General features: G+C 68.4%; 56 protein-coding genes and 1 tRNA gene (1 of these 57 only partly in view). 26 read left to right on the forward strand and 31 right to left on the reverse strand.

What is annotated here, in order from left to right:
- Together G7B71_RS01225 and ssb are read left to right on the forward strand one after the other, a co-directional pair.
- Nucleotides 1-1375, forward strand: a 1375-nt coding sequence (locus G7B71_RS01225) for a ferrous iron transporter B (protein ID WP_166037048.1), incomplete at its 5' end; no start/stop codon positions are given.
- A gap of 29 nt (nt 1376-1404) precedes the next feature.
- A complete protein-coding gene (gene ssb / locus G7B71_RS01230) occupies nt 1405-1917 on the forward strand; it encodes a single-stranded DNA-binding protein (protein WP_166037049.1) in 513 nt (170 codons plus the stop codon).
- Between the two features lie 15 nt (nt 1918-1932).
- Here ssb and G7B71_RS01235 read toward each other — a convergent pair whose 3' ends face one another.
- Together G7B71_RS01235 and G7B71_RS01240 are read right to left on the reverse strand one after the other, a co-directional pair.
- Nucleotides 1933-2460 (reverse strand): DUF177 domain-containing protein, encoded by a 528-nt coding sequence (locus G7B71_RS01235; protein WP_166037051.1) that lies wholly within the window; start codon nt 2458-2460, stop codon nt 1933-1935.
- Nucleotides 2457-3014 carry a ubiquinol-cytochrome C chaperone family protein gene (locus G7B71_RS01240; RefSeq protein WP_243406037.1) on the reverse strand — a complete coding sequence of 186 codons (558 nt, stop codon included), beginning with the start codon at nt 3012-3014 and terminating at the stop codon, nt 2457-2459. Before G7B71_RS01240 ends, G7B71_RS01235 begins: the two co-directional genes overlap by 4 nt.
- Nucleotides 3015-3131: 117 nt before the next feature.
- On the opposite strand from G7B71_RS01240, the gene bamE reads away from it, so the two are divergent.
- Nucleotides 3132-3602 (forward strand): outer membrane protein assembly factor BamE, encoded by a 471-nt coding sequence (gene bamE, locus G7B71_RS01245; RefSeq protein ID WP_347708436.1) that lies wholly within the window; start codon nt 3132-3134, stop codon nt 3600-3602.
- Nucleotides 3603-3632: 30 nt separating this feature from the next.
- On the opposite strand, the gene G7B71_RS01250 is transcribed toward bamE, so the two are convergent.
- Complete coding sequence (locus G7B71_RS01250; RefSeq protein ID WP_166037055.1) at nt 3633-5894, reverse strand: NADP-dependent malic enzyme; 2262 nt, start codon at nt 5892-5894, stop codon at nt 3633-3635.
- A 201-nt stretch (nt 5895-6095) separates the two neighbouring features.
- Here G7B71_RS01250 and mutS point away from each other — a divergent pair, with 201 nt between their 5' ends.
- Nucleotides 6096-8663 (forward strand): DNA mismatch repair protein MutS, encoded by a 2568-nt coding sequence (gene mutS / locus G7B71_RS01255; protein ID WP_166037339.1) that lies wholly within the window; start codon nt 6096-6098, stop codon nt 8661-8663.
- A gap of 3 nt (nt 8664-8666) precedes the next feature.
- On the opposite strand, the gene G7B71_RS01260 is transcribed toward mutS, so the two are convergent.
- On the reverse strand, nt 8667-9350 hold the full coding sequence (locus tag G7B71_RS01260; RefSeq protein ID WP_166037056.1) for a GNAT family N-acetyltransferase: 684 nt from the start codon (nt 9348-9350) through the stop codon (nt 8667-8669).
- A gap of 53 nt (nt 9351-9403) precedes the next feature.
- Here G7B71_RS01260 and G7B71_RS01265 point away from each other — a divergent pair, with 53 nt between their 5' ends.
- Nucleotides 9404-12154, forward strand: coding sequence for a [protein-PII] uridylyltransferase (locus tag G7B71_RS01265; protein WP_166037341.1), 2751 nt, complete (start codon nt 9404-9406; stop codon nt 12152-12154).
- Nucleotides 12155-12223: 69 nt separating this feature from the next.
- On the opposite strand, the gene G7B71_RS01270 is transcribed toward G7B71_RS01265, so the two are convergent.
- From G7B71_RS01270 to thrS, 5 genes are all read right to left on the reverse strand, one after another.
- Complete coding sequence (locus tag G7B71_RS01270) at nt 12224-14998, reverse strand: TonB-dependent receptor (RefSeq protein WP_166037058.1); 2775 nt, start codon at nt 14996-14998, stop codon at nt 12224-12226.
- A 268-nt stretch (nt 14999-15266) separates the two neighbouring features.
- A complete protein-coding gene (infC, locus tag G7B71_RS01275; protein WP_166037060.1) occupies nt 15267-15797 on the reverse strand; it encodes a translation initiation factor IF-3 in 531 nt (176 codons plus the stop codon).
- A 95-nt stretch (nt 15798-15892) separates the two neighbouring features.
- Nucleotides 15893-16324, reverse strand: a complete 432-nt coding sequence (locus G7B71_RS01280) for a TA system VapC family ribonuclease toxin (protein ID WP_166037062.1) — start codon at nt 16322-16324, stop codon at nt 15893-15895.
- Complete coding sequence (locus G7B71_RS01285) at nt 16321-16569, reverse strand: CopG family transcriptional regulator (RefSeq protein ID WP_166037343.1); 249 nt, start codon at nt 16567-16569, stop codon at nt 16321-16323. Before G7B71_RS01285 ends, G7B71_RS01280 begins: the two co-directional genes overlap by 4 nt.
- A 458-nt stretch (nt 16570-17027) precedes the next feature.
- A complete protein-coding gene (thrS, locus tag G7B71_RS01290; protein ID WP_166037064.1) occupies nt 17028-19052 on the reverse strand; it encodes a threonine--tRNA ligase in 2025 nt (674 codons plus the stop codon).
- Between the two features lie 113 nt (nt 19053-19165).
- Here thrS and G7B71_RS01295 point away from each other — a divergent pair, with 113 nt between their 5' ends.
- From G7B71_RS01295 to G7B71_RS01305, 3 genes are all read left to right on the forward strand, one after another.
- On the forward strand, nt 19166-20065 hold the full coding sequence (locus G7B71_RS01295; protein WP_166037066.1) for an OmpA family protein: 900 nt from the start codon (nt 19166-19168) through the stop codon (nt 20063-20065).
- A gap of 62 nt (nt 20066-20127) precedes the next feature.
- Nucleotides 20128-20853 (forward strand): alpha/beta hydrolase, encoded by a 726-nt coding sequence (locus G7B71_RS01300; protein WP_166037068.1) that lies wholly within the window; start codon nt 20128-20130, stop codon nt 20851-20853.
- Entirely contained in the window at nt 20854-21624 is a 771-nt protein-coding gene (locus tag G7B71_RS01305) for a tetratricopeptide repeat protein (protein ID WP_166037070.1), read from the forward strand.
- Nucleotides 21625-21757: 133 nt separating this feature from the next.
- On the opposite strand, the gene G7B71_RS01310 is transcribed toward G7B71_RS01305, so the two are convergent.
- Complete coding sequence (locus tag G7B71_RS01310; protein WP_166037072.1) at nt 21758-22486, reverse strand: SIMPL domain-containing protein; 729 nt, start codon at nt 22484-22486, stop codon at nt 21758-21760.
- A 104-nt stretch (nt 22487-22590) separates the two neighbouring features.
- Here G7B71_RS01310 and G7B71_RS01315 point away from each other — a divergent pair, with 104 nt between their 5' ends.
- The 5 genes from G7B71_RS01315 to G7B71_RS01335 all read left to right on the forward strand — a co-directional run bounded on the left by G7B71_RS01315 (nt 22591) and on the right by G7B71_RS01335 (nt 25848).
- Nucleotides 22591-23010 carry a VOC family protein gene (locus tag G7B71_RS01315; protein WP_166037074.1) on the forward strand — a complete coding sequence of 140 codons (420 nt, stop codon included), beginning with the start codon at nt 22591-22593 and terminating at the stop codon, nt 23008-23010.
- A gap of 1 nt (nt 23011) precedes the next feature.
- Nucleotides 23012-23419 (forward strand): VOC family protein, encoded by a 408-nt coding sequence (locus tag G7B71_RS01320; RefSeq protein WP_166037076.1) that lies wholly within the window; start codon nt 23012-23014, stop codon nt 23417-23419.
- Nucleotides 23403-24140, forward strand: a complete 738-nt coding sequence (gene gloB, locus G7B71_RS01325; RefSeq protein ID WP_166037078.1) for a hydroxyacylglutathione hydrolase — start codon at nt 23403-23405, stop codon at nt 24138-24140. Before G7B71_RS01320 ends, gloB begins: the two co-directional genes overlap by 17 nt.
- 111 nt (nt 24141-24251) lie before the next feature.
- A tRNA-Leu gene (locus G7B71_RS01330) sits at nt 24252-24338 on the forward strand.
- 181 nt (nt 24339-24519) lie between these two features.
- Entirely contained in the window at nt 24520-25848 is a 1329-nt protein-coding gene (locus G7B71_RS01335) for an amino acid permease (RefSeq protein ID WP_166037080.1), read from the forward strand.
- Here the strand turns inward: G7B71_RS01335 and G7B71_RS01340 are convergent.
- On the reverse strand, nt 25793-26920 hold the full coding sequence (locus G7B71_RS01340) for an aromatic ring-hydroxylating dioxygenase subunit alpha (protein ID WP_243406038.1): 1128 nt from the start codon (nt 26918-26920) through the stop codon (nt 25793-25795). The two genes, G7B71_RS01335 and G7B71_RS01340, sit on opposite strands and share 56 nt — an antisense overlap.
- Nucleotides 26921-27057: 137 nt before the next feature.
- On the opposite strand from G7B71_RS01340, the gene G7B71_RS01345 reads away from it, so the two are divergent.
- Nucleotides 27058-29199 carry a PBP1A family penicillin-binding protein gene (locus tag G7B71_RS01345; RefSeq protein WP_166037085.1) on the forward strand — a complete coding sequence of 714 codons (2142 nt, stop codon included), beginning with the start codon at nt 27058-27060 and terminating at the stop codon, nt 29197-29199.
- Here G7B71_RS01345 and G7B71_RS01350 read toward each other — a convergent pair.
- The 3 genes from G7B71_RS01350 to G7B71_RS01360 are packed head-to-tail and all read right to left on the reverse strand — an operon-like array spanning nt 29196 to nt 30899.
- The gene (locus tag G7B71_RS01350; RefSeq protein WP_243406039.1) at nt 29196-29885 is read right to left on the reverse strand and encodes a SprT family zinc-dependent metalloprotease; all 690 of its coding nucleotides are present in this window, start codon (nt 29883-29885) and stop codon (nt 29196-29198) included. The genes G7B71_RS01345 and G7B71_RS01350 overlap by 4 nt on opposite strands.
- Complete coding sequence (locus G7B71_RS01355) at nt 29875-30318, reverse strand: YcgN family cysteine cluster protein (protein WP_166037087.1); 444 nt, start codon at nt 30316-30318, stop codon at nt 29875-29877. The genes G7B71_RS01350 and G7B71_RS01355 overlap by 11 nt, the downstream gene beginning before the upstream one ends.
- Nucleotides 30306-30899 (reverse strand): SCO family protein, encoded by a 594-nt coding sequence (locus G7B71_RS01360; protein ID WP_166037089.1) that lies wholly within the window; start codon nt 30897-30899, stop codon nt 30306-30308. The genes G7B71_RS01355 and G7B71_RS01360 overlap by 13 nt, the downstream gene beginning before the upstream one ends.
- Nucleotides 30900-30967: 68 nt before the next feature.
- Between G7B71_RS01360 and G7B71_RS01365 the strand changes: the two genes are divergently transcribed.
- The gene (locus G7B71_RS01365) at nt 30968-31582 is read left to right on the forward strand and encodes an ankyrin repeat domain-containing protein (RefSeq protein WP_166037091.1); all 615 of its coding nucleotides are present in this window, start codon (nt 30968-30970) and stop codon (nt 31580-31582) included.
- Here G7B71_RS01365 and G7B71_RS01370 read toward each other — a convergent pair.
- The 10 genes from G7B71_RS01370 to G7B71_RS01415 all read right to left on the reverse strand — a co-directional run bounded on the left by G7B71_RS01370 (nt 31576) and on the right by G7B71_RS01415 (nt 37767).
- Nucleotides 31576-32064 carry an MmcB family DNA repair protein gene (locus tag G7B71_RS01370; protein ID WP_166037093.1) on the reverse strand — a complete coding sequence of 163 codons (489 nt, stop codon included), beginning with the start codon at nt 32062-32064 and terminating at the stop codon, nt 31576-31578. The two genes, G7B71_RS01365 and G7B71_RS01370, sit on opposite strands and share 7 nt — an antisense overlap.
- A gap of 88 nt (nt 32065-32152) precedes the next feature.
- Nucleotides 32153-32932, reverse strand: a complete 780-nt coding sequence (locus G7B71_RS01375; RefSeq protein WP_166037099.1) for a cell wall hydrolase — start codon at nt 32930-32932, stop codon at nt 32153-32155.
- Nucleotides 32933-33096: 164 nt separating this feature from the next.
- Nucleotides 33097-33435, reverse strand: a complete 339-nt coding sequence (locus G7B71_RS01380) for a DUF1491 family protein (protein ID WP_166037101.1) — start codon at nt 33433-33435, stop codon at nt 33097-33099.
- Nucleotides 33435-33893: a PaaI family thioesterase gene (locus tag G7B71_RS01385; protein ID WP_166037103.1), complete on the reverse strand. Its 459-nt coding sequence runs from the start codon at nt 33891-33893 to the stop codon at nt 33435-33437. Before G7B71_RS01385 ends, G7B71_RS01380 begins: the two co-directional genes overlap by 1 nt.
- Nucleotides 33883-34350 (reverse strand): PTS sugar transporter subunit IIA, encoded by a 468-nt coding sequence (locus G7B71_RS01390; protein ID WP_166037105.1) that lies wholly within the window; start codon nt 34348-34350, stop codon nt 33883-33885. The genes G7B71_RS01385 and G7B71_RS01390 overlap by 11 nt, the downstream gene beginning before the upstream one ends.
- Nucleotides 34351-34388: 38 nt before the next feature.
- Nucleotides 34389-34967 (reverse strand): ribosome-associated translation inhibitor RaiA, encoded by a 579-nt coding sequence (raiA, locus tag G7B71_RS01395; protein WP_166037107.1) that lies wholly within the window; start codon nt 34965-34967, stop codon nt 34389-34391.
- A gap of 47 nt (nt 34968-35014) precedes the next feature.
- Nucleotides 35015-35728 carry a DNA polymerase III subunit epsilon gene (dnaQ, locus tag G7B71_RS01400; protein ID WP_166037109.1) on the reverse strand — a complete coding sequence of 238 codons (714 nt, stop codon included), beginning with the start codon at nt 35726-35728 and terminating at the stop codon, nt 35015-35017.
- A gap of 8 nt (nt 35729-35736) precedes the next feature.
- Nucleotides 35737-36333, reverse strand: a complete 597-nt coding sequence (coaE, locus tag G7B71_RS01405) for a dephospho-CoA kinase (protein ID WP_166037111.1) — start codon at nt 36331-36333, stop codon at nt 35737-35739.
- Nucleotides 36330-36923 carry a nucleoside triphosphate pyrophosphatase gene (locus tag G7B71_RS01410; protein ID WP_166037113.1) on the reverse strand — a complete coding sequence of 198 codons (594 nt, stop codon included), beginning with the start codon at nt 36921-36923 and terminating at the stop codon, nt 36330-36332. The genes coaE and G7B71_RS01410 overlap by 4 nt, the downstream gene beginning before the upstream one ends.
- A 22-nt stretch (nt 36924-36945) precedes the next feature.
- Nucleotides 36946-37767 (reverse strand): pyruvate, water dikinase regulatory protein, encoded by an 822-nt coding sequence (locus G7B71_RS01415; protein ID WP_166037114.1) that lies wholly within the window; start codon nt 37765-37767, stop codon nt 36946-36948.
- A gap of 342 nt (nt 37768-38109) precedes the next feature.
- Here G7B71_RS01415 and hemE point away from each other — a divergent pair, with 342 nt between their 5' ends.
- The 3 genes from hemE (at nt 38110) to rho (ending at nt 41030) form a co-directional block, all read left to right on the forward strand.
- Nucleotides 38110-39159: a uroporphyrinogen decarboxylase gene (hemE, locus tag G7B71_RS01420; RefSeq protein WP_166037116.1), complete on the forward strand. Its 1050-nt coding sequence runs from the start codon at nt 38110-38112 to the stop codon at nt 39157-39159.
- Nucleotides 39156-39608 carry a CopD family protein gene (locus tag G7B71_RS01425; RefSeq protein ID WP_243406040.1) on the forward strand — a complete coding sequence of 151 codons (453 nt, stop codon included), beginning with the start codon at nt 39156-39158 and terminating at the stop codon, nt 39606-39608. The genes hemE and G7B71_RS01425 overlap by 4 nt, the downstream gene beginning before the upstream one ends.
- Nucleotides 39609-39773: 165 nt before the next feature.
- Complete coding sequence (rho, locus tag G7B71_RS01430; RefSeq protein WP_166037118.1) at nt 39774-41030, forward strand: transcription termination factor Rho; 1257 nt, start codon at nt 39774-39776, stop codon at nt 41028-41030.
- A gap of 109 nt (nt 41031-41139) precedes the next feature.
- Here rho and G7B71_RS01435 read toward each other — a convergent pair whose 3' ends face one another.
- On the reverse strand, nt 41140-41838 hold the full coding sequence (locus G7B71_RS01435; RefSeq protein WP_166037120.1) for a dienelactone hydrolase family protein: 699 nt from the start codon (nt 41836-41838) through the stop codon (nt 41140-41142).
- A 75-nt stretch (nt 41839-41913) separates the two neighbouring features.
- Here G7B71_RS01435 and G7B71_RS01440 point away from each other — a divergent pair, with 75 nt between their 5' ends.
- The 6 genes from G7B71_RS01440 (at nt 41914) to G7B71_RS01465 (ending at nt 47724) form a co-directional block, all read left to right on the forward strand.
- A complete protein-coding gene (locus tag G7B71_RS01440) occupies nt 41914-42147 on the forward strand; it encodes a DUF6489 family protein (protein WP_166037122.1) in 234 nt (77 codons plus the stop codon).
- Nucleotides 42148-42245: 98 nt separating this feature from the next.
- On the forward strand, nt 42246-43526 hold the full coding sequence (gene mnmE, locus G7B71_RS01445; protein WP_166037124.1) for a tRNA uridine-5-carboxymethylaminomethyl(34) synthesis GTPase MnmE: 1281 nt from the start codon (nt 42246-42248) through the stop codon (nt 43524-43526).
- Between the two features lie 70 nt (nt 43527-43596).
- Nucleotides 43597-45438, forward strand: coding sequence for a tRNA uridine-5-carboxymethylaminomethyl(34) synthesis enzyme MnmG (gene mnmG, locus G7B71_RS01450; RefSeq protein WP_166037126.1), 1842 nt, complete (start codon nt 43597-43599; stop codon nt 45436-45438).
- Nucleotides 45435-46073 carry a 16S rRNA (guanine(527)-N(7))-methyltransferase RsmG gene (gene rsmG / locus G7B71_RS01455; RefSeq protein WP_166037128.1) on the forward strand — a complete coding sequence of 213 codons (639 nt, stop codon included), beginning with the start codon at nt 45435-45437 and terminating at the stop codon, nt 46071-46073. Before mnmG ends, rsmG begins: the two co-directional genes overlap by 4 nt.
- Entirely contained in the window at nt 46070-46852 is a 783-nt protein-coding gene (locus G7B71_RS01460) for a ParA family protein (protein WP_166037129.1), read from the forward strand. Before rsmG ends, G7B71_RS01460 begins: the two co-directional genes overlap by 4 nt.
- On the forward strand, nt 46849-47724 hold the full coding sequence (locus G7B71_RS01465) for a ParB/RepB/Spo0J family partition protein (protein WP_166037132.1): 876 nt from the start codon (nt 46849-46851) through the stop codon (nt 47722-47724). The genes G7B71_RS01460 and G7B71_RS01465 overlap by 4 nt, the downstream gene beginning before the upstream one ends.
- 20 nt (nt 47725-47744) lie before the next feature.
- Here G7B71_RS01465 and holA read toward each other — a convergent pair whose 3' ends face one another.
- From holA to G7B71_RS01485, 4 genes are read right to left on the reverse strand one after another with little or no spacing between them, the layout of a single operon-like run.
- Nucleotides 47745-48767, reverse strand: coding sequence for a DNA polymerase III subunit delta (holA, locus tag G7B71_RS01470; RefSeq protein WP_166037134.1), 1023 nt, complete (start codon nt 48765-48767; stop codon nt 47745-47747).
- Nucleotides 48764-49258: an LPS assembly lipoprotein LptE gene (gene lptE / locus G7B71_RS01475; RefSeq protein ID WP_166037136.1), complete on the reverse strand. Its 495-nt coding sequence runs from the start codon at nt 49256-49258 to the stop codon at nt 48764-48766. Before lptE ends, holA begins: the two co-directional genes overlap by 4 nt.
- Complete coding sequence (gene leuS, locus G7B71_RS01480; protein ID WP_166037138.1) at nt 49255-51777, reverse strand: leucine--tRNA ligase; 2523 nt, start codon at nt 51775-51777, stop codon at nt 49255-49257. Before leuS ends, lptE begins: the two co-directional genes overlap by 4 nt.
- A 13-nt stretch (nt 51778-51790) precedes the next feature.
- On the reverse strand, nt 51791-52219 hold the full coding sequence (locus tag G7B71_RS01485) for a DUF3576 domain-containing protein (protein ID WP_243406041.1): 429 nt from the start codon (nt 52217-52219) through the stop codon (nt 51791-51793).
- 258 nt (nt 52220-52477) lie between these two features.
- On the opposite strand from G7B71_RS01485, the gene G7B71_RS01490 reads away from it, so the two are divergent.
- Nucleotides 52478-53179 (forward strand): porin, encoded by a 702-nt coding sequence (locus G7B71_RS01490; RefSeq protein ID WP_243406042.1) that lies wholly within the window; start codon nt 52478-52480, stop codon nt 53177-53179.
- Here the strand turns inward: G7B71_RS01490 and G7B71_RS01495 are convergent.
- A complete protein-coding gene (locus G7B71_RS01495) occupies nt 53176-53706 on the reverse strand; it encodes a thiamine phosphate synthase (protein WP_166037142.1) in 531 nt (176 codons plus the stop codon). The genes G7B71_RS01490 and G7B71_RS01495 overlap by 4 nt on opposite strands.
- Before the next feature lie 22 nt (nt 53707-53728).
- On the opposite strand from G7B71_RS01495, the gene G7B71_RS01500 reads away from it, so the two are divergent.
- Nucleotides 53729-54403: a YggS family pyridoxal phosphate-dependent enzyme gene (locus G7B71_RS01500; protein WP_166037144.1), complete on the forward strand. Its 675-nt coding sequence runs from the start codon at nt 53729-53731 to the stop codon at nt 54401-54403.
- Here the strand turns inward: G7B71_RS01500 and ribA are convergent.
- Nucleotides 54400-55152, reverse strand: partial view of a GTP cyclohydrolase II gene (gene ribA / locus G7B71_RS01505; RefSeq protein WP_166037146.1) — the 3' portion only. Its footprint extends 297 nt past the window's final position; the window shows 753 of its 1050 coding nt (coding positions 298-1050); its start codon lies beyond the right edge, outside the window; the stop codon is at nt 54400-54402. The genes G7B71_RS01500 and ribA overlap by 4 nt on opposite strands.

Here is a 55152-nt window from a genome sequence, read left to right on the forward strand (position 1 = left end):
CCGCGGCGCCGACTCGCTGCGCGAGGCGCTGTCCGAGGCGGTCGCGGCGCCGCGCGGCGCGGGGTCGGCGCCGGATGCGCTTCCCGCCGTCCAGCGCCGCGCCCGCGAGCTCGCCCGCAAGGCGATCGTCAGCGAGACCGTCACCCGGCGCTGGACCCGCGGCATCGACTCCTTCGTGCTTCATCCGGTTTCCGGGCCGATCCTGTTCGCCGCGATCATGTTCCTGATGTTCCAGGCGGTGTTCGCCTGGTCGGAGGCGCCGATCGGCTGGATCGAGGGCGGCATCGCCGCGCTCCAGGGCCTGGTCACCGACGCGCTGCCCGACGGCGTGCTTCGCTCCGCGATCGTCGACGGCGTGTTCGCCGGCGTCGGCGCCGTCGTCGTGTTCCTGCCCCAGATCCTGATCCTGTTTCTGTTCATCATGGTGCTCGAGACGTCCGGCTACATGGTCCGCGCCGCGTTCATGATGGATCGGCTGATGGCCAGCGTCGGGCTGTCCGGCCACGCCTTCATCCCGTTGCTGTCGAGCTTCGCCTGCGCAGTCCCCGGAATCATGGCGACTCGCACCATCCAGGATCCCAAGCACCGGCTGACGACGATCCTGGTCGCCCCCCTGATGACCTGCTCGGCGCGGCTTCCGGTCTATGCGATCATCATCGGCGCGTTCATCCCGGCGACCAGTGTCGGCTGGGGCGTCGGCCTCCAGGGGCTCGTCCTGTTCGGCCTCTATTTCACCGGAATCGTCGCCGCCCTGCTCGCCGCCGCGGTCATCCGGCGCACCGTCACCCGGGGCACGCCGCAGGGCTTCATGCTGGAAATGCCCAAATATCAGATGCCGCACGTCCGCGACGTGATGATCGGCGTGTGGACCCGGGCGATGATCTTCCTGAAGCGCGCCGGCACGATCATCCTCGTCTCGACCATCGTGCTGTGGGGCCTCTTGTCCTTCCCGCAGCCGAAGGAAGGCGAGAGCGCGCTCGAGACCTCGATCGCCGGACGCATCGCCGGCGGGCTCGAGACCGTGGTTCGGCCGATCGGCTTCAACCACGAGATCGCGCTCGCGCTGATCCCCGCAATGGCCGCCCGCGAGGTCGCCGTGTCGGCCCTCGCCACCGCTTATTCGATCGACGCGGCGGACGAGGAAGCCGCCGAGCAGCCCTTGATCGAGCAGCTGCGCGGACGCTGGAGCCTGCCGACCGCGCTCGCCTTCCTCGCCTGGTTCGTGTTCGCCCCGCAATGCCTGTCGACCATCGCGGTGACGAGACGCGAGACCGCCGGGTGGAAATGGCCGCTGTTCATGATCCTCTATCTGTTCGTGCTCGCCTACGCCGCAGCCGGAATCACCTACTGGACGGCGGTCGCGCTGGGCCTCTAGGGTCGCTCCAAGCTTAGAGGAGAAGATTCATGGCCGGTTCGGTCAACAAGGTGATTCTGGTCGGCAATCTCGGGCAGGATCCGGAGTCGCGCTCGATGCCGTCGGGCGGCGAAGTGGTGAACTTCTCGGTCGCGACGTCGGAGAATTGGAAGGACCGCGACGGCAACCGCCAGGAGCGGACCGAGTGGCACCGGGTCGTGATCTGGAACGAAAATCTCGGCCGGGTCGCCAAGCAATATCTCAAGAAGGGCAGCAAGGTTTACCTTGAGGGCCAGCTGCAGACCCGCAAGTGGACCGACCAGTCGGGCCAGGACAAATATTCGACCGAGATCGTGCTCCAGCGCTTCCGCGGCGAGCTCGTCCTGCTCGACCGCCGCGAGGGCGGCGGCGGCGGTGGCGGCGGCTATGGCGACGACGATTATGGCAGCTCCTCGGGCGGCCGCTCCGACTCGTTCGGCAGCAGCGCGCCCCGCGGCGGCGGTGGCGGCAGCCGTCCCGCCCCGGCGTTCGACACCGATCTCGACGACGACGTCCCGTTCTGACGGCCCGTCTGTCCGTTACTTCCCGAGCTTGTCCTTGAGTGCGGCCAGGGCCCCGAATGGTCCCGCCTCGCCTTCGTCCTTCACCCCCGCCGCCTTGAGCGCCGCCTCGGCGCCCGGAGCGCGGGGATAGGGATCGAGGTGGAGTGCGAGGGTCTGGGCGACCGCCTCGCCGACATCGACCATTCCGGCGTCGCAGAAGATCACGTCCATCTCGTCCTCGCCGAGCTCGACCTCTTCCTCGCCGCCGCCGGCGGCCGGGGGCTGGCGAAAGTAGACCGTGAAGCGCTCGTCGATCTCGCCCGGGACGGGTTCGCCGGTCGCCACGCAGCTCTGCTCGACGGCTGCACGAACCCGGCCGCGCGCGACGATGTCGGCGCCGACGCGGCTCACCTCGACGTCGGCCTCCAGGCGGTTGAGAGCGACAAGCCCGAAACGCTTCGCGAGCGCGGCCCGCTCGGCCTCCCCGGCCTCGACATGGACATGCTTCGGATCGACCCCGATCGTGTCGGCGCGCACCGTCCGGCTCAATTCGGTTTCGCTCATGGCGTCGGCAGCCGCCCTTCGACCAGCGCGCTGTGCGACAGGCCGGCGAGCGCCTTGTCGAAGGCGGCGAGACGCGCGGTCACCAGCGCAAGCGCGTCGTCGCCCGGCGGGGCTTCGTGAAAGATGTTGCGATGCACGGCGGGCGAGAAATCATGCTCGGTGGAGGCCTCGCGGAACGCGGTCAGCCGTCCGCCCAGCGCGCCGACCATCCGCCCGACATGCTTGCCGACCGAATAGTCGCCCACTCCGATCTCCAGCAGGCTCTCGTCCATGTCGGCGATGAACAGCTCGGTGAGCAGCACCGAATCGCGCTTGGCCTCCGCGCCCTCCAGCCGCTCCATCCGGACCAGCAGCAGGGCGGTGACCGCCGCGAGCATGTCGAAGCGTCCGGTCACGGTGTCGGGCACCTGGCCTTCGCGATACCATAACGGGTCGCGCGCCGCGGCGACGATCGCCCGGTAGAGCGGCAGCATGCGGTCGCGTTTCCTGGCTCCCCCGACCAGGCGGGAGAACCAGCCGGGGCGGCTGCGGGCGGCAATGGGATCGGTCGACACGTTTTTCCTTGAAGGCGCGCTGCTTGCGCCGGTTGCTCGTTATTCATATTGGTCGGGCTAATCCAACGCTCAAGCCCGCTCTGTGCGCAGACGGCGCCGTCAGGAGTTTCAATGCCCATGTCCGTCAGGCCCCGCGCCCTCGCCGCTTTGGGTCTCTTCGCCTTGGCCAGCGCCGGCTGCACCTCGATCCGCGACCATCAGGGCTATGTCGTCGACGATGCCCTGATCGGCGCCGTCCAGCCCGGCATCGACAACCGCGAATCGGTCCAGGGCACGCTCGGCCGCCCGACCTTCGTCGGCCAGTTCGACCAGCGCGACTGGTATTATGTGTCACGCCAGACCAAGCAGCTCGCCTTCGCTCGGCCCCAGCCGACCCAGCAGACCGTGCTCCACGTCCGCTTCAACGACGCGGGCACCGTCGAGAGCGTCGAGCGCACCGGCCTCGAACTGGCCCGCGCCGTCGACCCGATGGGCGGCCGCACCCCGACTCTGGGCAGCAACCGCAGCTTCTTCGAAGAGATTTTCGGCAATATCGGCGCGGCCGGCGGCCGCGGCCAGGCCGGCCAGACCGCCGACAATCCCCAGTAAGTCGCCCTCTCCCGCTCGCGGGAGAGGGCGCTAGCGCGCGATCCCGCCCGCGGCGAGCACCGCGAGGGTCACCAGGTCCGATGCGGACGCCGTCATCGAGGCGATCTGGACCGGCTTGCGCATGCCGACCAGCATCGGGCCGATCATCGCGTCGCCACCCAGCTCCTTGAGCAGCTTGGCCGCGATGTTGGCGGTCTGCAGGCCCGGCATGATCAGCACGTTGGCCGGCCCGGTCAGTCGGCTGAACGGGTAGACCTTCTGCATCTTGGGGTTGAGCGCCACGTCGGGCGGCATCTCGCCTTCATATTCGAACGGCACCTCGCCGCGCGCGTCGAGGATTCGCACCGCCTCGCGGATCCGGTCGAGATAATTGCCCTCGGGATTGCCGAACGTCGAATAGGACAGGAAGGCTACACGCGGTTCATGCCCCATTCGGCGGGCGACCTCGGCGGTGTGGGTGGCGATGTCGACGAGCTGCTCGCCGCTCGGCCGCTCGGTCACCGTGGTGTCGGCGAGGAACACTGTGTGGCTCTGGCCGACCAGCACATGGATCCCGAACGGAGTGACACCCTCGACCGGGTCGAGCACGCGGCGCACTTCGCGCAGCGACTGGGCGTAGGGCCGGGTCACCCCGGTGATCATCGCGTCGGCCTCGCCCAGCTCCAGCAGCAGGGCGGCGAAGATGTTGCGGTCCTGGTTGACCAGGCGCTCAACCTCGCGGTGGAGATAGCCGCGGCGCTGGACCCTTTTGTAGAGGTGTTCGACCATCTCGGGCACGCGGTCATAGGTGCGGCTGTTGAACACCTCGATGCCCGTCGCATCCTCGACTCCGAGCGCGCGCAGCCGGTCGTGGACGTCCTCGCGGCCGACCAGCACCGGAACGCCATAGCCGCCGTCGCGGAACGCCATCGCCGCGCGCAGGACGGTATCTTCCTCTCCTTCCGCGAACAGCACCCTCTTCGGGTTCGTGCGCGCGGCTTCATAGGCAAGGGTGAGCACCGAGGTGGTCGGGTTGAGACGCGAGCGGAGCGCGGTCCGATAGGCGGCCATGTCGGGAATCGGCGCCCGCGCGACACCGCTGTCCATTGCCGCCTGGGCGACCGCGGCCGGCACCACTTCCATCAGCCGCGGGTCGAACGGCGCGGGAATGATATAGTCGGGGCCGAAGCTCTGCGCCTTGCCATAGGCCGCCGCCACTTCCTCGGGCACCGCTTCGCGCGCCAGCTCCGCCAGCGCCTGCGCCGCCGCGATCTTCATCTCCTCGTTGATCGTCGTCGCGCGCACGTCGAGCGCGCCGCGGAAGATGAACGGGAAGCCGAGCACGTTGTTGACCTGGTTGGGATAGTCCGAGCGGCCGGTGGCGACGATCGCGTCGGGGCGCGCCGCCTTGGCCTCGGGCGGCGTGATCTCCGGGTCGGGATTGGCCATCGCGAAGATGATCGGGTGGGGCGCCATCTTCTCGACCATCTCGGGCTTCAGAGCGCCGGCCGCGGACAGGCCGAGGAACACGTCGGCGCCGTCCAGCGCGTCCTCGAGGGAACGGCGGTCGGTGTCGACGGCGTGCGCTGACTTCCATTGGTCGAGATCGCCGCGCCCCTGATAGATGACTCCCTTGCGGTCGCACATCAGGACATGGTCGTGGCGCACGCCCATCGCCTTGATCAGCGCGGTGCAGGCGATCGCCGCTGCGCCGGCGCCGTTCACCACGACGCGCACGTCCTTCAGATCACGGTTGGTGAGGTGGCAGGCGTTGATCAGCCCGGCGGCGCTGATGATCGCGGTGCCGTGCTGGTCGTCGTGCATGATCGGGATGTTCATGCGGTCGCGCAGGGTCTGCTCGATGATGAAGCATTCCGGCGCCTTGATGTCCTCGAGGTTGATGCCGCCGAAGCTCGGCTCCATCAGCGCGACCGCCTCGATGAACTTGTCCGGATCCTCGGTGGCCAGCTCGATGTCGATCGAATCGACGTCGGCGAAGCGCTTGAACAGCACCGCCTTGCCTTCCATCACCGGCTTGGACGCGAGCGCGCCGAGATTGCCGAGGCCGAGGATTGCGGTGCCGTTGGAGATCACCGCGACGAGATTGCCCTTGGCGGTATAGTCGTAGGCCTTGCCGGGATCCTCGGCGATGGCGCGCACCGGGACGGCGACTCCCGGAGAGTAAGCGAGGCTGAGGTCGCGCTGCGTCGCCATCGGCTTCGACGCGATGATCTCGATCTTGCCCGGGCGGCCCTGCGAGTGGAATTCGAGGGCTTCGGCTTCCGAGAATTTGACGTTGCTGCCTTCGCTCATCGGCCGTCCCCCTTTTTGTCGTGTCGCCGGCGCGGTTCCGTCTATGCCGCATCGGCGGATGCCCGCAAGGCAAGAGTCCCGAACCGGCGTCGTCGCCTGCTCCTGTGGATTACGCCCAATGCGGCGTTCCGCATCCCTGTTCCATCCTCTAGGCTCGCGCCCATGGCCGCCCGCCCCCAGACCGACTCCGCGCCGACCCCGATGATGGCGCAATATCTCTCGCTCAAGGCGGAGGCCGAGGATTGCCTGCTGTTCTACCGGATGGGCGACTTCTTCGAATTGTTCTTCGATGACGCGAGGATCGCCGCCGCCTGCCTCGACATCGCCCTGACCGCGCGCGGCGAGCATGACGGCGCGCCGATCCCCATGTGCGGAGTCCCGATCCATGCCGCCGAGGCCTATCTCGCGCGGCTGATCAAGGCCGGCCACCGGGTCGCCATCGCCGAGCAGACCGAGAGCCCGGCCGAGGCCAAGAAGCGCGGCTCCAAGTCGGTGGTGAACCGCGCCATCGTTCGCGTCGTCACTGCGGGCACGCTGACCGAGGAGGCCTTGCTCGACAGCCGCGCCGCCAACTGGCTGGTCGCGGTCGCGCCGGCGGCGGAGACGGTCGGCCTCGCCGCCGCCGACATCTCGACGGGCCGCTTCGAGCTGACCACGGTCTCGCCGGCCGCCCTCGACGCCGAGCTCGCCCGCCTCGATCCCGCCGAGGTCATCACCCCTGAAAGCGCTCTTGCCTTCGCAGGAGCGCAGGTCGCGCAGCGTCCGCGCGCCGACTTCGACAGCGTCGCCGCGGAGCGCAGGCTGAAGGAGCGGTTCGGCATCGCCGCTCTCGACAGCTTCGATCGACCCGCCCTCGCCGCCGCGGGCGCGATGCTCTCCTATCTCGACGAGGTCGGCCGCGACTCGCTGCCCTTCCTGCGCCCGCCGGTCCCGGTCGCCTCCTCGGCGCACATGATGATCGACGCGTCGACGCGCGAAAGCCTCGAGCTGGTCGCCGCGCAGGGCGGCGGCCGCCAGGGCAGCCTGCTCCACGCCGTCGACCGCACCGTCACCGGCGCCGGCGCCCGCCTGCTCGCCGCCGACATCGCCGCGCCGCTCACCCACCGCCCCGCGATCGAGGCGCGGCTCGACCTCGTCGCCTTGTTCGAGGGCGATTCCACCCTGCGCCAGTGGCTGCGCACCGCCTTGAAGGCGCTGCCCGACATCGGCCGCGCGTTGGGTCGCCTCGTGGTCGGCCGCGGCGGCCCGCGCGACCTCGGCCTGCTCCGCGACGGATTGGGCGAGGCGCGCCGCCTCCACGACCGCCTCGCCGCCCTGCCCGATTCCCCGCCTCTGCTGGTCGAATTGCTCCCCGCCCTCACCGGCCACGGCGCGCTCGTCGACCTGTTGAGCCGCGCGCTGGTGCCGACTCCGCCGATCGATGCGGCGCAGGGCGGCTATATCGCCGAAGGTTATGACGCGGCGCTGGACGCCTTGCGCTCGACCGGCGGCGAGGGCCGCCGAGCGATCGCGGCGCTGGAGGCGCAATATCGCGCCTCGACCGGAATCGCGGCTCTGAAGATCCGCCACAACAACGTGCTCGGCTATCATGTCGAGGTGTCGGCGCGGCATGCCGACTCGCTGATGGCCGCCGACAGCGGTTTCACCCATCGCCAGACCCTGGCCGGAGTGGTCCGCTTCAACGCGCCCGACCTCCACGAGCAGGCGATGAAGGTGGCGCAGGCCGGCAATCACGCGCTGGCCGCCGAAGCTGCGCATCTCGAGGAACTGACCGCCGCCGCTCTGTCCAGCGCCGAGCCGATCGCCGCCGCCGCCGACGCCCTCGCCCGGCTCGACGTCGCCGCAGCGCTCGCCGAGCGCGCCGTCGAGGGCGGCTGGTCGCGGCCGCATTTCGCCGACGAGCCCTGCTTCGACGTCGAGGGCGGCCGCCACCCGGTCGTCGAGGACGCGTTGCGCGCCCGCGGCGAGCGCTTCGTCGCCAACGACCTCGGCCTCGGCGAGGCCAAGCGGCTGTGGTTGGTCACCGGCCCCAACATGGGCGGCAAGTCGACCTTCCTGCGCCAGAACGCGCTCATCGCGGTGCTCGCCCAGGCCGGCGCCTATGTCCCCGCCGCCCGCGCCAGGCTCGGCCTCGTCGACCGCCTGTTCAGCCGCGTCGGCGCGTCCGACAATCTCGCGCGCGGCCGCTCGACCTTCATGGTCGAGATGGTCGAGACCGCCGCCATTCTGGCGCAGGCGACGCCCAACAGCTTCGTCATTCTCGACGAGGTCGGCCGCGGCACGTCGACCTATGACGGCCTCGCCATCGCCTGGGCGGTGGTCGAATGGGTCCACGACCGCTGCCGCTGCCGCTGCCTGTTCGCGACCCATTATCACGAGCTCACCCGCCTCGCCGAACGGCTCGACGCCCTGTCGCTCCACCATGTCCGAGCGCGCGAGTGGAAAGGCGACCTCGTCCTCCTCCACGAGGTCGCGCCGGGGCCGGCCGACCGCAGCTACGGAATCGCCGTCGCCCGGCTGGCCGGCCTGCCGCCGGCCGTGCTCTCCCGCGCCAAGTCGATCCTGTCGAAGCTCGAAAGCGGCCGCGCCGCCACCGGCGGAATCGCCGCGGGCCTCGACGACCTCCCCCTGTTCGCCGCCGCGCATGAGGAGGAAGAAGCGCAATGCGACTCCATCCGCGCCGCCGTCGAGGAGCTCGACGTCGACAGCCTCAGCCCGCGCGAGGCGTTGGAAACACTCTACAAGCTGAAGGCGCTGGCGCGGGAGTAGGCGTCAGCCTCGCTCGATGATCGTGTAATGGACCTCGGCCCGGCGGCGGAAGCCGAGCGATTCGTAGAGGGCCAGGGCGGCGGCATTGTCGGGATAGGAATGGAGCCACGGAATTTCGCCGCGCTCCACGATCCGTCCGGCGACGATGCCGATCAGCCGCTTGGCGAGCCCTCGGCCACGATGGTCGGGATGGGTGCAGACCGCGCTCACTTCGGTGAATTCGCCCACCTTCATGCGTTCGCCGGCCATCGCCACCAGCCGCCCCGCTTCGTCGCGCACGCCGATGAACCCGCCCATCGCTGACGTGCGTGCGAAGAACGGTCCCGGCCGGCACAGGGTCGCCAGCGCCAGCGCGTCCGGCTCGTCCGCCTCGCCCATCTCCAGGAACTCGACGCCGGCGTCCGATCCGTAGATCCCGTTCTCCGCGACCAGCTGGACGATGACGGCGTCCGCCACGACCCGCGTTCCCGGCGGCAGCGGCCAGCGGTCGCGCTCGACCAGGGCCGCCTGCCCGTCCGCCGGCACCAGCTCGGCCATGGCCGCGAGGCTCGCGTCCGACTGGTCGGCGCCTGCGATGAACATCGCATAGGGCCGCTGGTAGCCGACCGCGCGTCCGCCGCCGGTCGCCAGATAGGCCTGGCGCGAGTGGAGCGCGTTCCACGCGGGGCGGTCGAGCGAGTGCGACATGGCGCCATCCTAATGGCGTGACGCGCCTTCAAGCACCTCCTATCTTGCCGGCAATGTCCGGTCCGTTCGACAGCCTCGCGAACCGCCGCGCCATCATCGACCGGCGCAGCCTCGCCGACCGCCTGCGCGAGGCCGATCGCGCCGGCGCCGCAGCCTTGCTCAAGGACGCGCTCGCCGGCGGCCGCGCCGAGATCGCCCGGCGCCTGCTCGACGAGCCCTATGCCGGGACCGAGAGCGCCGCGGCCACCGCCTTCCTCACCGACCAGATCCTGCGGCTCGCCCACGATTTCGTCACCGAGCGGCTCCATCCGGTCGGCGGCCGCGGCCAGCCGGAGCGCCTGCTCCTCCTCGCGCTGGGCGGCTACGGGCGCGGCGAGATGGCCCCCTATAGCGACGTCGACCTGAGCTTCGTCACTCCGGGCGCCCCCAGCGGCCGCACCGGGCAGGTCATCGAGTCCCTGCTCTACCTGCTGTGGGACCTGAGCCTGAAGATCGGCCACTCGGTGCGCTCGCTCGACGAAGCCATCGCGGCGACGCTCGACGATCACACTGCCCGAACCGCGATGCTGGAGTCGCGCTACGTGTGGGGCGACGAGCGGCTCCACGAGGAGGTCCAGGCGCGCTTCCAGGATGAAGTCGTCGCCGGCGACGTCCGCAAGTTCGTCACCGAGAAGCTGGAGGAGCGCGAGGCGCGGCACCTGCGCATGGGCGACAGCCGCTACGTCGTCGAGCCCAACGTCAAGGAGGGCAAGGGCGGCTTGCGCGACCTCCACGCGCTCTTCTGGATCGGCAAATATGCCTATCGCGTCCGCTCGGCGGCGGACCTCGTCGACGTCGGCCTGCTGTCGAAGACGGAGCTCGGCCAGTTCCGCCGCGCCGAACGCTTCCTGTGGGCGGTGCGCTGCCACCTCCACACCATCGCCGGCCGCGCCGAGGAGCGCCTGACCTTCGACTATCAGCGCGAGATCGCCGAGCGGATGAATTATTCGGGGCGCCACGGCAACGCGCCGGTCGAGCGCTTCATGAAGCATTATTTCCTCCACGCGCGAACCGTCGGCGACCTCACCGGCGCATTCCTCGCCCAGCTCGACGAGCGCTTCGCCCGCCGTGGCCGCCGCCTGATGTTCCCGGCGCTGCGCCGCCGCCCGCGCAACCTCAACGGCTTCATGCTCGACCGCGGCCGACTCGCCGTGCCGAGCGACGACTTCCTGACCGAAGACCCGGTGCGGCTTATCGAGGCCTTCCAGCTCGCCGACGCCCACAATCTCGAGATCCACCCGATGGCGCTGAGGGCCATCGCCCGCCAGGCCAGGCTGATCGACGCCTCGGTTCGCGCCGATCCCCGCGCCAACGCCCTTTTCCTCGACGTGCTGACCAGCCCGCGACGGCCGGACACGGTGCTTCGCTGGATGAACGAGGCCGGCGTGTTCGGCCGCTTCGTTCCGGACTTCGGCCGCGTCGTCGCTCAGATGCAGTTCGACATGTACCACCACTACACCGTCGACGAGCACACCATCCGCGCCATCGGCCTGCTCGCCCGAATCGAACGCGGCGACCTCAAGGACGAGCACAAGCTCGCCACCGGGCTGATCAAGCGCATCGCCTCGCGCCGCGTCCTCTACGTGGCGGTGCTTCTGCACGACATCGCCAAGGGCCGCCGCGGCGACCACAGCATCGTCGGCGCCGAGATCGCGCGGTCGCTGTGCCCCCGTTTCGGCCTTTCCGCGGCGGAGACCGAGCAGGTCGCCTGGCTGGTGCGCTGGCACCTCCTGCTGTCGTCGACCGCGCAGAAGCGCGACATCTCCGATCCCAAGACGATCCACGACTTCATCGAGCGGGTGAAGAGCCTGGAGCGGCTGCGCCTCCTTTACCTGCTCACCGTCGTCGACATCCGCGCGGTCGGTCCCGGCACCTGGAACAGCTGGAAGGGCCAGCTCATCTCCAACCTGTTCGAGGCCGCCGAGGAGGTTCTTCGCCTCGGCCACAAGCAGCGCGGCCGCCAGGAGCGCATCGCCGCGGTGCAGGGGGACGCCGCCGCCGGGCTGGGCTGGCAGGAAGCCCGCTTCTCGGCGCATGCCGCGCGTCTCGCCGACAGCTATTGGCTTGCCGAGCCGCCCCAGGTCATCGAGCGCAATGCCCGCTTCGTTGCCCAGACGGACGCCGCCGAGGGGAACCGCCAGGCGGTCGAGCTGGTGCCCCAGCCGGACCGCGGCGCGACGCTCGTCTCGGTCTACACGCCGGACGAGCCCGGCCTGTTCTACCGAATCGCCGGGGCGATCTCGCTGTCGGGCGGCACCATCATCGACGCGCGCATCCACACCACTGCCGACGGCATGGCGCTCGACAATCTGCTCGTCCAGGACGGGGCGGCGGAGCCGTTCAGCGAGCCGCACAGCCTGCAGCGGCTGGAGCAGGCGGTTCGCGCCGCCGTGGCCGGTCAGGAGCCGCCGCTCGAGCGGCTTCAGGCCCGCGCGCTGCCCTTGCTGCGCGCCGAGGCCTTCGCGATCGAGCCGGCGGTGTTCGTCGATAACAAGGCGTCGGGCCGCTACACGGTGGTCGAGGTCAATGCCCGCGATCGCGACGCCCTGCTGTGCGAGCTGGCCAAGGCGATCTTCGACAATGAAGCGACGATCCGCTCCGCCCATATCGCGACCTATGGCGAGCGCGCCGTCGACGTCTTCTACCTGACCGACCGCGACGGCCGGAAGATCGAGTCGGGCTTCCACCTGGAGGCGATCCGCTCCAGCCTGGTTCGTGCCGCGCTCGAGCCCGAACGCCGCGACTCCGAGCTCGCCGCCGAATAGACCGGCGCGCCATAGAGAAAGGGCCCCGCCTTGCGGCGGAGCCCCCTCTCTCCTCGTCGGTCTTGGCCTTTAGAAGCGGAACCGCCCGGTGATGCCGTAGGTCCGCGGCTCGGCGAGGAAGGCCGAGAAAAGCTGGTTGGCGGTGCCGAAGCCCTGCGTCGCCCCGAAATTGGTGATGTGGGCCCGGCTGTTGGAACCCTGCACCGGCGTGTTGAACGCGACCTGGGTATATTCCTCGTCGAACAGGTTCTGCGCCCACACTTCGAGCGACCAGCGCTCGTCGGGCCCGCGCAGGCCGACGCGGCCGTTCACCACCAGGAAGCCGTTCTGCTCCTTTTCCGGGAACAGGTCGGAACCGGTGTTGAAGTCGTCGGTGAGGCGGCCGTCGAGATAGAACAGGCCGGACATGCCGCTGTTGCCGATCGGCGGCGTCCACGACACCGACGCGGTCGCGACATGCTCCGGCGCGTTCGACAGATTGTCGCCCGGAAGCAGGAACAGGAACGGATCGAGCGCTTCCCCGACGTTGCTGCCGATGAGGTTGCTGCGATACCGGGTGTCGCTGAACGTGTAGCCCAGATTGACCGCCAGATCGGGATGCGGCCGCAAACTGAGTTCCAGCTCCAGGCCTGTCGAGGTGACGCCGTAGGTCACATCGTCGATGGCGCAGCCACCGGTCACCGCGGACGGATCGGAATCGGCGCCTTCGCCGCCGATCAGGTTGCTGCAGCCGTTGATGTTCTGGACGATGAACACCGTGCCGTTGAACGTGTTGAGCTGGAAGTCGCGGAAGCGCTGGTGGAACGCCGCGGCGGAGAACTGAAAGTTGCGGCCGGTCAGCTTGAAGCCGATCTCGTAGGCGTCGTTGATCTCCGCCGCGAAGCGGAGGTTGGCGGCATCCGCGTTTGACCGCGGCGACAGGGCAGAGCCGAGGTCCGAGCGGTCGAGATTGTAGCCGCCGGCTTTGTAACCGCGCGAATAGCTCGCATACAGGAGCGTGTCTCGATTGGGCTGGTACGACAGCACCGCCGTCCCGGACAGCTCGCCGTCGTCGAAGCTGTCGGTGGGATTGAGGCCGTTGAGCGCGACGCTCGAATTGCCGACGCAGGTGAGCGTGACGATACCGCCGATGAAGGCGCGCGCGCTCGCCGGCACCGCCGGATTGACCAGCAGCGGGCTGAGCGCCGCCTGCTGGGCCGGGCACGCCGTGTTGTCGTTGTTGAAACGCCCTTCGAAATCCTTGTTCTCGAACGTGTAGCGCGCGCCCAGCGTGAGGCTGATCTGGTCGGTGATGTTGAAGATGTTGTGCGTGAAGAGCGCGAAATTCTGGCTGTTCTGCAGATATTCCGCGCGCACGTCGCCGACATTGTTGACCGTGCTCAGGCGGTCGAGGCCCGCGAGCACCGCCGGCCCGAGGAACGGACCGAACGCCACCGGCGACGTCACCGTGGCACGCCCCGCCGGGCTGAGGCAGCCCGGCGCCGCCGGGTTGCGCAGCACCGCGGCCGGGTTGAGGGTCGCGACTAGGCGGCACGCGGCGAAGGCGCCGTACTGGCTGCCGAACCGGGTGTTGTCGACGACGGTCAGGTCTTCCTGGGCGAAATAGCCGCCGACGAGCCAGTCGAGCGCTCCGTCGAACGCCGTGCCGTTGAATCGCAGCTCCTGGGTGAAGGTGTTGAACTCGCGGAACACGTTGCCGTCGGCCGCGCGGTACAGGATGTCGACATTGTTGTAGTCGATGTCGCCCGCGCCGCCCGACTTGTAGCCGCGATAGGCGGTGATCGACGTCATGTTGATGTCGCCGAAGTCGTAGTCGACCTGCATCGACACGCCGTAATCGGTCGTCTCGTTGAGATAGGTGCGGCCCGGCGACACGTCGATCAGGCGGCCATAGGGGTCGTTCTCCGAGGAGAAGCGGGCGCCGAGCGAGCGCAGCACGGTCTCGATTCGGTTCTCGGTGGGCGAGAATGCGAAGTCGCCCGGGACGCCCGGAGTCGGGTCGAACGTCTCGCGGGTCTCGATGAAGACCGCGCCGCAGCAACTTTCCTCGCGCCAGGTATAATCGCCGATCAGCCGGACCGAGAGCGCGTCGTTCGGCTCGAACAGCAGCTGGGCGCGGGTGAACAGGCGGTTGCGGTCGTTGACGTCGGGCTCGGTGCCGCCGGTCGGGTTGACCACGGTGTAGAAGCCGTCGCGGCGGACATAGACCGCGTCGAGACGCGCTCCGAGCGTCTCGGTGAGCGGCCCCGAAATCGCGCCTGCCACGCGGACATGGTCGTAATTGCCGTAAGTGAGCTCGGCATAGCCGTCGAGCTCGGCCATGTTCGGGCGGCGGCTGATGATGTGGATGAGGCCGGCCGAGGCGTTGCGGCCGAACAGGGTGCCCTGTGGGCCGCGCAGCACCTCGATCCGCTCGATCTCGCCGAGCTCGTTGAGGCCGATGCCCGAACGCGAGCGATAGACGCCGTCGATGAACACCGCGACCGAGCTTTCGAGGCCGGGATTGTCGCCGACCGTGCCGATGCCGCGGATTCGCGCGGAGCCGTTCGCCTCGCTGCCGGTCGACGAGACGAGCAGCGACGGGGCGAGCTGGTTGAGCGCACGGATGTCGGTGGCGCCGCTGTTCTGGAGGGCTTCGCCGTTGACCACGTTGACCGCGATCGGAACGTCCTGAAGGGACTGCGAACGGCCCTGGGCGGTGACGATGACGACGTCTTCGTCGGCCTGCTGGTCGACGGCGCCGGCTTCGACGGGGCTTTCGGTGGTCGGCTGGTCATCCTGCGCATAAGCGGGCGTCGCAAGCGCAAGCGCGCCGACCGACAGCATCCAATAGGTCTTGGACATCGTGATCTTCCCCTCCGTCTTCACATTTGGCGGAGAAGCTACAGTGAAACCGGCCGTTTGCCATGCGAAACCCGCGCATTTCCGCGAGTTTCGACACTTCATTGCATTTCCGCAACAGATTGGTTGCAGGGCAAAACCTATCGTTGCGCGATGACGCTACGGAAAGGCGGATTCAGGCTCGCGGGGGTTCCTGCCACGCGGCGCGCGGCCACCATGCAAAAAGCCCCGCCGATGAGAGCGGGGCTTCGCAACCGGGCGGCGAAGAGGCTTATTTGGGCGCCAGCACCATCAGCATCTGGCGCCCTTCCATGCGCGGATGCTGCTCGACCTTGGCGGTCTCCGCCGTGTCGGCCTGGACGCGCTGGAGAAGCACCATGCCGAGCTGGCCGTGGGCGAGTTCGCGGCCGCGGAATCGCAGCGTGACCTTGACCTTGTCGCCCTCGCCGATGAAGTCGTGGATCTTCTTCATCTTCACGTCATGGTCGTGATCGTCGATGTTCGGACGCATCTTGATCTCTTTGATCTCCTGCGTCTTCTGAGTCTTGCGGGCGAGGTTCGCCTTCTTCTGCGCCTCGTACTTGTACTTGCCGACGTCGAGGAACTTGGCGACGGGCGGGTCTGCGTTGGGCGACACTTCGACGAGGTCGAGACCGACCTCGGCAGCGCGGGCAATCGCGACCTGGGTGTTCAGGACCCCGACATTCTCACCCTTCTCGTCGATCACGCGCACGGTCGGCGACTGGATGAACTCGTTGAAGCGAGGGCCATTCATGGGCGGTGCCATGGGGCGGCGTGACATTGGCGGACGTATGGGGCGAAACTCCTGAAATGGTCGACAGAGGCCGGTTACTTAGTGCCGGGCGCCGCCAAAAGGAAGCGGCGTCGAGCGGGCATTCATTCGATAAGGTGGAGAGCCTGCTCGCCCCCCGCCACTGCGCCGGGGGAAAGACGGCGGTCGAGCGTTGCAAGCTGCCCTCCTCGGGCGACGGCGAGCGCCAGAAGATAGCTATCGGTGATTCGGCCCGGCGAGGTAAGCCTCGTGCGATCCACCAGCCGATGATCGAGCAACGAAATGTCGTCGCCCCAAAATTCATGTTCAGGCGCAGCGCACCATGTCGCCAGAAGGTCGGCAACTTCGCCGCAACCAAAGGGAATGGCGGCGTAGCTGGCAGCTCCCAGGATGCGAACCACGCCGTTCTGAATGATCGGCGACGTTGCCCAAGCGCGAGACCCGATATCGTTGAACCAGTTTAGCGCCACCTCGTGATGGACGTGATCCGGATCGAGCGTCGCGATCAGCAGATTGACGTCGAGCAGAAACCTCACGGCGCCTCGTCGCGGAGGCGATTGACCAGTTCGAGCGTCACGGAGCCCGGCTTTCCTCGCGACGGCAGCAGCGGCAGGCCATTGCGGGTCGCCGAGGCAGGCTTACGCCGGCGAAGCGTCTGCCGCGCCAGATCGGATACCACCTCGCCCAGCGGCCGCCGATCGCGCGCGGCGATGGCGCGCGCGGCTTCGGCGACATCATCATCAAGGCTGAGCGTGGTGCGCATCGACGCTTTATAGCGCATCACGCATCACGCATCAACGGCGGCTCCGGATGTTGCGCCGGGGAAGATGGCCTCAAAGAGCTTGCCCGCTACAGGCTCTTGCGACGCCCCGCCAATCATGACGAGGCGGCGCTCTGGAAAGAGTTTGTCGGCAGGCTTCTCATCGCGTCGCGTCGGTCCGCGCCTCGATCCAGGCTTTCAACCTCGAGAGGGCGTCGCGGTCCTTCTCCGCGGAGCATCATTCTCTCGCCGTCACGCTTGATCGTCGAGTGCCTGAGCTCCTCACCGAGTGCCTCCCCCGATGCGGCGACGCCACCGCTAATGAGCGGCGCATCTACTGCGAGAGAACGCTGGAGACGCTCGAAAAGGTCGCAGCCAGGGGCGGATGCGGCCAGAACTGAGCTGCGCGAAGCGGACGATCGCGAGCTTGAGGTTCTGCACCACTATTTCTCGCAGGTTTCGGAGCAGCCGAGCTCGCCCTAGGCGGGCGACCCTTCGCGCATGTCCGGCGGCAGCGCCTCGGCCCGCAGCCGCTCGACCAGCGCGTCGAGTCCCAGCACCTCCTGGCGCGCGTCGGCGCCGAGCGGGCGCAGAGCGACGGTGCGCTCCTCGGCCTCGCGCTTGCCGATCACGATCAGGTTCGGGATCTTGGCCAGGCTGTGCTCGCGCACCTTGTAGTTGATCTTCTCGTTGCGCAGGTCCGTCTCGACTCGAAGCCCGGCGGCGGTCAGCTTGGCGGCGACTTCCCTGGCATAATCGTCGGCCTCGGACACGATCGTCGCGACCACCGCCTGGACCGGCGCCAGCCATAGCGGGAACTTGCCGGCATAATGTTCGATGAGGATTCCGATGAAGCGCTCGTAGGAGCCGAAGATGGCGCGGTGGAGCATCACCGGCCGGTGCTTGTCGCCATCCTCGCCGATATAGGTCGCGTCCAGCCGCTCGGGCAGCACCCGGTCGCCCTGGATGGTGCCGACCTGCCAGGTGCGGCCGATCGCGTCGGTCAGGTGCCACTCCAGCTTCGGCGCGTAGAAGGCGCCTTCGCCCGGCAATTCCTCCCAGCCATAGTCGGCATTGGCCATGCCGGCCTCGGCGACCGCGTCGCGGAGCTCCTGCTCGGCCTTGTCCCAATCGGAATCGCTGCCGAAGCGCTTGTCGGGCCGAAGCGCCAGCTTGACGTGATAGGTGAAGCCGAAATCCTTGTAGACGTCGTCCGCAAGCCGGCAGAAGGCGCGAACCTCGTCGACCACCTGGCGCTCGGTGCAGAAGATGTGGGCGTCGTCCTGGGTGAACTGGCGCACCCGCATCAGCCCGTGGAGCGCGCCGTGCGGCTCGTTGCGGTGGCAGCAGCCCATCTCGCCCAGCCGGATCGGCAGCTCGCGATAGCTGGTGATGCCCTGCTTGAAGACGAGCACGTGGGCCGGGCAGTTCATCGGCTTGATCGCCAGCCAGTCGGCGTCGTCCGCCACCTTGGGCGCCGCCGCTCCGCTCTCCTCGTCGACATCGGGGACGATGTCGGGAACGGCGAACATGTTCTCGGCATATTTCCCCCAATGGCCCGATTGGGTCCATTGGCGCACGTCCATCAGCTGCGGAGTCTTGATCTCGCGATAGCCCGCGCCGTCCATCTTGCGGCGCATATAAGCTTCCAGCTCGCGCCAGATTCGATAGCCCTTGGGGTGCCAGAAGACCGAGCCATGGGCTTCCTCCTGAAGGTGGAACAGGTCCATCTCGCGGCCGATCTTGCGGTGGTCGCGCTTGGCCGCCTCCTCCAGCCGCACCAGATGGGCGTCGAGCTGCTTCTTGTTGAGCCAGCCGGTGCCGTAGATCCGGCTCAGCATCGCGTTGTTCTGGTCGCCGCGCCAATAGGCGCCGGACACCCGGGTCAGCTTGAACGCCTGCGCATCGAGCTTGCCGGTCGAGGCGAGGTGCGGGCCGCGGCACAGGTCGAGCCATTCGCCGGTGCGGTACATGGTGATCGGCTCGCCCTCGGGCAGCTCCATCACCCACTCGGCCTTGAACGCCTCGCCCTGGTCGATGAAGAACTGGCGGACCTGCTCGCGAGTCCACACCTCGCGGACGAGCTTCTCGTCCTTCGCGATGATGCGCCGCATCTCCTCCTCGATGACCGGCAGGTCTTCTTCCGTGAACGGCCCGCGCTCCGCGGTCGGCGCGAAGTCGTAATAGAAACCGTCGTCGGTCGCCGGGCCGAAGGTGATCTGCGTGCCCGGGAACAGGTTCTGCACCGCCTCGGCGAGGATGTGCGCATAATCGTGGCGCACCAGCTCGAGCGCGTCGGCCTCGTCGCGCGAGGTGATCAAGGCGAGCTCGGAATCGCCCTCGAAGGGCCTCTGCAAGTCGCGCACCTCGCCGTTGACGCGCGCCGCCAGCGCCGCCTTGGCGAGGCCCGGCCCGATCGCCGCGGCAACGTCGGCAGGCGTGGTGCCGGCCTCGACTTCGCGAACGGAGCCGTCGGGAAGGGCGATCTTGAAATGCTGCGTCATGACCCGCCGCATGTAACGCGCGGGCGGTCACGATCAACCCGCGGCGACCCGACGGGGAACGCTCTGGCGCGGACGAACATTCTGCCTGCGCAACAGGTGGAGAGGTTCGCGTCATGGTCGATCGTTCGCAGATTCGCTCAGGCATGGAGGTCATCGCCGCGGACGGCGCCCCTGTCGGCACCGTCGACCAGGTCGACGGCGAGGCGATCCGCCTTACCCGCGGGGCCGACGGCAACAGCGGGCTTGTGCCGCTGAACCAGGTCGACCGCGTCGATGCGCACGTCCATCTCAACGTCGCCCGCGACAAGCTGGCGAGCCTGACCGGCGCGGCGGGCGCCGCCGCCGGCGCCACCACCATCGCCGGCGCGACCGCGACCCCGGCGAGCGGCGACGAACTGCCCGGTCCTCTGCCGCCGGTCGCCAACCCGGTCGTCGAGGGCGCCAGGCCGCGCGGCAATTACTATCTTCCGTGGATTCTCGGCGCGCTTCTCCTGCTCTTCCTGCTCTTCCTGCTGCTGAGCGCGCTCGACGAGGGCATTGATAACGGCCGCGACGGCGACGACGACGATCGCTCCCGGATCACCGAGACGCGCCGCGGCGACGGCAGCTATGCGGCCGGCACCATCGCCGGCGACCTCGACCGTTTCCTGCGCTCCGACGAGCGGGCGCCGCGCACCTTCACCTTCGACCGCCTCAATTTCGACCGCGGTTCGGCGGCCGTGCGCTCGACCGACGTCGTCGACATGGACCAGCTCGCCCAGGTCCTGCTCGCCTACCCGACCGCGCGCATCGCCATCATCGGCTACACCGACGCCGAAGGCAGCGGCCGAGCCAATGCCGAGCTCGGCGAAGACCGCGCCGACGCCGTCGCCGAAGCCCTCGCCGCCCGCGGCGTCTCGCCCGAGCGCCTCGAAACCCGCTCCGGCGGCGAACGGGTCCCGCTCGCCGACAACGACCGTGCTGAAGGCCGCGCCGAGAACCGCCGGACGGAACTCATCGTCCTCGACCGGTGAATGGGCGGCGGGGCGACCCGAACTTTTGATCGCGCCGCCTTTCTCCCCTAGGGCAGCGGGCAATGCTTGAATTGACCCTTGCGTCCGGCCGCCGGCTCGCCTTCCACCGCCGCGGCGGGCGCGGACCGACCGTCATCTTCCTTCCCGGCTACATGTCGGACATGGAGGGCTCCAAGGCGCTCGCCCTCGACTCCTGGTGCGAGGGCCAGGGCCGCGCCTTCCTTCGCTTCGACTATGGCGGCTGCGGGATCAGCCCCGGCGACTTCGAGGACCAGGCCCTCGCCGACTGGCGCGACGATGCGGTGGCGATGATCGACAGCGTCGAGGGACCGGTGGTGCTGGTCGGTTCGTCGATGGGCGGCTGGATCATGCTCCTCGCCGCGCTCGCCCGGCCGGAGCGGATCGCCGGCCTGGTCGGGATCGCCGCGGCGCCCGACTTCACCTCCTGGGGCTTCAGCGACGCCGACAAGACGACCATCGCCCGCGACGGCCGCCTCGTCGAGGAGACGCCTTATGGCGACCGGCCCTATGTCACCACGCGCATCTTCTGGGACAGCGGCGAGACCCTGAAGCTGCTCGGCGGCGAGATCGCGATCGACGCGCCGGTGCGCCTGCTCCACGGCCAGGCCGATCCGGACGTGCCGTTCGACATCTCGCTGCGCATCGCCGAGCGGCTGCGTTCAGCCGACGTGCAGACGATCCTCGTCAAGGACGGCGACCATCGGCTGTCGCGCCCGCAGGACATCGCTCTGCTGACCGCCACTCTCTCGCAATTGCTGGAAGCCTGAATGATCCTTGCCGCCCTCGCCCTTGCCGCCGCCGCTCAGGTCACCCCGCCCGCGCCGGTGCCGGAGACCGAGGAGGGCCGCGCCGCCGCATGCCAGGCGACGGTGCGCCGAAGCCCGCAGGAGGCGCTCGCCGTCGCCAATCGCTGGCAGGCGGCGGGCGGCGGACTGCTCGCGCGCCAATGCGTCGGCCTTGCCTATGCCGCGCTCGAGCAATGGACCAACGCGGCGACCATCTACGAGCAGGCCGCCCAGGAGGCGCAGCGCGCCAGCGACAGCCGCGCGCCCGATTTCTGGGTTCAGGCCGGAAATGCCTGGCTCGCCGGCGGCGACCCGGCCAGGGCCCTGCTCGCCCTCGACACCGCGCTTTCCCTGCAAGGCATCACGCCGGAGCTGCAAGGCGAGGTCCATCTCGACCGCGCCCGCGCCTTCGTCGCGCAGGGCGATCCCGCCCGGGCCCGCGAGAATCTCGACCGCGCGCTCGAGCTGGTGCCGCGCGACCCGATGGTCTGGTACCTGTCGGCGGCGCTGGCGTTGCGCCAGGACGACATCGCCCGCGCCCGCACCGACATCGCCCGCGCCCGCCAGATGGCGGCGAACGATCCCGACGTGATGCTGCTCGCCGGCACCATCGCCGGGCGCGCCGGCGACATGGCCGAGGCCGAGCGCCTCTACCGCCAGGTCGCCGACCGCTTCCCCGACAGCGACGCCGGCCGTGCCGCCGCGGCCAGCCTGCAGACTGCCCGCGACGTGGAGACGCCGGCGCCGCATTGATCCTCCCCGCGATTTCGCGGGGAGGGGGACCGCCGAAGGCGGTGGAGGGGGTTCTTGGCGCGATGCTGAAATACCCCTCCACCATCCGCTGCGCGGATGGTCCCCCTCCCCGGCAAATGCCGGGGAGGACAGATCAGCCCAGGTAGAAGTCGATCGTCGTCACGACTCGGACCTTCTGAAGCGGCGAGGCGGTGCCGCCGCCGCCGCCGTCGGTGTCCGGGTCGCCGTCGCGCGCGCCGATCGAGAAATAGCCCTGGGTTGCCGACCGGATCGCCCCGACGCTGGCGCCCGAATCCTGCGCAAACCGCTCCGCCCCGCGCCGCGCGTCCTGGATCGACTGGCCGATCATCTCCGGCTTGATCTCGTTCAGACGCGTGAACCGGTAATTCATCCCCGATCCGTCGAGCTGGACCCCGTTGCGGATCAAGTCGAACTGGCGGAGATAGGCCCGCTGCGCCCGCATGACGTCGTTGGAGCGGAAGTCCAACGTGCGGTTGATCGTCACCACGTTCGCCTGGCGGTCATTGTCGTAGATCGTATTGATCGAGCCGCCGCCATCGGTCAGCGCCGCGGCAGGAAAGCCCGCCGCCCGGAAGAAGTCCTGGATGATGCGCTGGTCGCGGTCGATCTTGGCCTGGACCTCGCCGAGATCGGTGCCGGACGCGTTGAAGTTGAGCGACCAGGTCGCGAGATCGGCGGTGACGTCGCGTTCGGCGAGGCCTCGCATCGTCACCGACCGGTCGGCCATTCGCGCGCGCCTGAGGCCGTCGCCGAGCAGATAGCCGCCGACAATGAGGCCGCCCGCCAGCAGCAAAGCGGCGAACAGCACGATGTTGCGGTTGGTGAGAGCAAGAAGGCGCATATATCAGCTCCTCTGAGCCAGGCGGTGCACCACGCGGCCGCTGCGACTCACCTGACAGAGCTGCGATGAACCGTTGCTTTCTATCGACGAGCTGAGTGAGAGAAATGAAATATCTGCACACGATGATCCGCGTCCGTGACCCGGAGGCCACAATCCGCTTCTTCGATCTGCTCGGGCTGAAGCAGGTGCGACGGATGGACAACGAGGCGGGGCGCTTCACGCTCTACTTCCTGGCCGCGCCGGGCGACGAGGACGCCCAGGTCGAGCTCACCCACAATTGGGACGAGACGGAAGCCTATGGCGAAGGCCGCAATTTCGGTCATCTCGCCTACCGGGTCGACGACATCTACGAGACCTGCCAGCGGCTGATGGACGCCGGAGTGACGATCAACCGGGCGCCGCGCGACGGCCACATGGCGTTCGTGCGCACCCCCGACAACATCTCGATCGAGCTGCTCCAGGCCGGTCCCTCCAAGCCGGCCCAGGAGCCTTGGGCCTCGATGCCGAACACGGGCAAGTGGTAGGATGACGGGGCTTCTCCTCAACCTGGATGTCCCGGACATCGCGGCAAGCGAGGCCTTCTACACCGCCGCGCTCGGCCTCACCGTTGGCCGCCGCTTCGGCGACAATTTCGTCGAGCTGCTCGGCAGCGATGCGCCGCTCTACTTGCTGAAGAAGGATCCCGGCACGCCGATCGGTCCGGCGGGCGGGGACACCCGCCGCTACGCGCGGCACTGGACCCCGATCCATCCGGATTTCGTGGTCGACGATATGGACGCCGCCATCGCCCGCGCCGTCGCGGCCGGCGCCGTGCAGGAAGGCGAGACGTGTGACGCGCCTTATGGCAAGCTCGCCATGTTCGCCGACCCGTTCGGCCACGGCTTCTGCCTCATCGAGTTCAACCAGGAAGGCTATGATGCCATCGCGACTTGAGGTCGCTCGCGTCCCCGCGCTGAGCGACAATTATATCTGGCTGGTCCACGAGCCGGTATCGGGCGAGACCGCCGTCATCGACCCCGCCCAGGCCGAGCCGGTGCTTGCGGAAGCGGCGGCGCGCGGCTGGCGGATCACCCAGATCTGGAACACCCACTGGCACCCGGACCACACCGGCGGCAATGCGGCGATCAAGGAGGCGACCGGCTGCACGGTCACCGGGCCGGCGGCCGAAGCGGCGCGAATTCCGACGCTCGACCGCCAGGTCGGCGAGGGCGACAGGGTCAGCCTGGGCCCGGTCGAGGCCGAAATCCTCGAGGTCCCCGCCCACACCGCCGGCCACATCGCCTACCATCTGCCCGACGAGCGCATCGTCTTCGTCGGCGACACCTTGTTCGCGATGGGCTGCGGGAGGCTGTTCGAGGGGACGGCGGAGCAGATGCACGCGAATCTCCAGCGCCTCGCCACGCTGCCGCCGGAGACCGAGGTCTATTGTGCACACGAATATACGCTGTCGAACGGACGTTATGCTCTCGTCGCCGAACCCGACAATGACGCGATCCGGCGGCGCGTCGAGGAGGTGCAGGCGGCGCGGGCGGCCGGCCTCGCGACGGTTCCGACCACCATCGCGCTCGAGCGCGCCACCAATCCGTTCATGCGCGCGGCCGATGCGGACCAGCTCGCGGCGCGGCGGCTCGCCAAGGATAGCTTCAGGGGCTGAGCGGGATGTGACGCTCGGCGTGCAATATCATGATTGAAACGCCGTCGCCGCCTTGCTAGGGGCACCCGCCTACCTGGCGCCGACGATTCATCGGCGCCGTTTCCATGATGTGCGGTCGTGGCGGAACTGGTAGACGCGCAGCGTTGAGGTCGCTGTGGCCGAAAGGCCGTGGAAGTTCGAGTCTTCTCGACCGCACCATCATTTCTCCGATCATCTCACTCAGCCCGTTCGGGCTGAGCCTGTCGAAGCCCTGTTCTGTCCTTTCCTTGACCTGAGGAAGGGAGAAGGGCAGCCCTTCGACCTGCAGGCCGAAGTTTATCCTGAGCGACGCCGTCAGGCGGCGGCGAGGGGACGAGCTCAAGGCGAACGGGACGATGTGATGGCGGCAACTTCGCAGACCCCTCCCAAGCGCCCGTTCGGCTTCTGGGTGTGCCTCGCCCTCGTCATCGGCAACATGATCGGCTCCGGCTTCTTCCTGATGCCGGCGACCTTGGCGCCGTTCGGCTGGAATGGCGTCATGGGGTGGCTGGTGACCAGCGCCGGCGCGCTCACCCTCGCCATCGTGTTCGGTAGCCTCGCCCGGGTGATGCCCCAGGCGGGCGGCCCCTATGCCTATTCGCGCGCCGCATTCGGCCCGTTCGCCGCCTTCGTCGTGGCATGGAGCTACTGGGTGTCGATGTGGATCGGCAACGTCGCCATCGCGACCGGAGTGGTCGCGCCGCTCAGCACCATCGTTCCGGGAATCGCCGATCACAGCGTGATCTGGACCCTGGCCATCGTCTGGCTTCTGACCGCGATCAACTGCTTCGGCGCCGCCGCCGTCGGGCGGATCCAGCTCGTCACCACCCTTCTCAAGATCCTGCCGCTCGCCGCCGTGCTGATCCTCGCGATCATCGTCCTCGCCGAGGGCGGCGGGAGCGAGGCGCCGCCGCTTCGCGCCGAGGGCCTCACCTTTTCCGGCGAGCTCGGAATCGCCGCCGCCGCGACCCTGGTCCTGTGGTCCTTCCTCGGCCTCGAATCGGCGACGGTGCCGGCCGAGCGGGTGGCGGCGCCCGAGCGCAACATCCCGCGCGCCACCCTGGTCGGCGTGGTCGTCACCGGACTCCTCTACACCTTCGTCTGTTCGGCGGTCGCTCTGATGATGCCCTCCGGCCAGATCGCCGAGTCCGGAGCGCCGATGGCGGACTTCATCGGCCGCCACTGGGGCGGCCCGGCCGCGGCGATCATCGCCCTGTTTGCCGCCGTCGCCGCCTTCGGCACCCTCAATGGCTGGATCCTGATGCAGGGCGAGCTGCCCTGGGCGATGGCCCGCGACGGAGTCTTCCCCGCCTGGTTCGCCAAGCTGTCGCGCTTCGGCACCCCGGTCCGCGCCCATGTCACCGCGAGCCTTCTCGTCACTATCGTTCTGGTCCTCAATTCGGCGCGGTCGATGACCGACCTGTTCGGATTCCTGATCCTGCTCGCGACCTGCGCGTCGCTGGTCGCCTATCTCGCCTCTTCTCTCGCCGCCTTGAAGCTGAGGGTGGCGCAGAACAAGGCTGCGATCTTCATGGTCGCGGCGCTGTTTTCCGCCTGGGCGATCTACGGCGCCGGCCGCGAGGCCGTCTTGTGGGGCGCCGTTCTGATGGCGAGCGGCGTGCCGCTCTATTTCCTCAGCCGCGGCTCCAACCCGGCGGCGGAGCCCGTTCCAGGCGCGCCTCGGGAATGAGCGCGCGAAGCCGGGTCGCGAAACTTCTCAGAGAGACCTCGCTCTCGCCGAGCGGTCCCGGTCGGTAGTAGCTTGACGTCATGCCGTGCTGGACCCGCCGGATCAGCGCGGTGTCCTCCTCATTGACCCGTCGGTTGATCCGCCAGTTGAGGTAGCGCGCCGCCTTCATCTCGCGCCGCTCGTCGGGCACGGCGTAGCTGATCTCGCGGATCAGCGTCTCGGTTGGGCTGACCGGGACGAAATGCATGAAATCCACCTGGTCCGGATAAATGTCGATGGCGACGTTCGGCCACAGCTTGAAGTAGAGCCAGCGGCGCTGGAGCGCGTCGGGCAGATGGTCCACCCGCGGCAGCAGCTGCTGGTAGGCCCGTTCGGAGGGCTTTGGCGACGGTCGCTCGACGAGGTCGCCGGCCATGCGGTCGACATGCGGCCCGGCGTCGAGCGCATAGTCGCCGCCGAACAGGCGGGTGAGGCCGGGATGGGCGACGGCGATGTGGAGGCCGTCCGAATAGTTGTCCGCGACGTTCTTCCAGTTGACGTCGCGCGGGCGCAGCGTGATGCGGCCGAGCGCTTCCAGCGCCTCGAAGCGGTAGGGCGCCACCTCCGCCTCGTGCGGCGCCATCATCTCGGCGACGCTGGGGCCGCCGCTCTCCAGCCGAACGAAGACGAAGCCGCGCCACAGCTCGAGCTCGACCGGGATCAGACCCCAGTCGGCCAGGTTGAGATCGCCGTAACTGGCCCGCTCCGGCATCGCGATCAGCCGGCCGTCGCTGGCATAGGTCCAGGCGTGATAGGGGCAGGTCAGCCGCTTGGCGCAGCCCTCGACACCGTCGACCAGCCGCGATCCGCGGTGCCGGCAGACATTGGCGAAGGCGCGCACGATTCCGTCGGCGCCGCGGATCACCAGGATGCTCTCGCCGAGCAGGTCGAGCGTCCGCCACTGGCCCGCTTCCGCGATGTCGCTGACATGGCAGACGATCTGCCAGCTCGGGCGGATCACCCGCGCCATCTCGACGGCGAAATATTCCGGGTCGTGATAGAGCCACCCCGGCAGGCTCAGCATCTCCGCCATGGCCATTCGCCTAGCAGCGACTCGTGGCAAAGTCGCGCCAGACGACTTGCGTTCCTTCTGCCGTGGTTAAGAATTGGCTGCTAAGGCTGGCGGCGTCGCTTGTGGGGGCGGGCGGCACCCCTTACGCTAGGGCCTCGATGACAAGCAGCTTCGTCAGCCGGTTTCGGCGCATTTCCTGGATCAGCTTCAAGATCGCGGCCTACGGCGCCCTTCTCGGCATCGTCGCGCTGGGCGTCGCCGTGTCGGTCGCGGTCAGCCAGCTGCCGAGCTACGAGGAGCTCGTCCGCCGCGACGACCTCGGCAAGATGATCCGGGTCCGCGCCGCCGACGGCACCGTCATCCACACGATGGGTCCCAGCTTCGGCGAATGGCTTCCCTATCGCCGCATTCCGCAAGTGATGGTCGATTCCATGGTCGCGGTCGAGGACCGCCGCTATTACTATCACCTTGGCGTCGATCCGGTCGGCCTGGCGCGCTCCTTCTGGGTCCGCCTCAACAGCGGGGTGTGGAGCCAGGGCGGCTCGACCATCACCCAGCAGCTTGCCCGCAACATCTTCCTCAACAACACCCGGACCTTCGGCCGCAAGATCAGGGAGGCGATCCTCGCGATCGCGCTCGAATGGCGCTTCTCGAAGGAGCAGATCCTCGAGCTCTACCTCAACCGGGTCTATTTCGGCGGCGGCGCCTATGGCGTCGATGCGGCGTCGCGGCGCTTCTACGGCACCAGCGCGACCGAGCTGAACCTCGCCCAGGCGGCGATCATCGCCGGCTTGGTCAAGGCGCCGTCCAACTACTCGCCGACCGCCGATGCCGAGGCCGCGCGCGGCCGCGCCGGCGTCGTGCTCGGGCTGATGGAGGAGCAGGAGCTGATTACCCCGGCCGAGCGCGCCGCGGCCGATCCTGCCGGAGTCGACATGGTGCGCCCGGTCGAGCGCGCGCACAGCACCCGCTATTTCACCGACTGGGTGCTTCCGCAGCTCGACATCCTCGTCGACCAGGAAGTGAGCGAGCCGATCGAGGTATGGACGACGATCGACGTCGCCATGCAGCAGCAGGCCGACGCCGCGGTGCGCGCCAACGTGCCGCAGGGCGCGCAAGGCGCTCTGGTCACGCTCGACCGCGACGGCGCGGTGCGGGCGATGGTCGGCGGCCTCGATTATGTCAGCTCGATCTACAACCGCGCGACCCAGGCGACTCGCCAGCCGGGCTCGGCGTTCAAGCTGTTCGTCTATCTGACCGCGCTCCAGTCCGGCTACACGCCCGATTCGATGGTCAGCGGCGGCCCGATCACCGTCAACGGCTGGTCGCCGCGCAACGACAGCGGCGGGTTTCCGGGCAACATCTCCCTGCGCCAGGCTTTCGCTTATTCGGTCAACACCGCGGCGGTGAGGCTGTCGCAGGACGTCGGCACGCGCTCGGTCGCGTCCACCGCGCGACAGTTCGGAATCACCACGCCGGTCACCACCCAGCCGTCGATGGCGCTGGGCGCGTCCGAGGTCCGCCTGATCGACATGGTCCGCGCTTATGCCTCCGTCGCCCGCAACGGCACCGCCGTCACCCCTTACGGCGTGAGGCGGGTGACCACGGCGGGCGGCACCGTGCTCTACGAACATCGCGACGACGACCGCCGCGCGCTCGTCACCCCCTGGGTGGCGGCGCAGATGACCGACCTGTTGAAGGCGGTGGTCGACGGCGGCACCGGCCGCGCCGCGGCCCTCGGACGGCCCACCGCCGGCAAGACCGGCACGACGACTTCGAACAAGGACGGCTGGTTCGTCGGCTTCTCGAGCGGACTCACCACCGGCGTGTGGATCGGCCGCGACGACAATCGCCGCCTTCCCGGCCTGTCCGGCGGCCGCGCTCCGGCGCAGACCTTCCACGATTTCATGGTCCGCGCCGTGGCCAACCGGCCGGCCGAGGCTCTGATCACCGACGTTCCGGGCCCGGCGATCGAGGCCGACGTCAACAGCTTCGGGGACGAGCTCGATCCCGCGCTGATCGACCCCTATGCGGTGCCGGAGGAAGAAGAGCTTCCGATGCCCGGCGAGGAAGAGGATATCGACGGCGCGACGGTACCGCGCGCACCCGAGGAGCGGCGCGAGACGCTCGACCAGGAGTGGCTCGATCGCGCGATCAACCGCGCGCCGCCACGTCCCCAGCCGCGCCAGCCGGTCCAGCGCCAGCCAGTCCAACGCCAGCCAGTCCAACGCCAGCCGGTCCAACGGCCACCGGTCCAGCAGCCCCAGCCCGCGCCCGAGCCGGTCAACAAGCCGAACTAGCGCCCGCCGATGCGGTGGAGCGCGCTCCCTTCGCGGCGCAGCCACATCCGCGCCGACGCCGGGTCGGCGCCGAGCAGCTCGCGGACCAGCGCATGGAAACGCGGGCTGTGATCCATATGAGTCCGGTGCGCGACTTCGTGAGCGACCGTCGCCCGCCGCACGAAATCGGGCGCCATGATCAGCCGCCAGCTGTAGCGGATCCGCCCGTCGCTGGCGCAGCTGCCCCAGCGCGAGCGCGGATCGCCGACTGCCACCGACGACACCGTCACTCCCGCCTTTGCGGCGAATTCATGGGTCTCGCGGGTGAGCAGCGCCCGCGCCTCCGCCTGCAGCCAGCGCAACACCCGCCCCTCCAGCCCTTCGGCGGGTCCGCCGATCGCGAGACGCCCCTCGTCACGCGCGACACGACGGGGACCGCCAACCCATTCGACCCGATGCGGCTCGCCGAACAGTGGCAACGCCACGCCCGGCACGATCGCCACCGCTTCGGCGATGGCGCCGATCGACTGCGCCGCCCAGTCGGCGTGTCCGGCCGCCCATTCGAGCGCCCTTCGGCGCGATACGCCGGGCGGCACGGTGAGGGTCAGCGAGCGGCTGCGCGGGTCGACGCGCAGCCTCAGCCGCCGCGCCCGCTTGTTCGGCTTGAGGGTGAGCGGCGCTCCGCCGAGCTGAAGCTCAGAGCTCACGGTCGATCACGAACTGGTCGATATTGTCGCCGGCATCCTGCTCCGACACCGTCCAGCCGCGCACCGACACGCCGGCCTCGTGAACCGTCTCGGGGTCGCCGCTGATCAGATAATGCCAGCCGTAGAGCGGCCGCCCCTCGGCGCGCAGGCGATAGGCGCAGGTGCTCGGCAGCCAGTCGATCTTGTGGACGCTGTCGGCGGTCAGCCGGACGCATTCCGGCACGTACATCTTGCGCGCGCGGTAATCGCTGCACCGGCCGGTGCGCCGGTCGAGCAGCTTGCAGGCGACATTGGTCGCGTGGACCTCGCCGGTATCGGCATCCTCGAGCTTGTGCAGGCAGCATTTGCCGCAGCCGTCGCACAGCGCCTCCCACTCGTCGCGATTGAGCTCGGCGAGCGGCAGCTCCCAGAATCGGGGCCTCAGCGCACCCATTGGTCCAGCGCCCGGGCAACGCCTTGCGCGCCCTGGTCATGGGGCACGATCGCGATCGGCGCGCCGTCGGGGCCCATCAGCAGGATGAAGCGGCTGTGATTGACGTTGTAGCCGCCGGCCTCGTTGGGCTCGTCGGGAATCGCCGAGCCGCCATAAGCGGTCGCCACCTGCTGGATCTCCTGCTCGGTGCCGGTGAGGCCGATCAGGCGCGGGTGGAAATTGGCGACGTAGCGCTTGAGCACCTCGGGTGTGTCGCGCCTGGGATCGACGGTGATGAAGATCGGCTGCACCCGCTCCGCCCGCGCGCTGTCCTCGCCCTCGAACTGCCTGAGGCCGGCGCCAAGCACGGCGAGGTCGACCGGGCACACGTCGGGGCAATTGGCGAAGCCGAAATAGATCAGGCGGTACTTGCCGGCGAAGCTCGCATCGCTGACTCGCTGCCCGTCCTGGTTGACCAGGTTGATCGGCCCGCCCAGCGTCGCGCCCTTGAGCGGCGGGTCGGCGGCCTGCTGCGAGCAGGCGGCGAGGCCGCCGGCGAGCAGGATTGCGAGAAAGGGCGACAGGAGAGAGCGAAGGTTCATGACAGCGCCAGCCTTGCTTTGCTAGATCGGGGGGATCAAGCCGAAAGCCAAGTCCTCCGGGGGTTTAGATGAATCGCATCCACCGCATCCTGCTGGCCGGCGCGCTCGCCGCCGCCGTCGCGGTGCCTGCCGTCGCTCAACAGCAATTCTCCGACAACACCACCATGCTGAAGGCGGTGCGCGAGCGCGACGGCGCGACCGTCGAGCGGCTGCTTGCCGATCCCTCGTCCAACGCCGTCAATGCCCGCGACACCTCGACCGGCGAGGGCCTGCTCCACATCGTCGTGCGCCGCCGCGACATCGACTGGCTCGCCTTCCTACTCGGCCGCAGGGCCCGCCCCGACATGCAGTCGAACGACGGCTCGGCGCCGCTTCACCTCGCCGCCTCGATCGGCTGGGTCGAGGGGGCGCAGCAGCTGCTCGCCCGGCGCGCCAGCGTCGACATCGTCAACAACCGCGGCGAGACGCCGCTGATCCTCGCGGTCCAGGGGCGCCAGCTCGACATCATTCCGCTGCTTCTCCAGCAGGGCGCCAACCCGGCCCATACCGACAGCGTCGCCGGCTATTCGGCGCTGGATTACGCCCGCCAGGACCGCCGCGATCCAACCATCGCCCGGCTGCTCGAGTCCGCGCCGGCGCGCCGGCAGTCGCAGCAGCCGATCTACGGCCCAACCGCTCAGTAATCGATCGCCGGCAGTCCCGGGTCCATGTCGCCGGCCAGCCGCCGCGCCGCGCGGCGGGCGAAGCGCAACGTCTCGGCCTTGCGGCGGGCGGCGGCGAGCTTGCGCAGCGGCGCCGGGCGGATGATTTCGGCATCGTAGCGGTCGGCCACGATCAGCCCGGAACAATCCTCGCCCTTCTCGACGCAGGCGAACGGCTCGAGCGCGAAGCCGGCCGGCACCGCCCAGAAGAAATAGTCGCAATAGTCGAGATAGTCGGGCCACTTGCCGTCGCCCATCAGGTCGGCGCGCGATACCTTGATCTCGACGATGGTGATGAGCCCGGCGGAGTCGACCGCCATCAGGTCGGCGCGCCGGCCGTTGGGAAGCGGAACCTCGCAGATCGCGAACTGGTCCTGGCGGAAGAACAGCCGGCCGACTCCGCGCGCCACGTCCTGGGCGATGAGCGGCGCGTCCTGGAGGCAGGAGTCGGGAAGGGAGGCCATTGCCTCAACCTAGAATGAAGGGGGAACAAATGAAAGGGCCGGACCCAATGGCCCGGCCCCGATCCTCTCCCAAGGACCCCGAAAAGACTTAGCGATAGAAGATGTGGTTGCCGATCCGGGCGATGCGCGCGCTCGGGCGCCCCCAGCTCGGCCGGACGTAGGTCGCATGGAAGAACAGCGAGTCGTCGCCGGTCACGTCGTGAAGATTGTCCATGGCGATGCGGGCGATGGCGACGGCGCGGCTCCAGGCGGCGCTGGTGCGGTTCGGCTCGGGGATTCGGCCGCCGCGGACGAAGGAGAACTGGCTCGGCTGGGTGACGACGTCACACACGGTGCCGCGGAACCGGCCCGAAGCAACCCGGTTGAGGATCACCTCGGCGACCGCGAGCTGGCCCTCGAGCGGCTCGCCGCGCGATTCGAAATAGACGGCGCTGGCCAGGCACTGGAACTGCTCGTCCTCGCTCTCGGCGGCGGCATGCTGCTCGACCAGCGAGGCGAGCGAGAAGGCGGCGGTCTGGGCGGGCGCCGGAGCGACATCGCTGGCGCGATCGGGCCGGGCGCGGCCGACGATGGCGGTGACGCCCTGCGGAGTGACGATCTGGTCGCCGTCGCGGACAGAGACCGGGGTGAGGGACGTGTCGGCGGACGCGTGGACGATGGCGACCGCCGGCGTGGCGGCGTTGGTCGCGGCGGCGGTCGGGTTGGTCGCGGTGCTGCTGACCTGGGCCGGCGCGGCGGCATGAACGGACGGAGAGACGGTTGCGGCGGGGGTTGCGATGGCGGCGGTCTGGGCGCTCGCCTGGGAGGCGTTGGCGCACAGAAACAAGGCCGCCGCGGTCACGCCCGCGGCGCGGATCGTCTTAAACATCAATGGATCAGCTTCCGTGCGGTGAACCCGGGTCGCTCTGGGCCAATGAGGCCTGGATTGATGGAATTCCCCGTCTCGCCCGACTGCCGGCAAATACGCTCCGGCGGCCCGCTATTGCTCCCTGAACATCTGACAACGAGGCTAGGGGCCGGGCCGGTTAAGGGTCAATCAAGAGCGGTCATTTCAGCGGCGAACCGTTCGGCTGACGCGACGTCCAGTTCCAAAACCCACAGATCGGGATCGAATCTGCGCCGCCGGTCGAGGAACTTAACCATGTCTTCTGCGTTGCCGCCCGCCCCCGGAGATTCCCGCCAGCCATAGCGGCCGTCGGCCAGCAGCAGCCGCTCGAGCACCGCCTTGCACGCGCCGCGCTCGATCAGGATGACCATGACGGATCCGGCGGTGGGATCGCCCTTCGACAGCACCGCGCCGAAGCCGCCGTCGCGCTCGGCCAGCTTGATCAGTCCGCCGATCACGACCGAGCTCGGCAGGCGGGCGTCCATCAGCCGTCGCTATAACCGGCCAGGCCCGCCAGCGCGATGCTCGAGCGCATGAACGTGCCGGTGCCGCGCGCCGCTTCCTCGCCGTCCGCGTCGATCAGCCGCGCCTCGCCGATCAGCACGCGGCGCTTGCCGCTGATCCAGCGTCCCTCGGCAATGGCGGGGCCCGGGCGCAGCGGCTTGGTGAACATCAAGTTGAACGCGGTGGTGAGCAGGAAGCGGTCGCTCACCCGCGAATTGCAGGCGTAGAAGGCGGCATCGTCCATCATCTTGAAATAGAGCGTGCCGTGGGCCGCGCCCGCCGCATGGAAATGCCGTTCCTCGACTTCGAAGCGGATGCGTGCCAGCCCCGCCTCGACGATCTCTATCTCGGAACGAAAGCCAAGGTTGATCGGCGCGGAGCGATAAAGCGATTCCAGCGCGCGGAAATGCGCTTCCTCCCCGGCGAGGTCAGGCGGCATCCCGCGTTTCCGCTCCGGTCAGCACAGCATAGATGGCGTCGTTCGAGCGCGCGCCGCGCAGCTTGGCGCGGACCTGCTTGTCGCGCAGCGCCCGGCTGACCTGGGCCAGCGCCTTGAGATGCTCGGCGCCCGCGTCGGGCGGCGACAGCATCAGGAAAACGAGATCGACCGGCATGCGGTCGACCGCCTCGTAGTTGAGCGGCTCGGCCAGGCGCACGAACAGGCCGTAGATTCGATCGAGCTCCGCGATCTTGCCGTGCGGGATGGCGACTCCGCCGCCGAAGCCGGTCGAGCCGGCTTTCTCGCGGTCGCCGATCGCGGTCGCGATCGCCTTGGCCGGCACGCCGGTATGCCGCGCCGCGATCGTCGCGAGCTGCTGGAACAGCGCTTTCTTGCCGGTGGCGGCGAACGACGCCTCCACCGCTTCGGGCGCGAGAAAATGGGATAGATCGGTCATGGAATGGTCTGGCCGTTTAGGGCGAAAGGGTCTGGCTGTCAGTCCTGCTGGGGCTCGACCCAGCCAATCGTGCCGTCGCCTCGTCGATAGACCATGTTCAGCTGCTGCGTGCCGCTGTTCCGGAACATCAGCGCATTGGTGTTTCTGAGGTCCAGGATCATCACCGCGTCCGACACCGAGGCGTGGGGGATGTCGACTCGAGTCTCGGCGACGACAGGCGGATTGTCGGCCGGTTCCTCCGCCTCGGGAGGCGGCGCGAAGACCGTGTAGCTGGCGTCGATCGCGGCGGCCACTTCCGCCGCGTGTGCCGTCGCCGCGGAGCGGTCCTTGAGACGGCGCTTGTAGCGGCGCAGCTGGGTCTCGATCCGGTCGGCCGCCTGGTCGAAGGCCGCGCCTGCCTCGGCGCCGCGGCCGGAGCCCTTGAGCACGACGCCCTGGGGCACGTGCGCGACGATGTCGCAAGTGAAGCTGCGGTCATACGGCCCTCGACCGAACGTCACCTGGGCGGAGATGGCGCGGGCGAAATATTTGTCGGCGATCGCGCCAACTCGGCTCTCGACGGTCGCGCGCAAGGCGTCGCCCGTCTCGATCTGATGTCCCGAAACCCTGACTTCCATCCGGCCCTCCGTGTGTGGGGTGGATGTGGAGCCCGTCTATGCGGGCGTCAACCGCAGGCCGCGACCCGGTTCCAGATGGGGTCGGTGATGCCCTTGAGGAACTCGGCGTGGCGCTCCAGCTCTTCCTCCGTCGGCTCGTGGGGCCGCGCCGGGTGAACGGTGACGCTGTTGGCATATTCCTGAACGAGCATCACGTCGATCTTTTCTTCCGAGCTGCTGCGCTGTTCGGCCACGAGCCCGAGGCCGATCTGGCGGCCGCCGGTCAGCTCGACATAGACCTGCGACAGCAACTGAGCATCGATGAGCGCACCATGCTTGATGCGGATCGAGCGGTCGACTCCGAAGCGGGTGCACAGGGCATCGAGGCTGTGCTTGGCGCCGGGCAACTTCTGACGGGCCAGCACCAGGGTGTCGATCATCCGGGTCATGCACACCGAGGACAGCCCGCACAGCGCCAGCTCGTTGTTGAGAAAGCCGAAATCGAACGGCGCATTGTGCGCGACCAGCGGCGCGTCGCCGATGAAGTCGAGCAGGTCCCCGCACAGCTCCTCGAACAAGGGCTTGTCGGACAGAAACGCCTCGGACAGGCCGTGAACCGCTTCCGCCTCGCTCGGCATCGGCCGGCGCGGATTGAAATAGGCGTGGAAGGTGCGGCCGGTCTCGACCCGGTTCATAAGTTCGACGCAGCCGATCTCGACGATTCGATCCCCGCCCACCGGGCTCAGGCCCGTGGTCTCCGTGTCAAAAACGATTTCCCGCATGCCCCGATCTATGGATTTGGGGGGCTGGCGAGGCAAGCGATGATTTCCCTCACCTTGGCGCGCGTTTCGTCCAGGCTGCCGCCCGTCGGAATGACGAAATCGGCCCGCGCCCTCTTCTCCTCGTCGGGAAGCTGAAGCGCGAGGATCTGACAGAATTTGGCCAGGGTCATGCCTGGCCGTGCAAGGACCCGCTCGCGCTGCACCGGGCCGGGAGCGGAAACCACCGCGACCTTGTTCACCTGGCCCGCACCGCCTTTCTCGAACAGCAGCGGAATGTCGAGCACGACCAATGGCGCTTCGCCATGGCGAGCGAGGAAGGCGCGGCGCTCGCGCGCGACCGCGGGATGGATCAGGCCTTCCAGATTCTGCAGCGCCTCCGGCTCGGCCAGGACTCGCTCGGCCAGCGCGGTGCGATTGACTCCCTTGTCGTCGGTCGTGCCCGGGAAGCGCGCCTCGATGGCCGCGACCAGCTCGCCCTCGGGGCCCTGGAGCTGGTGAACGACCGCGTCGGCGTCGAACAAAGGAACGCCTTCCTCCTCGAACATGCGCGCCACGGTCGACTTGCCCATGCCGATCGATCCCGTGAGGCCGAGGATGACAGTCATGACGTCACCACACCTCTCTTCCGCAGTTCGGCGAGCAGCGGCAGAAGCGGCAGGCCGAGGATGGCGAAATGGCTCCCGTCGATCCGCTCGAACAGCTGCGCGCCCATGGCTTCGACGCGATAGGCGCCGGCGCTTCCGGTCACCGCGTCGCCCTCGTGCGCGAGATAATCGTCGAGGAAGCGCGTGCTGAAGTCCCGAACGCTCATCGTCACGCTCTCGACGCATCCCCACAGGCGCTCGCCGTTGCGGACGAGCACGGCGCCGCTGTGAAGCTTGTGCTCTGCACCCCTCAGCGACAAGAGCTGATCGCGCGCGCCCGCGCGGGAGCCCGGCTTGCCGAGGATCTCGCCGTCGGCCCGCTCCAGCGTCTGGTCGGCGCCGAGCACCAACGTGTCGGCCGGCGCCGCGACGCTCTTGGCTTTGAGCTCGGCGAGCATCTCGGCCATGTCGCGCGCGCCGAAGCCGCTCGCCAGCAATCCCGCCTTGGCGCTGTCCTCGTCGAGCGGCGCCGACACCGCCTCGAAGGGGACTCCGGCCACCTCGAGCATCCGCCGCCGCGTCGGGCTTTGCGATGCAAGCAACAGCTTCATCTTACGCCTGTCGAAGGGCGGTTCATTCCGCCGCCCGCTCGACTCGCTCGGTCGCCAGCTTGACCACCGCGAGCGAGGTTTCCTCGATCGAGCGGCGGGTGACGTCGATCACCGGCCAGCCCTGATCGGCGAAGATGCGCCGGGCGAAGGCGAGTTCGGCGCTCACCGCCTCCATGTCGACATAGTCGGTCTCAGGCGGCTGGTTGAGCGCGAGCAGCCGGTTGCGCCGGATCTGGATCAACCGGTCGGGATTGGTGGTGAGGCCGACAATGAGGGGGTGCTTCAGGTTGAACAATGCCGGCGGCGGCGGCGATTCCGGCACCAGCGGCACGTTGGCGACCTTGTAGCCGCGATTGGCGAGGTAGATGGCGGTCGGAGTCTTCGACGTGCGCGACACGCCGGTCAGAACGATGTCCGCCTCCTCCCAATTTTCCGGCTGAAGGCCGTCGTCATGGGCGATGGTGAACTGGATCGCGTCGACGCGCGCGAAATAAGCGGCGTCCATCGCGTGCTGCCGCCCCGGCCGGCCCTTGGTCGCCTCGCCGGTGACCGCCGACAGGGCGTCGATGACCGGATCGAGCACCGACACCGCGTAGAGGCTGCGGCGGCGGCAATTCTGCTCCAGCGCGCGGCGGATCGCCGGATTGACAAGGGTGTAGAGAACCAGGCCCGGCCGTTGCTGGATATCGTCGAGCACGCGTTCGAGATGACCTTCGGAGCGTACCATCGGCCAGAAGTGGCGGATCGCGTCGACTTCGTCGAACTGGGCAAGGCAGGCCTTGGCGACGATGTCGAGCGTTTCGCCGGTCGAATCCGACAGGAGATGGAGATGCAGCTGCTTCACCTGGCCTCCGAGTCGGCTCGTTTCGGGAACGAAAGAAGGCCCTTGTGGAAAACCATGTTGAGATCGCTAGCGGAACCCTGGTTGCGCTTTCAAGGATAGCTTCCGCCCCCGGCCCGCGCGATTCCGTCCACAGCGCCGCCAACAGTGGACGAGTTTGCTCCACAACATGTGGATAATGGGGACGCCGTTCCCGACTCGTTGAGCCCGCGCGGATTCTTACCCCGTCAAGCTGTTGGCAAAAAACCCCGCAGCCAATAAACCCCGCCTTCGCGCCGCCTACTCTCTTCAACAACTCAAGATTCTAATAAGAATATATATAAGGAAGGGGGGCGCTCAGAGCCCGTGACCCGATCGACTAAGTCATTGATAAACGTCCTGAAAGGCCAGCGCGCCGAGGTGCCGCCGATGTGGCTGATGCGCCAGGCGGGCCGCTATCTGCCGGAATATCGCGCGCTTCGGGCCGACAAGGGCGGCTTCCTCGAGCTGGTCTACGACACCGACGCGGCGGCCGAAGTGACGCTTCAGCCGATCCGCCGGTTCGGCTTCGACGGCGCGATCCTGTTCTCCGACATCCTGATCGTTCCCCATGCGCTGGGCCAGGATTTGCGCTTCGAGGCGGGCGAGGGCCCGGTCCTGTCGCCGCGCCTGGTCGATGTCTCGCTGGCCTCGCTGGAGCGCGCTCCGGAGCGGTTGCGGCCGATTTACGAGACTGTGGAAAAAGTCGCCGCGCAACTGCCTGAAACCACCACTTTCCTTGGCTTTGCCGGCAGTCCCTGGACGGTCGCGACCTATATGGTCGCCGGCCGCGGCTCCAAGGACCAAGGCGAGGCGCGCCGCTTCGCCTATGCCGATCCGCAAGCCTTTGGCGCGGTGATCGACGCGCTCGTCGACATGACGGTCGATTATCTCTCGGGCCAGATCCGCGCCGGCGTCGAGGCCGTGCAATTGTTCGACAGTTGGTCGGGCAGCCTCGCCCCCGCCCAGTTCGAGCGCTGGGTGATCGGCCCCAATGCCCGCATCGTCGCCGCGCTTCGCGAGCGTCACCCGGGCGTGCCGGTGATCGGTTTCCCCAAGGGCGCCGGGGCCAAGCTTCCGGCCTATGCCCGCGAGACCGGCATCGACGCGGTCGGCGTCGACGAGACCCAGGACCCGCACTGGATCGCCGCCAACATGCCGGCCGACCTTCCGGTCCAGGGCAATCTCGATCCGCTTGCGCTGATCGCGGGCGGCGCGGCGCTTGAACAGGCGGTCGCTTCGATCCTATCTGCGTTCGAGGGCCGCCCGCACATCTTCAACCTTGGCCACGGCATCCTTCCCGACACGCCGATCGCCCATGTCGAGCGGCTGATCGAGCTGGTCCGTGGGCGCGGCGGCGAGGGAGAGGCCGCTTGACCGACTGGGAGATCACCCTCGCCGTGCTGTACCCCTGGCTGAAGGCCGCCCACATCATCTTCGTGATCTTCTGGGTCGCCGGTTTATTCCTGCTGCCGCGTTACTATATCTATCATCAGGAAGCGGCGGCCGGTTCCGACGAGGAAGCGCGCTGGGTGGAGCGCGAGCGCAAGCTGCGCAACATCATACTCACCCCTTCGATGGTCCTGGTCTGGGCGCTCGGTATCGCGCTCGCCGTCGTCCTCAACGTCTGGGACCAGGGTTGGCTTCACGCCAAGCTGGTCTTCGTGCTCGGCCTCTCCGCCTATCACGGCTACATGGTCGGTTACGGCCGCAAGCTCGCCAAGGGCGAGCGCCCGGTCAGCGGCCGTGCGCTGAGGCTGATGAACGAGGTGCCGGGGATCGTCACCGCGGTCATCGTCATCCTGGTGGTGGTCAAGCCGTTCTAGCTGCGCGGCCGACTCCGAGTCCGAAGGCGTTGACTCGGATCGGGCCGGAGCATAGGGCGGCGTTGGTCGTTAAACCCGCCGTCCGCGCGGGGTTTCCTTCGCCTTTTCCAATTCCAAATCTGTCCGCCGGCCATCGCTCGGACTCGGTTTCACAAGAGTTTATCTATGCATCTCAACGACTTGAAGCAGCGCAGCCCGGCCGAACTGGTGGCCATGGCGGAAGAGCTCGGAGTCGAGGGCGCGTCCACCCTGCGCAAGCAGGAGCTGATGTTCTCGATCCTCAAGGTCCGCGCCGAGGGCGGCAACGAGATCATGGGCATGGGCACGATCGAGGTCCTGCCCGACGGTTTCGGCTTCTTGCGGTCGGCCGACAGCAACTATCTCGCCGGTCCCGACGACATCTACGTGTCGCCCAACCAGGTCCGCAAGTTCGGCCTGCGCACCGGCGATACCGTCGAGGGCGAGATTCGCGGTCCCAAGGAAGGCGAGCGCTATTTCAGCCTCGTCCGGGTCATCCAGGTCAATTTCGACAATCCCGACGCCGTCCGCCACCGCGTCAATTTCGACAATCTGACGCCGCTCTATCCCGACGAGAAGCTGACGCTCGACAGCGCCGATCCGACCGTCAAGGACAAGTCGGCGCGGGTCATCGACATCGTCGCCCCGCAGGGCAAGGGCCAGCGCGCTCTGATCGTCGCCCCGCCCCGCGTCGGCAAGACCGTGCTTCTCCAGAACATGGCGAAGGCGATCACCGACAACCATCCCGAGGTCTTCCTGATCGTCCTGCTCATCGACGAGCGGCCCGAGGAAGTCACCGACATGCAGCGTTCGGTGAAGGGCGAGGTCATCTCCTCGACCTTCGACGAGCCGGCCCAGCGCCACGTCCAGGTCGCCGAGATGGTGATCGAGAAGGCCAAGCGCCTGGTCGAGCACAAGAAGGACGTCGTCATCCTGCTCGACTCGATCACCCGCCTAGGCCGCGCCTACAACACGGTGGTGCCGAGCTCGGGCAAGGTGCTGACCGGCGGCGTCGACGCCAACGCCCTGCAGCGCCCCAAGCGCTTCTTCGGCGCCGCGCGCAACATCGAGGAAGGCGGCTCGCTCTCGATCATCGCCACCGCGCTGATCGACACAGGCTCCAAGATGGACGAGGTCATCTTCGAAGAGTTCAAGGGCACCGGCAATTCCGAGATCGTGCTCGACCGCAAGGTCGCCGATAAGCGCATCTTCCCGGCCCTCGACGTCGGCAAGTCGGGCACCCGCAAGGAGGAGCTGCTGGTCGACCAGGCCACCCTCACCCGCATGTGGATGCTCCGCCGGATCCTCATGCAGATGGGCACCGTCGACGCGATGACCTTCCTCCTCGACAAGATCAAAGACTCGAAGTCGAACGAGGAATTCTTCGCGACGATGAACCAGTAGGTTCGGGAGGCCACTACCCTGTCATCCCCGCGAAGGCGGGGATCCAGCTGACTTACGCTGGCTACAGAAGAAGCTGGGTTCCCGCTTACGCGGGAATGACAGTTGGCGGCTAGCCGACGTGCCTCGCGAAGAACTGCTCGGTCCGCGAATCCGCGAGGTGCGCGGCCTCCTCGCTGCGCCTCTTCCCCATCTCTGCGGCGAAACCATGGTCCACCCCCGGATAGGAGTGGATCGTGACGTGCGGATTGTCCTTGAGCCCCTCCGCAATCGCCCGCTGGGCGTCCTTGGAGACGAAATGGTCCTCCTCGGCGATGTGGAGCAGCAGCGGGTTGGCGATGCCGTGCTGCTCGCCGAGCAGGCCGTCGAGGCCGACTCCGTAATAGCCGACGCTGGCATTGGCGTCGGTGCGCGCCGCGGCAATGTAGGCGAGCCGCCCGCCGAGGCAGTAGCCGACCACGCCGACCTTGCCCCCTTCCGGCAGCCGTGATCGCAAGGCGCGGATCGTCGCCTCGATGTCCTTGATCGCCAGGTCCTGGTCGAGCCGGCCCATTAGCTCCAGCGCGCGCTTGAATTCCTCCGGCACGTCGGGATCGAGCTCGACTCCGGGCGCGAACCGCCAGAACAGGTCGGGCGCCGCGGCGAGATAGCCGAGCTCGGCCCAGTGATCGACCTTGCCGCGGATCCCGGGATTGATCCCGAAAATCTCCTGGATGACGACGATCGCGCCGCGCGGCTCGCCCTCGGGCTCGGCGACGTAAGCGGGGAAGCGCTCGTCGCCGTCGAACGTGGTGATCTCCATCTGCGCCATCGCCGATATCTCCTGCTTGCGGTCTCGTCCCCTATAGCCATAGGACGAGCGCCGCTCGCAACAGGAGGGCTTCGCATGAAGGTGACTGTCGACATCGACTGCACGCCGGAGGAGGCGCGCCGCTTCCTCGGCCTTCCCGATCTCGGGCCGGTCCATGAGGCCTATGTCGAGCGAATGACCAGGATGGTTACCGACGGCACCTCGACCGAGGCGTTCGGCGAGATGATGAAAAATTGGGGGCCGATGAGTGACGCCGGCCTCGCCATGTGGCGCCAGATGGCCGAGCAGATGACCGGAAAGCGGGGCTAGGCCCATCCCCGCGAAAGCGGGGACCCAGCTTCTTACTTTTCTTCGGTTCCCGCTAAGGCAGCTGGATTCCCGCTTCCGCGGGAATGACAAGGAATTGAATGTCTCAAGCCGACACCATCTACGCCCTCTCCTCCGGTCAGCCGCCGGCGGCGATCGCCATCGTGCGGATCAGCGGTCCGGATGCGCTCGCGGCCGCGGGCGAACTGACTCGGTCCACACTGGAGCCGCGCCGTGCTCGCTTGGTCGCGCTGCGTGCCGACGGTGAGCTTCTCGACAACGCGCTCGCCCTCTATTTCCCCGGTCCGAACAGCGCTACCGGCGAAGATATCGTCGAGCTTCACCTCCATGGCGGGCGCGCCGTCGTAAATGCGGTCCGGGCTGCGCTCGCCCGCGACCCGCGCCTGCGCGCGGCCGAAGCGGGCGAGTTCACCCGCCGGGCCTTTGCCAACGGCCGCATCGATCTCGCCGAGGCCGAGGGTCTCGCCGATCTGCTTTCGGCCGAAACCGAGGCGCAGCGCCGTTCCGCCATGCTGCTCGCCGGCGGCTCGTTCAGCCGAGAGGTTCACGGCTGGAGCGCCGAGATCCTCCGGCTCGCCGCCGCGGTTGAGGCGCTTCTGGACTTCTCCGATGAAGGTGACGTCGACGAGGGCCTGCCCGCGCAATGGCTCGAGGACCTGCGGCGGCTGACAACGGAGATCGACGCTGCGCTTCGTCGCCCCTCGGCCGAGCGCCTTCGCGACGGCATCCGCGTCGTTTTCGCCGGGCCGCCCAATGCCGGCAAGTCGACCCTGTTCAACCGGCTGGTCGGGCGCGAGGCGGCGATCACGCACGAGATCGCCGGCACCACCCGCGACCTGATCGAGGCGCCGGTAGCGATCGGCGGCCTGCCCTTCCTGATGATCGACACCGCCGGCCTGCGGAGCAGCGCCGATGCCGTCGAGACGATCGGCGTCGATCGTGCCCGGACCGCTCTCGACGCTGCGGATGTCGTGCTTTGGCTGGGGGAGCCGGGCGCCGCTCCGCGACATCATGACGTCATTCGGGTTCAGTCGCGTTGCGATGTGCAAGATACTGATTCAAAAGCCGATTTTGTCGTGTCAGGAAAGACCGGCGAAGGTGTCCAAGCGCTCATGGATGAATTGCTGGACCGCGCACGGGCGATGCTTCCGGCGACCGGAGAGGCGGCGCTCCATGCCCGCCATCGCGAGGCGCTCGGGGAGGCGCTGGCCGTGCTCGGCGGGGCCGACGAGAGCAAGGATCTCCTGATCGTCGCGGAAAGCCTGCGCCAGGCTCGCGCCTCGCTCGATCGAATCACCGGGCGGGCGGGGGTCGAGGACATGCTGGACACGCTGTTCGGGCGCTTCTGCATCGGCAAGTGATGTTCCACGTGGAACATTGGGTGCGGTCGGGGTCGAAAAGCGCTGCGCTCTGCCTTATGTCACCGCCCCAATGACGAGCTTCGACATCATCGTGGTCGGCGGCGGCCATGCCGGGACGGAGGCCGCCGCGGCCGCCGCGCGCATGGGCGCCTCGACCGCCCTGGTCAGCTTCTCGCGCGAGCAGATCGGCGTGATGTCGTGCAACCCGGCGATGGGCGGGCTCGGCAAGGGCCACCTCATCCGCGAGGTCGACGCATTCGACGGCCTCATCGCCCGCGCCTCCGATGCCGCCGCCATCCACTATCGCATGCTCAATGCGAGCAAGGGTGCCGCGGTGCGCGGCCCGCGCATCCAGGCGGACCGCAAGCTCTACAAGCGCGCCATCCAGGAGCTTCTGGCGCCGCTCGCCGGTCTCGAGGTGGTCGAGGGCGAGGCCGCCTCGCTGATTCTCAATGGCCGCAGGGTCGAGGGCGTTCAACTGGCGGACGGCCGCCAGTTGCGGGCAAAGGCTGTCATTCTCGCCACCGGCACGTTCCTCGGCGGCAAGCTCCATTTCGGCCTCAACAGCTGCGGCGGCGGCCGAGTCGGCGAGCGGCCAGCCACCGCGATGGCGCACCAGCTCCGCGCCATGGACCTGCCCATCGCGCGGCTGAAGACGGGAACGCCGCCGCGCCTCGACGGCCGCACCATCGACTGGTCGGTGCTGGAACGGCAGGAGTCGGACGACGGCGACTGGACCATGTCGCCGATGAGCGCGGCCCGGGCCAACCCGCAGCTCTTCTGCGCGATCAGCCGCACCAACGCGCGCACCCACCAGGTCGTGCGGGAGTCGTTCGACCGCTCCCCCCTTTTCTCCGGCGACATCGAGGGCGTCGGCCCGCGCTATTGCCCGTCGATCGAGGACAAGGTGCGCCGCTTCGGCGACCGCGACGGCCATCAGATCTTCCTCGAGCCTGAAGGCCTCGACGACCCGCTCATCTATCCCAACGGCATCTCGACCTCGCTCCCCGAGGACGCTCAGCTGGCCATGGTTCGCACCATGGCGGGCCTCGAGCAGGTCCGCATCGCCCAGCCGGGCTATGCGGTGGAATATGACCATGTCGATCCGCGCATCCTCGAGCCGACGTTCGGCGTTCGCGACGTCGCGGGTCTGTACCTCGCGGGGCAGATCAACGGCACGACCGGCTATGAGGAGGCGGCGGCCCAGGGCCTGGTCGCAGGCCTCAATGCCGCGGCGCATGCCAAGGGGGCCGCGCCGATCCTGTTCGATCGCGCGACGTCCTATATCGGCGTGATGGTCGACGACCTCGTCCTGCAGGGCGTCACCGAGCCTTACCGCATGCTGACGGCGCGCGCGGAGTACCGACTCCGGCTGCGCGCCGACAATGCCGAGACGCGCCTTGCGCCGGTTGCCGAGGCGGCGGGGTGCCTGTCGCGGGAGCGCCGGGATCACCTTGCGCGCGACACCGCCGAGCGAGCACGGATCTCATCGCTGCTAGCGCGCCGAGTCCGCGCCGGCGCGCTGGAAGCGCAAGTGCGCGACGATGGGGTCATGCGCACGCTGGCCGAATGGTTGCGCTTTCCCGAGGTGGACGCTCGCGTCCTCCGAAGTGTCGAACCCGAGCTTGGCAAGGTCTCTCCGCGGCTTCTCGAGGAAGCGGTCCAGGACCATCGCTACGCCCCTTATCTGGAGCGCCAGGACGCCGAGGTCGCGCGTTTGCGCGGCGACGAGGCGGTCACGATCCCCCCGCAGCTCGATTACGCCCGCATTCCGGGGCTCTCGCTTGAAATGGTCGAGCGCCTTTCCGCCGCGCGGCCCTCGACTCTTGGCGCGGTCTCGCGGGTGCGCAGCATCACTCCGGCGGCGGTTGCGGCCATTCTCGTTCATGTGCGGGGGCGCCGGGCGGCATGACCGAAGAAGAGGCGACAGAGTGGATCCGGGCGGAGTTTGATGTTCCACGTGAAACAATGACGCGCCTGGACGACTTTGCCGCTTTGCTCGTTTCGGAGAACGAACGGCAGAACCTCGTTTCACGTGGAACATTGCCGCACCTCTGGGCCCGCCACTTCCTCGATTCGGCCCAACTCCTGCGCTTCGCTCCCTCCCCCGATTCGACGTGGCTCGATTTGGGCACCGGGGCCGGATTCCCCGGCATGGTCGTCGCCGCCCTTCACCGTGGCCCCGTGACGATGGTCGAATCGCGTAGGCTCCGTGTGGAGTTCCTTCACCGCGCCGCCGAGGTGCTGGGCGTGTCCGACCGGACGACCCTGCTGCTCGACCGGGTCGAACGGGTGCCAACGCACAAATTCGACGTGATCAGCGCCCGCGCCTTCGCGCCGATGGGCGAGCTTCTCGAACTTGCGCACCGCTTCTCCACAGAAAAGACGCGCTGGATTCTCCCCAAGGGACGCAGCGCGCAGTCGGAACTGGAAGCCGCCGAATCTTCGTGGCAGGGTTCGTTCCGTCTGGAGCCGAGCCTCACTGACCCGGATTCCGGCATCATCGTTGCGGACGGCGTGACGCCGCAGGGCAGGAAAAGAGCATGATTCGGATCGCGATTGCGAATCAGAAGGGCGGCGTCGGCAAGACCACCACGGCGATCAACCTCGGCACGGCGCTTGCGGCGACCGGCGACCGGGTGCTGGTTGTCGACCTCGACCCTCAGGGCAACGCCTCGACAGGCCTCGGCATCACACAGGGACAGCGCGAGCGGTCGAGTTATGACCTTCTCACCGGGCAAGCGCGCCTCGGCGAGGCGGCGATCCCGACGCGGGTGCCGCGTCTCGACATCGTCCCCGCAACAGTCGACCTGTCCGGCGCCGAGATCGAGATGGTCGAGTTCGAGAACCGGACCCATCGCCTCGACCTGGCGCTCGAAGGCGAGGAAGGCCGCTGGGACGTCTGCCTGATCGACTGCCCCCCTTCCCTCGGCCTGCTGACGATCAACGCGCTGGTCGCCGCCAATTCGATCCTGGTGCCGCTCCAGGCCGAATTCTTCGCTCTGGAGGGCCTCAGCCAGCTGCTCCAGACGGTCGAGCGGGTCCGTGCTCGCTTCAATCCCGAGCTGTCGATCCTCGGAGTCGCGTTGACCATGTACGACCGGCGCAACAACCTGTCGTCGCAGGTCGCCGAAGACGTCCGCGCCTGCCTCGGCAAGGTCGTGTTCGACACTGTCGTGCCGCGCAACGTCCGGCTGAGCGAGGCGCCGAGCCACGGCATTCCCGCTCTGATCTACGACCAGCGCTGCTCGGGCTCGGCGGCCTATATGGACCTGGCCCGCGAGCTTCTTGCGCGGATGCCTCGGCGGACCAGGGAAGCCGCATGAGCGACGCTCCGCGCAAGCGCCCGCAGAGCCTCGGCCGCGGCCTGTCATCGCTGCTCGGCGAGGTCGGCCAGGAGGCGCCGGTCAGCGGCACGACCCGAGGCACGGTCCAGTTGCTCCCGGTCGCCAGCGTCGAGCCCCACCCCGGCCAGCCGCGCCGTCATTTCGACGAGACCGCGCTGGCCGAGCTCGCGCAGTCGATCCAGCAGCGCGGCGTCATCCAGCCGATCGTCGTTCGACCGCACGGGCACCGCTTCCAGATCGTCGCCGGCGAGCGGCGCTGGCGCGCGGCCCAGAAGGCAAGGCTCCACGAGGTTCCGGCGATCGTCCGCGAGTTCAGCGACGAGGAAACGCTCGAAGTCGCGCTGATCGAGAATATCCAGCGCGCGGACCTCAACGCGATCGAGGAAGCGCAGGCTTATCAGCGTCTGTTGAGCGACTTCGGGCACACCCAGGAAGAGCTCGGCAAGCTCGTCCACAAATCGCGCAGTCACGTCGCTAACCTATTGAGATTACTTGATCTTCCTGGCGCAGTTCAGGAGATGGTGGTGGACGGGCGGCTGACCATGGGCCACGCTCGCGCCATCGCCGGCGCTCCGGATCCCGCCGCTCTCGCCGATGAGGTCGTTCGCCGCGGCCTGTCGGTGCGCGAGACCGAGAAGCTTGCGCAAGCCAGCAAGCCGAAGAGCCGCAAGGCGGCCGCCACCGCCCCGATCGACGCCGACATTGCGGCGCTCGAGCGGCAGTTGAGCGAGCTGCTCGGCGTCGGCGTCACCGTCCGTCACTCCGGCAATGGCGGCACCCTGGCGCTGCAATATTCGACGCTCGACCAGCTCGACATGCTGTGTCAGCGCCTGACCGGCGGCGAAATCTGAATTCTAGGCGACGCTGGGATTCAAGCGCGCCGCCCGGCCAGACGGGCGATCTCCAGCAGCTCGGCATCGGCCGACACCGGTCCCAGCGCGCCCGACCGCTTCAGTGCACGCTCGGCTTCGCTCAGCCGTTCGACGCAACGCACCAGCCGCTCGGCCGGCCACGCGCGCAACTGCCGCTCGACGCCGTCCTTCTCCTTCCAGAACAATGCCTTGCCTTGCGAGGCAATGACCGAGGAGGCATTTTCGCCCTTCTCCACCCGCGCTCGCAGCTTGGCCAGCAGAAGCGCCCGCCGCAGCGCCGCGCGCAGCAGGACAATGCCTTCCGCTCCCTCTGCGTGAAGTCGCTGCAGCTCGGCCTGCGCGCCTTTCGGGTTGCCGTCGAACACGCGATCGACCAGCTGACCGGGGTCGCCCTCCTCGCGGGCCGCGCCGACCGCGTCGATGACGTCATGGTCGAGCGGCGTCGCCCGGCCGGGCTCGGCGTCGAGATAGGCGGCGAACTTGGCCATCTCCTGCTCGACCAGCGCGCGGTTGCCGCCGGCGGCCTCGGCGATGCGCTGGGCGACGTCGGGGCGGGTCTGCAGGCCGAAATTGCGTGCGATGTCGCTCACCATCCGGTCCCAGTCGCGCGCGTCTGGAAGATAGCTCGCGAAGGCGATCGCCGCGGGACTCGCAAGGACCAGCTTCAGCAGCGACGACGACGCCTTGAGGTTGCCGGCAATGAGCGCCACCGCATTGCCCGCCGCCGGTGCCGACAGGAGGGCCGATACCGCCTCGCTGCTCTCGTCGCCGGCCGGGTCGACCAGCACGTAGCGCGCGCCGCCGAACATCGAGATCGACGCGGCTTCGTCGGCAAGCCGCGCCGGGTCTGACTTGAGCTCGGAGCTGGCAATGTCGATGCGCTCCGCATCCGGCCCTACCGACGCGGCCAGGCGCCGCATCAGGGCACGGCTGCCGGCGTCGTCGGGGCCGTGGAACAGGAACAAGCGGATGTTGGCGGGAGCGGCGAGCGCCTTTTCCAGCTGCGGCTTGGTCGCCTTCACGGGGTCGCTGGCGTCCGGCTGGCGTAGAGCGCGACTCGCGAGATGATCTGTTCGGCGACCTCGACCGACAGCCGTTCCAGCGCCGTCTGCTCGGCCGCCACCGTGGCATATTCCGAGCCGACCACGTCGATGCCGGCATCGGAGCCGGCGGTGGCGTCGAGAACCACCGTGCCGCGCTGCGCATCGACCAGGCGGTAGCGGGCCCGCAACGTCCGCCGCTCGCGAGTCACCGCATCGTCGAGGCGGATTCCGAAGCCGGTGATGCGGTCGTCGAGTTCGACCTCGAGCCGGTAGCGCACCGGCCCGCTCGGCTCGCCCATGCGGTCGACCAAGGCGCCGCGCACATGATAGCCGGCGCGGCCCGGAATCGGCGCCACGCTGATCGAACGAAGCGCCTGCGACACCTGCGACCGGCTGCCGCCCGGGTAGAGCGGCTGGAGCGTGCAACCCGAAAGCAGCGCCGCGGCCAGCAGGGGCAGCGCCCGCCTCATGCGACCAGATTCACCAGGCGGTCGGGCACGACGATCACCTTGCGCGGCGGCTTGCCCTCGAGGATTCGTACGACTTTCTCCGACGCCAGCGCCATTTCCTCGAGCGCTTCCTTCGACGCGCCCTTGGCAACGGTCAACGTGTCGCGCAGCTTGCCGTTGACCTGCACCGCGATGGTGACCTGGTCCTCGACGAGCAAGGCTGGATCCGCCTGCGGCCAGGGCGAGTCGGCGATCAGGCCCTCCTGCCCCAACGCCGACCATGCCTCTTCGGCGACGTGCGGGGCCATCGGAGCGACCAGCTTGAGCATGGTGAGCGCGGCCTCGCGCTTCGACGCGGAGGGAGCGGCCTTCTCGATCGCCGAGGCCAGCTCGTAAAGGTTTGCGACCGCCTTGTTGAAGGCGAGCGCCTCGATATTGGCGCCGACCGCGGCGATCGTCTGATGAAGCTTGCGGTCGAGCGTGTCATCGCGCCCTTCCCCATCACTGGCGCTGCCTGCGATCCGCCACAGCCGCTGAACGAAGCGCCAGGCGCCTTCGATGCCCGATTCGCTCCATTCCAGGTCGCGCTCGGGCGGGCTGTCCGACAGCATGAACCAGCGCACCGCGTCGGCGCCATATTGCTCGACGATCGGCTCGGGATCGACGGTGTTCTTCTTGGACTTGGACATCTTCTCGACGCGGCCGGTCTCGACTCCGGAGCCGGTCGCGCTTTCGATGATGCCCTCGGCGCCGACCTCGACCTCGTCGGGAGACAACCAGCGGCCGTCCAGCGAGCGATAGGTCTCGTGAGTCACCATGCCCTGGGTGAACAGGCCGGCAAACGGCTCGGTGATGTCGAGCTGGCCCATATGATGGAGCGCCCGCGTCCAGAACCGCGCGTAGAGCAGGTGCAGGATCGCATGCTCGACGCCGCCGATATACTGATCGACCGGCAGCCAATGCGCGGCGACCCCGGGATCGAATGGCCGGTCAGCCGGCTGGCTGGCGAAGCGGATGAAATACCAGGAGGAATCCGCGAAGGTGTCGAGCGTGTCGGTCTCGCGCCGAGCCGTCCCGCCGCAAGACGGGCAGGACACGTTCTTCCACGTCGGGTGGCGATCGAGCGGATTGCCCGGCACGTCAAAGCTGACGTCCTCGGGCAGCACCACTGGCAATTGCTCGCGCGGCACCGGCACGGCGCCGCACGCCTCGCAATGGATGATCGGGATCGGCGTGCCCCAATAACGCTGGCGCGAAACGCCCCAATCCCTGAGACGCCAGGCGACCGTGCCCCGGCCCCAACCTTCCGCCTCGGCGCGCGCGATCACGGCCGCTTTCGCCGCTTCGACGCTCTTGCCGTCCAGGAAGCGCGAATTGACCAGGATTCCGTCGCCGGTCTCGGCTTCGCCCGTCACCGGCTTGTCGGCTTCGGCTGCGCTCGGCGCAACCACGCGCCGGATATCGAGCCCATATTTGGTCGCGAACTCGAAATCGCGCTGGTCGTGCGCCGGCACGCCGAAAATCGCGCCGGTGCCATAGTCCATCAGCACGAAATTGGCGATGAAGACGGGCAGCTCCCAGTCGGGATCGAGCGGGTGGATCGCTTCGCCGATTTCCAGACCGAGCTTTTCGGCCGTCTCCAGCTCGGCGGCCGTCGTGCCACCGCGCTTGCAGCGCGCGATGAACTCCGCAACCTCCGGCGAGCGGGCGGCATATTGCTGGGCGAGGGGATGATCGGGCGAGAGCGCGACGAAGCTCGCCCCGAAGATCGTGTCGGGCCGGGTGGTGAACACCTCGATCGAGTCGATGTCGCCCCTCTTCTCCGCCTCGATGGCGAAGCGGAACTTCATGCCGCGGCTCTTGCCGATCCAGTTCTCCTGCATGAGGCGAACCTTCTCCGGCCAGCGGTCGAGGCTTTCGAGCCCCTGCAGCAGATCGTCGGCAAATTCGGTGATCTTGAGGAACCACTGGGAGAGCTTGCGCCGCTCGACGAGCGCACCCGAGCGCCAGCCGCGGCCATCGATGACCTGCTCGTTGGCGAGCACGGTCATGTCGACCGGGTCCCAATTGACCTCGCTCTCCTTGCGGTAGACCAGGCCCGCCTGGAACATGTCGAGGAACAGCGCCTGCTCCTGCCCGTAATAATCGGGATGGCAGGTCGCGAGCTCGCGCGACCAGTCGAGCGCGAAGCCGAGCCGCTTCAGCTGCGCGCGCATCGTCGCGATATTGTCCCAGGTCCAGCTGCCGGGATGGACCTTCTTCTCCATCGCGGCATTCTCGGCCGGCATTCCGAAGGCGTCCCACCCCATCGGGTGGAGCACCTCGAAGCCGTTCATCCGCCGGTAGCGGGCGAGCACGTCGCCCATCGTGTAGTTGCGGACATGCCCCATGTGGATGCGCCCCGAAGGATAGGGGAACATCTCGAGGATATAGGCCTTCGGCTTGGACGAATCGTCACGGGCCCGGAACGTTTCCCGTTCCTCCCAGACTTTCTGCCAGTGCGCGTCGGCTTTGAGCGGGTTGAAGCGCTGGGCCGTCATGTGCTTGGATTTTCTATCCGCGCGCGGCGCGGCGCAGGTCACGGGCGCGGGTCAGGATGATCTCTTCAAGCCGCTGCACGGTCGCGGCGGCGACCGGAGCGTCGACCCAGGTGCCGTTCTGCAGCCGCTGGCGCGCCGCCGAGACGCGCAACGCGTCGGCGCGCAGGGTCGCATCGAGGATCGCGACCGACAGGCGCACCCGGTCGGTCGCGTCGGCGGGGTTCACGTACCAGTCGGTGACGATGACGCCGCCGTTCGAATCGGCCTGCGCGATCGGAGCGAAGGACACGGTGTCGAGCGCGGCCCGCCACAGATAGGAATTCACCCCGATTTGGGTGAGCGTAGCGGGCGCGATGGCTGGCGCTGCGGCGCGTCCGCCGCCACAGGCGCTGAGCAGGGCAGCGCCGATCATGGCGACACCGATCGGGAAAACGCGATTCATCGGGAGGTCCTCGGCAACTGGCTAGTTCGAGCGCCGTTATAGAGAGGCCCGCGCGAGCGGCAAGCGTTACTCGGTCGCGTTGCAGAGCGGGTTGATCGCTTCGGAATGGCCAGAATCACCTTTTGTTTGTGGAGATGTTGCAACAGACGAAATGAATCCGGGTTAACGCCGGGCGGTTCGCTGGAATGTGCGTTACGAAGCGACTAGATCGGGACGGTTATGGGAGCACCGGGTTTGCTCAGGGCTTGGACATTGGGATTGGCTGGCGGCGCGTCGCTGCTCGCCATCTCCTTGGCCGTGCCCGCAATCGGTGAAGCCCAGCGCGGCCAGAATCGCGCGGCACCGGCGCCCGAGCGCGTCATCGGCACGTTCACGCCGGCAGTGCGCGACCCGCGGCTCGCCGCGATGCTCGCCAATCGTCGCACAAACAATGTCGACACGGCATTTCGCTTCACCCCGGCCGCGACCACCGACGAGCGCAGCCGCGCGGTCCGGGTTGCAGTCCGGGTCCGTCCGGGCGTCAATGCGCCGGAGCGTCTCCGCACCGCGACTCTGGCCGCTCCGACCGCGGCCGGTACCCAGATCACCCCAAGCTCCTACAATCTCGGAGTCTCGGTCGGCTGGCGCCGCTTCGCCATCACCGGCGACGTCGCGCGCAGCAACGACACCGCGGCGCTGGGCGGCCGCGAATCGGCCCAGATCGGCGCGGAATATCAGGCGAACCGCCGCCTAACCGGCCGAGTCCAGGTCGGCGCCGAGCGCGCCGAGGGCGTCGAGCGGATCGTCGGCGACGACAGCGCTTATTCGCTCGATGTCGGCGGCTCCTATTCGATCGCCCGCAACCTCGATGTCACCGGCGGCGTTCGCTACCGCGTGTCGCGTGACCGCCTCGAGCCCCTGGCCCGCGACGAGCGCCGCGACAGCCAGGCGGTCTACGTCGGTACCGCGATCCGCTTCTAACTCAGCCAGGCGTCCACCGCTCCCCAGCCATAGGCGCCGCGCGCCATCAGCGACCGCGCGCGCGCGGTGTCCACGCCGCCCAGAGCGATGACCGGCAGGTCCGTGCGGCGCGCCAGCCGGGCGAAGCCGGAGAGGCCGAGCGTAATGGCGCCGGGGTGCGACCGGGTCGGATAGGCCGGCGACAGGAACAGAATCGACGCGTCGGCACGTTCCGCAGCCCGCATTTCGGCGAGATCATGGACCGACGCGCTGTGGAGACCGGCGCCGCGTCCCCTCCCGTGCCAGCCGTCGGCGCCCCATGCCAGGGCCCGGGCCCGCGAGCCGGCGAGCAGCAGCAGGTGCCCGCGGCGGCGCGCGACGGCGCGAATGTCCAGGAACAAAGCGCGCCGCTCGGCGTGGCCGAGGCTGTAATGGCGAAACAGGATTCCGCAGCCGAACGGCAGCCGCGCCACGGCGGGCAGGAGCCGGTCGCCCTGGCGCTCGTCGGTGACGAGCCAGGCGCGGGGGAGAGGCTGGCAGGCGGCCATGGCCGTGCCTATAGCAGCGCCGATGGCGGATTCATCAGTGCAGGAGCGGCTCGACAAGGTGCGCCGCGCGATCGAGGACGCGGCGCGCCTCGCCAACCGCGAGGGCGACGAGGTCACCCTCATTGCCGTGTCGAAAACCCACCCGGCCGAGGCGATCGTGCCGCTGGTCGAGGCGGGCCAGCGCGATTTCGGCGAGAACCGGGTCCAGGAAGCCGCCGCGAAGTGGCCGCAACTCAAGGCGCGCCACCCCGACGTGCGGCTTCACCTGGTCGGCCAGCTCCAGTCAAACAAGGCCGATGAGGCGGTCGCGCTGTTCGACGTCATCCACTCGGTCGACCGCTCGTCGCTGATCACGGCCCTCGCCCGCGCCGCCGACAAGGCCGGCCGCCGTCCCGACTGCTTCCTCCAGGTCAATCTCGCCGAGGAACCGCAGAAGGGCGGCTGCACGGTCGGCGCGCTTCCCGGCTTGCTCGGGGAGGCGCGCGACGCCGGCCTGCCGGTGATCGGGCTGATGTGCATCCCGCCCGCCGACCTGGAGCCGGCACCGTGGTTCGCCCTGCTCGCCGAGCATGGACGGCGCCTCGATCTGCCCGCGCTTAGCATGGGCATGACTGCCGACTACCCGACCGCCGTCACCATCGGCGCGACCCATGTCCGCATAGGCACCGCGCTGTTCGGAGAGCGTGCGACGACCTAGAGCTGGTGGCCGCTGCGGTCGCGCTTGGTGGCGAGATAAGCTTCGTTGTGAGGGTTGGCGGCCGTCCTGTGAGGCACGCGCTCGCTCACTTGGACCCCGAGCGCCTCCAGCGCCGCGACCTTGCGCGGATTGTTGGTGAGCAGGCGCACCGCGCTCTGGCCGAGCGCCGAGAGGATGCTCGCCGCCACCGCGAAGTCGCGCTCGTCGTCGGCAAAGCCGAGACGAAGATTGGCGTCGACCGTGTCGAACCCCTGGTCCTGAAGGGCATAGGCCCGCAGCTTGTTGACCAGGCCGATCCCTCGCCCCTCCTGTCGGAGGTAGAGGAGGATACCCCAACCGGATTCGGCGATCTCCGCCAGGGCCCCGTCGAGTTGTGGCCCGCAATCGCATTTTAGCGACCCCAGCGCGTCGCCGGTCAGGCATTCGCTGTGGATCCGCACCAGCGGCGGCCGCCGGTCGGGCGCTCCGATCAGCAAGGCGACATGCTCGCTGGTGTCGTCGTCGCTTCGGAACGCGACGATCTCGGCCCCTTCCCCATGCCGGCTCGGCAGATGGGCCCGAGCGGCGATTCGGACGCGCGGCTTGTGGGCATAGGCCGTCACCGCATCGGACGTGGTTTCGGCCTCCGCCGGGCCGCCTCGCCGGGTGAACAGGGCGGGGAGCAGGCCGGCGAGCCGCGCCAGCCGCAGCGCCGCGCGTGCGGTCGCCGGCGCACACAGGGGCGCAGTGGTGAACGGTCCCTTCAGCGG

Source organism: Sphingosinicella sp. YJ22 (assembly GCF_011320075.1).
GTDB lineage: Bacteria > Pseudomonadota > Alphaproteobacteria > Sphingomonadales > Sphingomonadaceae > Allosphingosinicella.

Excerpts from the sequence above, each read along its gene's own strand:
- ssb (WP_166037049.1), top strand. The coding sequence starts at position 1,405 with ATGGCCGGTTCGGTCAACAAGGTGATTCTGGTCGGCAATCTCGGGCAG.
- G7B71_RS01235 (WP_166037051.1), bottom strand. The coding sequence starts at position 2,460 with ATGAGCGAAACCGAATTGAGCCGGACGGTGCGCGCCGACACGATCGGG.
- bamE (WP_347708436.1), top strand. The coding sequence starts at position 3,132 with ATGTCCGTCAGGCCCCGCGCCCTCGCCGCTTTGGGTCTCTTCGCCTTG.
- G7B71_RS01250 (WP_166037055.1), bottom strand. The coding sequence starts at position 5,894 with ATGAGCGAAGGCAGCAACGTCAAATTCTCGGAAGCCGAAGCCCTCGAA.
- mutS (WP_166037339.1), top strand. The coding sequence starts at position 6,096 with ATGATGGCGCAATATCTCTCGCTCAAGGCGGAGGCCGAGGATTGCCTG.
- G7B71_RS01260 (WP_166037056.1), bottom strand. The coding sequence starts at position 9,350 with ATGTCGCACTCGCTCGACCGCCCCGCGTGGAACGCGCTCCACTCGCGC.
- G7B71_RS01265 (WP_166037341.1), top strand. The coding sequence starts at position 9,404 with ATGTCCGGTCCGTTCGACAGCCTCGCGAACCGCCGCGCCATCATCGAC.
- G7B71_RS01270 (WP_166037058.1), bottom strand. The coding sequence starts at position 14,998 with ATGTCCAAGACCTATTGGATGCTGTCGGTCGGCGCGCTTGCGCTTGCG.
- infC (WP_166037060.1), bottom strand. The coding sequence starts at position 15,797 with ATGTCACGCCGCCCCATGGCACCGCCCATGAATGGCCCTCGCTTCAAC.
- G7B71_RS01285 (WP_166037343.1), bottom strand. The coding sequence starts at position 16,569 with ATGCGCTATAAAGCGTCGATGCGCACCACGCTCAGCCTTGATGATGAT.
- thrS (WP_166037064.1), bottom strand. The coding sequence starts at position 19,052 with ATGACGCAGCATTTCAAGATCGCCCTTCCCGACGGCTCCGTTCGCGAA.
- G7B71_RS01295 (WP_166037066.1), top strand. The coding sequence starts at position 19,166 with ATGGTCGATCGTTCGCAGATTCGCTCAGGCATGGAGGTCATCGCCGCG.
- G7B71_RS01300 (WP_166037068.1), top strand. The coding sequence starts at position 20,128 with ATGCTTGAATTGACCCTTGCGTCCGGCCGCCGGCTCGCCTTCCACCGC.
- G7B71_RS01305 (WP_166037070.1), top strand. The coding sequence starts at position 20,854 with ATGATCCTTGCCGCCCTCGCCCTTGCCGCCGCCGCTCAGGTCACCCCG.
- G7B71_RS01310 (WP_166037072.1), bottom strand. The coding sequence starts at position 22,486 with ATGCGCCTTCTTGCTCTCACCAACCGCAACATCGTGCTGTTCGCCGCT.
- G7B71_RS01315 (WP_166037074.1), top strand. The coding sequence starts at position 22,591 with ATGAAATATCTGCACACGATGATCCGCGTCCGTGACCCGGAGGCCACA.
- G7B71_RS01320 (WP_166037076.1), top strand. The coding sequence starts at position 23,012 with ATGACGGGGCTTCTCCTCAACCTGGATGTCCCGGACATCGCGGCAAGC.
- gloB (WP_166037078.1), top strand. The coding sequence starts at position 23,403 with ATGCCATCGCGACTTGAGGTCGCTCGCGTCCCCGCGCTGAGCGACAAT.
- G7B71_RS01335 (WP_166037080.1), top strand. The coding sequence starts at position 24,520 with ATGGCGGCAACTTCGCAGACCCCTCCCAAGCGCCCGTTCGGCTTCTGG.
- G7B71_RS01340 (WP_243406038.1), bottom strand. The coding sequence starts at position 26,920 with ATGGCGGAGATGCTGAGCCTGCCGGGGTGGCTCTATCACGACCCGGAA.
- G7B71_RS01345 (WP_166037085.1), top strand. The coding sequence starts at position 27,058 with ATGACAAGCAGCTTCGTCAGCCGGTTTCGGCGCATTTCCTGGATCAGC.
- G7B71_RS01355 (WP_166037087.1), bottom strand. The coding sequence starts at position 30,318 with ATGGGTGCGCTGAGGCCCCGATTCTGGGAGCTGCCGCTCGCCGAGCTC.
- G7B71_RS01360 (WP_166037089.1), bottom strand. The coding sequence starts at position 30,899 with ATGAACCTTCGCTCTCTCCTGTCGCCCTTTCTCGCAATCCTGCTCGCC.
- G7B71_RS01365 (WP_166037091.1), top strand. The coding sequence starts at position 30,968 with ATGAATCGCATCCACCGCATCCTGCTGGCCGGCGCGCTCGCCGCCGCC.
- G7B71_RS01370 (WP_166037093.1), bottom strand. The coding sequence starts at position 32,064 with ATGGCCTCCCTTCCCGACTCCTGCCTCCAGGACGCGCCGCTCATCGCC.
- G7B71_RS01375 (WP_166037099.1), bottom strand. The coding sequence starts at position 32,932 with ATGTTTAAGACGATCCGCGCCGCGGGCGTGACCGCGGCGGCCTTGTTT.
- G7B71_RS01380 (WP_166037101.1), bottom strand. The coding sequence starts at position 33,435 with ATGGACGCCCGCCTGCCGAGCTCGGTCGTGATCGGCGGACTGATCAAG.
- G7B71_RS01385 (WP_166037103.1), bottom strand. The coding sequence starts at position 33,893 with ATGCCGCCTGACCTCGCCGGGGAGGAAGCGCATTTCCGCGCGCTGGAA.
- G7B71_RS01390 (WP_166037105.1), bottom strand. The coding sequence starts at position 34,350 with ATGACCGATCTATCCCATTTTCTCGCGCCCGAAGCGGTGGAGGCGTCG.
- raiA (WP_166037107.1), bottom strand. The coding sequence starts at position 34,967 with ATGGAAGTCAGGGTTTCGGGACATCAGATCGAGACGGGCGACGCCTTG.
- dnaQ (WP_166037109.1), bottom strand. The coding sequence starts at position 35,728 with ATGCGGGAAATCGTTTTTGACACGGAGACCACGGGCCTGAGCCCGGTG.
- coaE (WP_166037111.1), bottom strand. The coding sequence starts at position 36,333 with ATGACTGTCATCCTCGGCCTCACGGGATCGATCGGCATGGGCAAGTCG.
- G7B71_RS01410 (WP_166037113.1), bottom strand. The coding sequence starts at position 36,923 with ATGAAGCTGTTGCTTGCATCGCAAAGCCCGACGCGGCGGCGGATGCTC.
- rho (WP_166037118.1), top strand. The coding sequence starts at position 39,774 with ATGCATCTCAACGACTTGAAGCAGCGCAGCCCGGCCGAACTGGTGGCC.
- G7B71_RS01435 (WP_166037120.1), bottom strand. The coding sequence starts at position 41,838 with ATGGCGCAGATGGAGATCACCACGTTCGACGGCGACGAGCGCTTCCCC.
- G7B71_RS01440 (WP_166037122.1), top strand. The coding sequence starts at position 41,914 with ATGAAGGTGACTGTCGACATCGACTGCACGCCGGAGGAGGCGCGCCGC.
- mnmE (WP_166037124.1), top strand. The coding sequence starts at position 42,246 with ATGTCTCAAGCCGACACCATCTACGCCCTCTCCTCCGGTCAGCCGCCG.
- mnmG (WP_166037126.1), top strand. The coding sequence starts at position 43,597 with ATGACGAGCTTCGACATCATCGTGGTCGGCGGCGGCCATGCCGGGACG.
- rsmG (WP_166037128.1), top strand. The coding sequence starts at position 45,435 with ATGACCGAAGAAGAGGCGACAGAGTGGATCCGGGCGGAGTTTGATGTT.
- G7B71_RS01460 (WP_166037129.1), top strand. The coding sequence starts at position 46,070 with ATGATTCGGATCGCGATTGCGAATCAGAAGGGCGGCGTCGGCAAGACC.
- G7B71_RS01465 (WP_166037132.1), top strand. The coding sequence starts at position 46,849 with ATGAGCGACGCTCCGCGCAAGCGCCCGCAGAGCCTCGGCCGCGGCCTG.
- lptE (WP_166037136.1), bottom strand. The coding sequence starts at position 49,258 with ATGAGGCGGGCGCTGCCCCTGCTGGCCGCGGCGCTGCTTTCGGGTTGC.
- leuS (WP_166037138.1), bottom strand. The coding sequence starts at position 51,777 with ATGACGGCCCAGCGCTTCAACCCGCTCAAAGCCGACGCGCACTGGCAG.
- G7B71_RS01485 (WP_243406041.1), bottom strand. The coding sequence starts at position 52,219 with ATGAATCGCGTTTTCCCGATCGGTGTCGCCATGATCGGCGCTGCCCTG.
- G7B71_RS01495 (WP_166037142.1), bottom strand. The coding sequence starts at position 53,706 with ATGGCCGCCTGCCAGCCTCTCCCCCGCGCCTGGCTCGTCACCGACGAG.
- G7B71_RS01500 (WP_166037144.1), top strand. The coding sequence starts at position 53,729 with ATGGCGGATTCATCAGTGCAGGAGCGGCTCGACAAGGTGCGCCGCGCG.